Origin of the sequence: Photorhabdus akhurstii, assembly GCF_019090985.1 — a bacterium.
GTDB classification, from domain to species: domain Bacteria; phylum Pseudomonadota; class Gammaproteobacteria; order Enterobacterales; family Enterobacteriaceae; genus Photorhabdus; species Photorhabdus akhurstii.
Genome location: NZ_CP020335.1, coordinates 4,259,720 through 4,317,390, shown reverse-complemented (window position 1 = coordinate 4,317,390; position 57,671 = coordinate 4,259,720). Strand labels below are relative to the sequence as shown.

Sequence of the window (57,671 nt, the reverse complement as noted above, 5' to 3'; positions counted from 1 at the left end):
AAAATAATAGATGTCTATTAGCACGTTATATAAAATATTAGGTATATTAACGAACGGAAATTATAAATGAATGGTGAAACTAAGTATCCGTTGGCGTATTCCAACGGATTGAAAAGAAATATTATTTTGCTGTAACCCAGAATATCCCGTTACCGTCAAGAGCGGTAAAGGTTTTATGCAGATATAGGCTATCAGCTTGTGGATCGATATCTTCAAATAACTTCGGATGCAGGAATTTAGCAATGATTTCAACCGCAATGATGTTAAACGGCGTATCGTAATATTGGTGGTACAGTGCTATTACTTGTTTTTCGCGAAATGCTCTTAATACGCTTAATTTAGGGCGTGTCAGTAATTTTTTCAGTCTTTCCTGTGACTGTTTTAGATTGCCGGTGTAGCCTAATGGCACAGAGAAGCTTCCGGGATGGACTTTATCCCAATCTGCGGCGGTCATCAGATAAAACTCAGGATTACTGACGATTAATTGTTCTTCGTTTACCTCACCATCCATACCTGAGAACCAGCGAGCACCGAGGTTATCACCTCCGGCGGCCGTAACAAATTCGCCAAAATTGCCATTTCCGAAAGTTTTACAGCAATATTCAGCGCCTAACATACCTGCGTGGCGTTCGATAAACACCGGAGGACGCTGTTCTTTACCTAACGTACCAACGCGTTGGTTAATAATTTTCATCCTCTCTTGATAAAACTCAATAAATTTTTGTGCATTTTCTTCTTCACTAAATACTTTCCCAAGTAAAACCATACTTGGAATCGTATTTGTTAGCGGATATTGACGGAAATCGATAAAGATAACCGGAATACCCGCTTTTTCTAGTAAAATTATAGTTTCACTATCATTAAGCTTAGTTTGAAGACCAATATCAAAAATAACCAGATCGGGTTTATAAGTCAGCGCTTTTTCGACACTAAAATCGCTTTGATAAGGGCTAGGGAATACCGGAATATCACGCAATTGCGGGAAGTCTTTTTCATAAGCAATGGCTAAATCTGGAGATTTAATTTCCAGTGCATTATCCCAGGCAACAATACTTTTAAGCGGATTATCAGGATGAAGAATATTTAGTGCAATCAATGCTCGGCTGTCAGCCAGTATAATCCGATTAACTGGCGCGTTAACTTTAACTTTCCGGCCAGCAACGTCTTTGACTGTAATTTCTTTTGCTTGCGCAAAGACAGACAGTAACATCAATATGGCAGTCAGAAAATATTTTGCAGTACGGTGGATGATTGCCATTATTCCTCCTTTGAATAAAGAACGCTCTTGGTTGAACCGCATAATTTGACAAATTGGGTCCATATCTACTTATGCTAATCTTAAAATGATAATGATAACAATTTACATTAATCAAATGGTTTTAGTGACTTTAGTAAATAATATTTTGATTTTTTTGCTATTTTTAAATAATAACAATGAGTTGAGCGGCATTCTTGAGTTGAAAATAATTCTCATTTGGTGGAGGATTATGGTGATGGCTGGCAAAAACAGCAAACTAAATTTACCAAATTTTCTGGTAGATTGTGATGATCTCAGTTACATTATTGCTCTGAATATCGGCAATTACTGAGGCTGTATCTGGGACTGTCATGTTGTCGGTTGGTCGGGTGTTTTAGTCGTTTGATAGATTTAGCAGGCAAAAAATCGTTTTTTATGCTGTTGAAGAAATAACAAGTGATGATATTTTGGTATTGTTGTTGCCAATCACAAGGATAATCATGCTGGAATAGCATGATGAGAAATTTCATCTTATTGCTATTCTTTATCGATTTGGCTAATTATAAACGGCTTATTGTTTCTGCTTCTGTTATTATTCCCTTGTTTAATATTCTGTGGGGGGATGAATATGAAAAAATTGTTAGTAATTTGTTTGTTAGGATTTGTATTAGCTGGTTGTGATAACCAACCTAAAATTGATGCGTCTAATGAAATCTCGTTGAAAGTATCCATTGAGAAAGTAAGAGATACGCTACCTGATGATAAAAAAGCGAAGTTTGATGAGTCAATTCAATCAGCTATGTTTAATAGTATCGATTTTAATGATTTGGTTAAATCAGGTGCTAATGGTGACATGAAAGAGTCGAAACAGAAGTTCTATAAATTGCTGGATGGTAAAACCGCTGACCAATTGATTGCTGAAGTTGAAAAAATTGAAGCTAAGAGATCAGAAAATGAGTAATTCCTTCATGGGATTATTAGCATTAAACGGCAATGAGGTGTGAATCTATGCCGTTTTTTTATTATCATCAATAACTTAAATGGAACTTAAACAAGCCAATTTTCAAATTTGAATTATTACGACTATTGCTTATAATGTGCGCCGCATTCTAAGTGCAGTATCTCGTTAGGCGAGGCTCCTATACAAACACAGGTTGCTGATCTCACGACGTCGAGAGACGCCCAAGATTAGGACAGGATATATCGAACCAAGGTATATCCCCATGTAACTTTCTGATAATTCAGGATACGTTGTATAGTGCTAAAACTGAGACGTAGAGATAGCCGTTGTATTCTCTCATCTGGTTTCGCCCCTATGTGAGTGCTGTTTGAAGTTCACAACAGTAATAGGGACCAACATCATGAAAACCACATCCCATGAAAAAATGGATGCATTAGCGATTGCTAGTCATTCTATTAATGAAATAAATGCTGATCAGCAGCGGAAACACCAACTGAAAAATGAAGAGACAACTGTCAGCGCATATATGAGCCAATGTTTCATTTCTGTATCTGTTGCTGATTCTGTGTTGTCGGTAAAGAGTAATTTGATTAATCAGCTTGAGGGTGAACAGATCCCAACTTATTTATATGTCATTGATGATGAAGGCTATCTCAATGGCATATTACCGGTGAAAGTGCTATTAACTGTAGCCGATGATTTATTTGTGTCAGATATTATGAGGCAAAGCTATTTTTCCGTATCACCGGAGCAGTCGCGTCATGATGTTTATAGTTTGATAAATCACAGTGGCATGGATAGTGTTCCAGTTATTCATTTTGGCAAATTAGTTGGGGTGCTACGACCGCAGGATATTGCTGAACTGATTGAAGATGAAAATACGTTGGATGCTCATTTGCAGGGGGCAACTTTACCTCTGGATCAGCCTTATCTGAGCACCAGCCCAATAACATTATGGCGTAAGCGTGCCGGGTGGTTATTATTGCTATTTGTTGCAGAAGCTTATACTGGTGCTGTGCTTAAAGCATTTGAAGATCAATTGGAAGCGGCAATTTCTCTCGCGTTTTTCATCCCGTTATTAATAGGAACGGGGGGCAATAGTGGGACACAAATTACTTCAACCTTGGTCAGAGCAATGGCACTGGGGGAAGTGAGTTTGCGTAATTTAGGGGCAGTGTTACGTAAAGAGATTTCTACTTCATTTTTAGTTGCGGTAACGATAGGTTTTGCTGCGCTTATCCGTGCCTGGATATTAGGCGTCGGTATTGAAGTGACAATTGTTGTTAGTTTGAGCATCATTGCAATCACTCTCTGGAGTGCCATTGTTTCTTCCATTATTCCGATGGTATTGAAAAGGCTTTCTATTGATCCGGCTGTTGTATCAGCTCCTTTTATTGCCACGTTTATTGATGGTACAGGACTGATTATCTATTTCGAAATAGCGAAATTAGTGATGACAGAACTCGTTTAAAATTACCAATAAGATACCCATATTCATTGGGTGTCTTATTGACTGGGTAAGAGTTTATTCCATATTAATATCTTTTTATTAGGAGTGCAAATAGGGTTTTTATTTAAATAAACTTAATGTTTTTATATGTTTAATGTTGGGTTTAATTATCAATAAATATAAATAAAATGAACTGATTTAATATGGTGAAATATATATTAAAAATCACTTGGTTAAATAAAATAAGTTATTTTATGTTTTAATGAATTGATTTTTTTATTTGTCATTAATCGATATTATTTAGATATATTTCCAAATGGTTTATTTTTAATTTTAAATTTATTTGTGGTAATAAATTAGGTGTTTTTTATTATATTGAATATGCCTGAGGTTTTAATAAAACTCTATTTTACCCCAAGCATAATCAGTGACGCGTGTCATAAGGCCAACTGCATCCGCAGAAGAAGCTCTTTAAGTTAATAAAAATTTCTCAGGTATATAATGATAAAGATTATTGACTCGACAATATTCTTCTAATTGAAGAGTGGAGTTAATGTTTATTTTATGATATATCCTGTCTGTATGGTTTTCAATTACACTAGGATCAAGATTCAATATTGTTCCCATTTGATTTATTGTGTATTTCTGTAAGAAAAGGAAAATAATATCCCATTCACGATCAGTAAAGAGATCTGTCGGTGGTTGGAGTAAAATGGATGGGGGAAGTTTATTATGATATTGATACAGACTAGTTAATGAATAATCCTTAGCCTTCCAACAATGATATATAACGCCTATACAACTTCCATCTTCATGATAAAAAGGCATCTTTTCACAGAAATAAGATGATAGAATTTTCTCTTTACCAAATAGATGTGTTTCAAGTGAGCATATTTTTTTCCCTTTTTTCATTACTTCTTGATCATGATGAATATATTCCTTTGCAAATTCAGCGCCATCCCAAGGGAGTTCATGATCATAAAGCCCATTGTAATCAAATGATTGTGAGAAATTTTTGATAGAACTTAACGCTTTATTACCATAAATAAAACATGAAGAACTATCTTTTACTCCCCAAGGTTCGTTACTTATTTCCATTGTATTGATAATCTGAGGTGATATCGTACAGTTCTTCATAAAAACTCCTTGATAATTTGAAGATTAAATAAACGTCCTACTTTTTGATTCCCTGGTTTTTTCTGGGATATAGCAATGAAATTGACTTTTTTCATAAGAATTTTCTAGTTTTATGTATTATGGCCGACTGAAGTGTTTCTTATCATATTCAAAATAACGGGTTATATAGTAATACCTGGAAATATGTTAGTTCAAAAATACATTTATTGGTTAATTGATTATCTTACACGTTCAGATTCATTCTAAGGAATTTCATGATTATAAGGCTTTCTGCAATCAAATAATTTCTCAATATTATGAGTAAATTCTTTTGTTGCTGAATTACCGTAAATAAAGTACGGAGCACTATTTTTTACGCTCCACGGTTTATGACTTTTTTCCCATATGTTAATGAGTTGCGGAGCGATATTTGACATAACATGCTGAACATGACTGTAGAGATCAGTATCGGCAACAATGGCGGCGAAGTTAGTTGAGTCAGATAACGGTGAAATTTTATCGCCGAAATACGCGCCTGAAACAACCGCGTCCGCCGTTGCCGCCAAAGATACATCAAGGCCAGCGGCGACTCCCATCAGAGCGACATCAACTGTTCCGGCTGACCTCCATGACGTATTGGTACAAACTGAGATAACACTCGTGATAAAGAGAGCAGCAATTAGTATCATGATTACTGGCATCGCTTTAGATAGCTTTGCCACAATAGCATCGATAATGTCATTCCAGCGATAACCCTGCCAATATGCCAAGGCTGCTGTTATTCCTGCTGATATCAGCAATAGGGATTCGATGCGTAAATTCAGTTGACCATATCCAATAATTAACAATAAGAGCATTGCTGCGATTGGCAACATAGCAAGTCCCAAATTAAGTTTTTTCTTATCATCCATATTAAAACTCCATTTTCAGGTGGTTGTTGAAACAGAATAGTGAATTTATTTCGAACGAGATGTGACAGAGATTACTTGTCTATGTAATTTGTTTCATGAGTTGTGAAATGTAATCTGTATATCGCTTTTACGTTTATTACTTACTCAATTAAAAAAACAGAATCTCTGATAACGAGTTCGGCTGAGAACATATTCATCTGTGGAGTTATTTCTTTTTTGGCACTGAGGTTCAATGCCAGATTAGCCGCCCGTTGAGCCATTTTTTCTATTGGGTTGTGTACAGTAGTTAAGGGGGGATAAAGATATCGGGCCGGCACAATATCATCAAACCCAACAATCGACAGTTGTTCCGGTAATTTAATTTTCCGTTGATGTAAGGATCGCATCATACCGGCAGCCATGACATCATTAAATGTTACTGCTGCGGTAAAGCCGATACCGCTCTCTAAGAGCTTTTCTGCTGCCAATTCCCCACCTTTTTCGTTGAATGGCACACTAATAACCCAATTGCCAGGTACTGTGATACCCGCATTAGCCATTGCAGCCTGATATCCTTCCAGGCGAAGCCTTCTATCATCGATCGGTAGATCTGCCGTCACACAAGCAATTTTTCGATGGCCGTTTTGAAGAAGATAGTTGGTAGCAGTCTGAGAAGCGCTGACATTATCTAACCAGATACACCGATTGGCGATAGCAGGAAAATACCGATTGATAATCACCAATCCTGGTGTATGAGCTGCATAACGTAATACATCTATGTCACTCATTCTACTGACATGCGCTACTATTGCTTCGCATCCTTGGTTGATTAAAAAATCTAAGGAGGATTTCTCGAGTTCAGCTTGATGTCCTCCACTACAAACCATCAATTTTACTTCTTTCTTCCGGGCGATTGTTTCAACCCCGCGAGCCAAAAGCGAAAAAAAAGGATCAGCCAAATTACCGGTAAGTAAACCCAACATATTCCCGCACCTTTTCGCTAATGCAAGCGCGGCAGAATTACGATGGTAGTTGAATTCACGCATAGCTTTATCTACACGCTCACGAGTGCCCGGTTCAACGTAAGCGGTATTATTAATAACACGACTTACAGTGGCCACGGATACTCCAGCTTTATGGGCTACGTCTTTCATTGTGGCCATAATCTTTCCTTAGCAGTTATGTAAAATAAATATGAGGAATAATCATATCTCAATTTATTCAAATTATCATGAAAGGATTTGTATACCTTATTTCAAGTGAATAATGTGAGTTGGGCTTATCTGAATAATATTGAGTGAACGGTTTAACAATAGAATAAGAGTGATTGGGAGTATGAACATGATAGGATTTTCAATATACCGACAAATATACCAACGATGAAATCCTTAGATCTGGCTAAGAAGGTGATCCATGTCACTAATCTACTGAAAGTCATGTCTCTCTGTCACTTAAATCATCCCCCTTGATTAAGTGACAGAAAAGCTAGAACAGAAGTATCCCCTTCAATATAGCAGGAAATAGTTCATAGATTTAAGGTATTTTGGTGGAATATAAAGATCGTAATCATTTTTTTCGCAAAAAAGCTTCAATTAAATAATTTTTCCAATTGATAATTTCGCATGGATACTTTTAAAATATCTTTCCAAGGTACGACATGAAATGTTCATTTCATTAGCAATGTCTTCATTGCTAATACCTTGTAAAAATAAAAAATCACCATCCACTCTTTCTCTGTCAATATATTGTTAGGTGGTCTTAACCTAGCAGATATATACCCGTCATTTTTCAAGCTGCCTCTTATTAGCAAGAATAGTTATTTGTTCTATAGGGAATTCCCTTATAGTCAGAAGTATAGAATAACGAATTTGTTTCAAATGGAATGTGAGATGAGTTTGCTGTTCATGTAACCGGTTTTATGAAGTGTAAAAATATGACTTGTGTATCGCTTTATAGTCTTGCTTATAATACATTGCCAAGTGTCAAAAAATTCTTAAAGATAAAGTAAGTGAAACTCGTATGGAATATACTTGTTTATCTTAAAAAACCAGAAATTTAAGGATACGATTAAGTAACTAGTCCTATTTAAACATTATACTTAATTCTTCTATAATAAAAAATTACATTAAAATAGATAGATATTCAATAATGCATTTAATGTATACCACTATTCCCGGCTTTGTTTTAGCCGCTATTGTTTATTTTATGCTGGACATACAAGCTTAACAGGTAACGTGGCAACACCGGAAAAAGTCGCAGAAATCGTGCAATCTCTTGAAAGCCTGTATCACTTCAATTTATTGCTGATTTTGCCACCGATACTGATTTTGTGCATTTGCATTTGCATTTGCTGGCGCTTTAGCGCTCACTGGTGCCTTGACCATCATCATTAACCGGCTTCTACAAGTTGTTCACACAACCGGGCAACTTATCGCTGCAACCTTGGTAACAACTATTCTGGTAACGGGCGCAACCTGCAACGGAAAGTTGGCTCTCCTCATCCCAGCGGAGCTGTTTAAAGGAGCTTATCGTCGCATGGGACTGGATAATAAAAATCTGTCACGAACAATAGAAGATGGCTGTACCGTCATAGAGCCGTTGATCCCCTGGACTGCTGCCGGTATTTACATGGCGACTACATTGGGTGTCAGTACGCTTGAACTGCTACCTTGGGCTATCCAGTGCTATGCCGCCGTCTTCTTTGCTCTTATTTATGGCTTTACTGGTTTCGGTATCGCAAAAATCACGCCGGAAAACTCCTTAAATAAAAAGGAAATCCAAAGTGAAATTGCCTGATTTCAACTAGATAATCGATCGTTACAATACAAGCTCTGTTAAGTGGGATTTTTTAAATCGTCATTTGCACTTAAATAGGACTGACCTGCTGCCAATGTGGGTGTCTGATTTCGATTTTCAATGCCCAAAGAAGTCCTGCAATCACTACTACCAGTCAGCAATAGACTGGTTTTCAAGACGTCATAAATTGACCTTATACCGTGATTGGTTCTTAAATTGGAGTTTTTATATGGATGATAAGAAAAAGCTTAATCTGGGACTCGCTATACTGCCAATTGCAGCAATGCTCTTATTGTTGATTATTGGATATGGTCAACTGAATTTACGCATTGAATCCCTATTACTGATATCAGCAGGAATAGCAGCTATCCTAGCGTATTGGCAAGGCTATCGCTGGAATGACATTATCGATGCTATTGTGGCAAAGCTAGCTAAAGCGATGCCGGTGCTGATGATACTGATTTGCGTCGGCGGGTTAATTGGGACTTGGATGTTCAGCGGAACCATACCTTACATGATGTATTGGGGGTTAAAACTGATTAGCCCTCAATACATACTGATTGCTGCTTTCTTTATCACGAGTGTTATCTCAGTTTGTACCGGTACGTCATGGGGGTCAGCCGGAACAGTTGGTGTCGCTCTGATGGGAGTCGCCGCTGGCCTTGATGTATCTTTGGCGGCAGCGGCGGGAGCGGTTGTTTCAGGTGCGTATTTCGGCGATAAAATTTCACCGTTATCTGACTCAACTAATTTTGCCGCTATTGTTGCCGATACTGATCTTTACAGTCATGTTCAACATTTGATGTATACCACTATTCCCGGCTTTGTTTTAGCTGCTATCGTTTATTTTATTGCTGGTCATACAAGCTTAACAGGTAACGTGGCAACACCTGAAAAAGTCACAGAAATCGTGCAATCTCTTGAAAGCCTGTATCACTTCAATTTATGGTTGATTTTGCCACCGATACTGGTTTTGTGGGGAGCAATAACAAAACGTCCGGTGATACCCGTCATGCTTGCTGCCTGTGCATTGGCTATTGTACTTGGCATAGGTTTCCAAGGGCTCACCCTTAAACAGGGCCTTAATGCGTTGATAGATGGTTTCAATCTTTCTATGTTCTCTGACCAGGGACATGACATCACTGGAGTCGTTAGCGATGTCTCCCGTCTGCTCAATCGGGGTGGTATGTCATCAATGATGAGTACTATCCTGCTTGCGTTCTGTGCATTTGCGTTCGCCGGTGCTTTAGCACTCACTGGCGCTTTGACCATCATCATTAACTGGCTTCTACAAGTTGTTCACACAACCGGGCAACTTATCGCTGCAACCTTGGTAACAACTATTCTGGTAACGGGCGCAACCTGCAACGGAAAGTTGGCTCTCCTCATCCCAGCGGAGCTGTTTAAAGGAGCTTATCGTCGCATGGGACTGGATAATAAAAATCTGTCACGAACAATAGAAGATGGCTGTACCGTCATAGAGCCGTTGATCCCCTGGACTGCTGCCGGTATTTACATGGCGACTACATTGGGTGTCAGTACGCTTGAACTGCTACCTTGGGCTATCCAGTGCTATGCCGCCGTCTTCTTTGCTCTTATTTATGGCTTTACTGGTTTCGGTATCGCAAAAATCACGCCGGAAAACTCCTTAAATAAAAAGGAAATCCAAAGTGAAATTGCCTGATTTCAACTAGATAATCGATCGTTACAATACAAGCTCTGTTAAGTGGGATTTTTTAAATCGTCATTTGCACTTAAATAGGACTGACCTGCTGCCAATGTGGGTGTCTGATTTCGATTTTCAATGCCCAAAGAAGTCCTGCAATCACTACTACCAGTCAGCAATAGACTGGTTTTCAAGACGTCATAAATTGACCTTATACCGTGATTGGTTCTTAATTGGAGTTTTTATATGGATGATAAGAAAAAGCTTAATCTGGGACTCGCTATACTGCCAATTGCAGCAATGTTCTTACTGTTAATTATTGGATATGGTCAACTGAATTTACGCTTTGTTTGAAATTAAGAGTTTTTGGAGGGTTTGTTGATAGAGGAGGATGTTGGTTCATATATTATTGTTATAAATCTTTATAAATTAGGATTGAAAGAATCTATTGATTTAGCAATAAGCTTTTTCCCACATTTTTGGCAGATATAATGACTCTCTCCCCGTAATATTTTATTATGGCGTCGCAGGGTTAGCTCATGTTGCTGGCAATTACAGTAATAAGTAAAAGTTTGACTACGTACTGAGTCAATTTTAAATTTGTGTGTACGGTTAGCTGGAACGTTCAATACTTCTTCCATCATCCAACGCCACTGTTTCCCATGTGGCGGCACTTTCCCAAAGTAGCGATAAACCAATAGATGAGCTAATTCGTGAGGCACAACTTCGTCAATAAAAGCTTGTTGATTTTCAATCAATAACACTGAATTAAGGCGGATTTCCCAATTTTTTATATAGGCGCTGCCTGCGGTAGTTCCCCGTTGGCGATAATTTATTGTAGGTTCAGGAAAATCACAGTTGAGATATAAGTTTGCCTGTAACAGTTTCTGCCGCAAAGTATTGATAACGGCTTGTTGTAAGGAAATTGGAACGCTAGCTGATTTCATGTGTTGAAAATAAATAGGTAAGGATTAGTAAATTTTATTAAAAATCCTTGAACAACCGATAGTAATATTTTTAGGGCTTCTTCGGTCGTCAGCTAATGTTAAAAAGCCCGGTTTAGTTATCCAAACCGGGCTTTTATATTTTTACATATTCATCGCTGATAGCTTCAAACCCGCAGCGTCACGCAGTGCTTCTGCTTTATCAGTGGCTTCCCACGGGAACTGTGGACGACCAAAATGACCATAAGCCGCAGTATCACGATAGATTGGGTGTAATAGATCCAGCATCTGAATCAAACCATAAGGACGTAGATCAAAGAATTCACGTACCAGCAGAGTCAGAGTTGCGGTTGAAACTTTTTCGGTACCGAATGTTTCCACCATGATGGACGTGGGTTCTGCAACGCCGATAGCGTAAGAAACTTGAATTTCACAACGATCAGCCAAGCCAGCAGCGACAATATTTTTTGCTACATAGCGTGCTGCATAAGCCGCTGAACGGTCGACTTTGGAGGGATCTTTACCAGAGAATGCTCCACCACCATGACGCGCCATACCACCGTAAGTATCTACGATAATTTTACGGCCAGTCAGACCACAATCACCCATCGGGCCGCCAATGACAAAACGACCAGTTGGGTTAATGAAATATTTGGTTGTTGGATTTAACCATTCAGCAGGCAAAACCGGCTTGATGATCTCTTCCATGACGGCTTCTTGCAGATCTTTCTGGCTAATATTTTCAGCATGCTGTGTGGAAAGTACAACCGCGTCAACGCCGACAATTTTGTCGTTATTGTATTGGAACGTGACTTGGCTTTTAGCATCGGGACGTAACCAAGGCAGTACACCATTTTTTCGAACTTCGGCTTGACGTTGAACCAGGCGGTGCGCATAGGTGATAGGCGCGGGCATGAGTACGTCAGTTTCGTTGGTTGCATAACCAAACATTAGACCTTGGTCGCCAGCACCTTGTTGCAGGGGATCTTCACGGTCAACACCTTGGTTAATATCCGGTGACTGTTTACCAATGGCGCTTAATACTGCGCATGAGTTCGCATCAAAACCCATTTCAGAATTAACATAACCAATCTCTCGAACTGTTTGTCGCGTAATTTCTTCAATATCAACCCAAGCGCTGGTGGTAATTTCACCACCAACCATGACCATGCCGGTTTTAACATAGGTTTCGCAGGCAACTCGTGCTTTTGGATCTTGTTCCAGGATAGCATCAAGAACGGCATCAGATATTTGGTCTGCAATTTTATCAGGATGCCCTTCGGAAACAGATTCGGAAGTGAAAAGGTATGTGGTCATTATATAACGTTACCTTAAAGTATAATTTCAGTTTGGAAATGGATGGATTAACATCTAGATGGCTATTTTAGGATAATTCTTATTCATGCGCTAGATTTTTTTAGTTCAGTGAGTAATTTTCATCGGGTGAATAATAATTTCTTGGTTTATATGTCAGTTTCTGTCAATTTCATTTTGCAATTTTATGTAATTGCGAGTATAAACAGCGGCCGTAGTTGAATGATTTGTGCTACAGACTCGCAGAAAGCTAAACAGCTTCTGTTTCTCAATCGAGAAATGGCTCCTTAAATATGAGTCATGTGTGGGGGTGAATGGGGTAATGAACCATTATCTGCTGATTGCAAATGGCCAACAGCCACACTTGTCGTCGGATGTATCCGCGTCTTTTTCCTTTCTTTTCAATATGTCTTTAGTTCGATGTTATCTGTTGTCTGCAAACAGGTCGGATATGTCGGACAGGCGTATTGTCACTCGGTAATTTTGTCATTGTTTAGTAGTAACTAAACGCTTATTTACAACTTGAGAGCATGCTTTTCCCTGATATTTCTCAACACGCGAGAGTATAGCGTTTGGGTTTATTTATTAATTACAGGCGAAGGTGAAAAACTCTAACTCCCTTAAGGAGACTGCCATGAATGATAATATCGCTCGTAAAATGCAACAGACTTACAATATTGCATACTGGGGAGGGAGTTACTACTACGTCAATGATCTTGGCAATGTTAGTGTGTGTCCAAATCCTGATTTGCCGGGGGCGAGAATCGATCTTGCGGAATTGGTGAAAAGAGTTCAGCAGGAGCAGAAAAATTTGCGCTTGCCGGCGCTATTTTGTTTCCCTCAAATCCTGCAACATCGTTTGCGTTCAATCAACGCTGCATTTAAACGTGCTAGAGAGTCATATGGTTATAAAGGCGATTACTTTTTAGTTTATCCCATTAAAGTTAACCAACAACGCCGCGTTATTGAAGCACTGGCTAGTTCCGGCGAACCTTTAGGGCTTGAGGCTGGCTCCAAAGCCGAGCTAATGGCGGTGCTAGCGCATGCGGGCATGACTCGTACCGTTATCGTGTGTAATGGATATAAAGATCGTGAATATATTCGTCTGGCGCTGATAGGTGAAAAGTTAGGTCACAAGGTTTATTTGGTGATCGAAAAAATGTCTGAGATTGCCCAGGTATTGGAAGAAGCTGAACGATTGAATGTGATCCCTCGCTTGGGAGTCCGTGCACGTTTGGCATCTCAGGGATCAGGTAAATGGCAGGCCAGTGGCGGTGAAAAATCGAAGTTTGGTTTGGCGGCGACTCAGGTGTTGCAATTGGTTGAGACTTTACGCGCAGTGGATCGACTTGATAGTCTGCAATTATTGCATTTTCACCTTGGCTCGCAGTTGGCGAATATCCGTGATATCGCGACAGGCGTCCGTGAATCAGCGCGTTTTTATGTCGAGTTACATAAACTAGGTGTCAATATTCAATGTTTTGATGTTGGTGGTGGATTAGGTGTCGATTATGAAGGGACCCGTTCTCAATCTGATTGTTCTGTGAACTATGGGTTGAATGAATATGCCAACAATGTCATTTGGGGTATTGGTGATGCTTGTGATGAGCATGGTTTACCCCATCCGACAGTTATTACAGAATCCGGTCGCGCCCTGACCGCTCATCATACCGTCTTGGTATCCAATGTTATCGGGGTTGAGCGTAATGAATTTACGCAGACGACGCCACCGGCAGAGGATGCTGCCCGCCCGCTCGCCAGTTTGTGGGAAACATGGCAGGAGATGCACTCGGAAGGAAATAGACGCTCTTTACGTGAATCGCTACATGATGGTCAGCTCGATCTGCATGATGTTCATACACAATATGCTCATGGCATGTTGGATTTAAAGGAGCGGGCGTGGGCGGAAGAGTTATATCTGAATATCTGTCACCGTATTCAGCAGGATCTTGATCCAAGCAACCGCGCTCACCGGCCAATTATTGATGAGCTGCAAGAGCGTATGGCAGACAAATTCTATGTGAATTTTTCACTGTTTCAGTCTATGCCTGATGCATGGGGTATTGATCAATTGTTTCCTGTGTTACCCATTGAAGGGCTGGATAAGCCGTTGGATCGCCGTGCGGTATTGTTAGATATCACTTGTGACTCCGATGGTATTATTGATCATTATGTGGATGGTGATGGTGTAGCAGCGACAATGCCGATGCCTGCTTATGATCCTGATTGCCCGCCAATGATTGGTTTCTTTATGGTGGGAGCATATCAGGAAATTCTTGGCAATATGCATAACCTGTTTGGCGATACAGCGGCTATTGATGTTTATGTATTCGATAATGGCGAAGTGACCTATAACCAAAGTGAAGAGGGGGATTCAGTCGCTGATATGCTGCAATATGTGAAACTGGACCCTAACGTACTGATGGCTCGTTTCCGTGATCAAGTAAAAAGCACGGATTTGGATACAGGTTTGCAAGAGCAATTTTTACTGGAATTTGAAAGTGGTCTTTATGGCTACACATATCTGGAAGATGAATAATCTTCTGGTGTTAATTAAGCCTCCTGTATACAGATAATGTTATTTATATAAACCAGATACAGAATGCAGAAAAATGGGGTTATCTCAGAAATACCCCATTTCGTCATGGCATGGGTATTCTGGTATTAAATAATTTTGTTCTGTCAGGAAACTTTTGAGGATATATCTCATGACAATAAGTACCTTGGGCAACCAACAAGATGACTCTTTGGTTTCTAATGCCTTCGGTTTCCTGCGCTTTCCGTTGAATTTCCAGCCATATTCTAGCGATGCAGAGTGGGTAATTACCGGGGTGCCATTTGATATGGCAACATCAGGTCGTGCGGGTAGCCGCCACGGGCCTGCGGCTATTCGTCAGGTTTCGACTAACTTGGCATGGGAAAGCCGCCGTTGGCCGTGGGATTTTAAATTACGCAATTGTCTTAACGTTGTGGATTGTGGTGATTTAGTCTTCAACTTTGGTGATGCTCAGGATATGAGTGATAAGTTGCAAGCTCATGCTGAAAAAGTGCTGGCTTCCGGTAAGCGTATGCTCTCTTTTGGTGGCGACCACTTTATTACTTTGCCTTTGCTACGCGCTCATGCCAAACATTTCGGCAAAATGGCTCTGGTTCATTTTGATGCTCATGCTGATACCTATCCAAATGGCAGTCAATTTGATCACGGCACCATGTTCTATCACGCGCCAAATGAAGGGTTGATCGACCCGCATCGTTCAGTACAAATTGGTATTCGTACTGAACATGGACGGGACAATGGTTTTACGGTGCTGGATGCTGATCAGGTTAATGATCGTAGTGTGGATGATTTGCTTGCTCAGATAAAAGAGACGGTTGGTGATATGCCGGTTTACCTGACTTTCGATATCGATTGTCTTGATCCGGCTTTTGCGCCAGGTACGGGTACACCCGTCATTGGTGGTTTGACAACCGATCGAGCACTGAAATTACTGCGTGGTTTGCAACCGCTAAATATTGTCGGTATGGATGTGGTGGAAGTCGCTCCAGCGTATGATCAGTCTGAAATTACGGCTCTGGCAGGTGCGACTATTGCACTGGAGATGCTCTATTTACAGGCGGCTAAGAAGCGCTAAGTAGTACATAGTTTTAATAGAGTCTTAGGGGATAGTGAAATAAACTCGTACTGAGTTGTGGAGCTATCCCCTTGAAATTCGGCTATTTTGATTGATGTAACCTTTATATGCTTTTCTGGATTCTCTTTGTCATTTTTTACATGCGAGCATCAATTAACCGAATGCCATTAAGAACATGTTTATCAAGCAACAAATGTTTCACTTGTCACCTTCAAACATGAACTGAATTTCCCGATCTGCATTGAAAAAATCCTCTCCTATAGTAATAAGATCTGCGAATCCTCCAGGAACTCTATCTGGTTGGGTTATTGGTACAATCTGGACATAAGGTTTATCAGCTAATTGGCTTAAATTACTTTTGGTTTCATGCATATTTGCTTGGATAGTCATAATAAAGCCCTCATACTTGGCTAGATTAGCTAAATATAATAAAGAATGCTGAAATAACCGGCAATTTTTTTGCTGCATAGAATTGAGATGCCGCAGTGTTGAACTGGGCATCTACTAGTAGCATACTTTTTAAATCAAAGAATGATATTTTCTTAGCGTTATTGTAGCGCTATATCTAATTTCTTTTCTTTTTCCCACGCATGAGATTCAGTGTTTCTACTGCTATTGAGAAGAACATAGCGAAATAGATGTAACCTTTAGGTATATGCACTTGTACGCTTTCCAGAATAAGGGTAAAGCCCACAAGGATTAAGAACGACAGCGCCAGCATTTTGACTGAGGGGTGACGGTCAACGAATTCGCCGATAGGACGAGCGGCTAGCATCATAACACCGACCGCTATGATAACGGCTGCCATCATAATGAATAGGTGATCGGACAGACCAACAGCGGTGATGACTGAATCCAGGCTGAAAATAATATCCAGCAACATAATCTGGATGATGGCTCCCAAGAAAGAGTGAACAGGACGTTTTAGCTCTCCTTCATTGTCACCTTCGATAGCTTCGTGGATTTCTTTGCTGGCTTTCCAGATCAGGAACAGACCACCGAAGAATAGGATTAAATCACGGGCAGAGACATCATGCTTAAAAACTGTCAATATCGGGTAGGTCAGTCGAATAACCCAGGCAATAGATGCTAACAGCGCCAAGCGCATTAGCATTGCTCCCATTAGTCCGATCTTACGTGCTTTATTTTGTTGATGGCTAGGGAGTTTTGCCACAACAAGTGACAAAAAGATAATGTTATCAATCCCTAAAACGATTTCTAGAATTGTCAGGGTGGCAAGCGCCATCCAAGCCTGGGGATCAACAATCCATTCTAACATTGCTTATTAAAACCTTAAGGTAAAAATCTAATTATACGCGCGATTAGGTGTAAGGTAAGTATGTCAATGTAAAAATCAGTCAGAGCTCAACGTTAAATCAAAAAATGGCGGGCCAATAGAGGGGCGGTGAAATTTTTCCTCAGATAGAACCCGCGAGGCAGAGTCATAATAGGCTGGCCGTGTACTCCGATTGCTTCGGTTAATGCTTTGCTGTTAGCCGCTTTTGGGCGTAACTGTAATACTTCGCCATGACGGGCGGTAACGCTCTCTACTTTGCCAAGCACGATGAAATCCATTAATTCTTCCCAGTCACGACGCAGTAACTCTTCCTCTTGTTGATTGGGACTCCACAATAAAGGGGAACCAACTCGGCGTTCGGCTAAAGGAATTTCCCGTTCGCCTTCAACAGGTATCCACAGCACTCGCGATAATTTGCGTCTGACATGACAACTTTCCCAGGTAATACCACTGTTCCCTGTTAGCGGTGCAACGCAGACAAATGTTGTCTCCAGTGGATAACCTCTTCTGTCCACGGGGATGGTTTTAAGCTCAATACCGATATGTTCGAAATCTTGCTCTGGCTTACTGCCGGCACTTGCACCGAGGTAATATTCTAGCAACATGCCCACCCAGCCTTTATCTCGTTTCAGATTGGGAGGGATAGGTAAATTTGCTTTTGTCGCGAGTTCTCCCATTGATAAGCCAGCCAGAAGGTGGGCGCATTCAAGCAATTGTTGCTCGTTGTCTGGTGGTGGAGGGGAAAAAAGAGTGCTCATTTGGGATATCCGTTTTTTAGGTCAAAAAACAGCCTTAGTTTCTGTGAATAATAAATTTGAGGTTCATACAATAGCTAACAAGTGATAATAGCATGATATACAAACATTTTTTATTGCTGTTTCAAATGTTGTAAAATTGACACCCGTTCTTGTTCACCTATTGCCGGTAATAATGAACAGGATCTTACACCATGTTATCCACAGTTTTATGGGATAAGTAGACAAAAATGAGATCACTGGTTTGATTTACAGGTTTGACTAACACTTTTTTCTACAAAAACCGCTGTTTTTTGCTTAACTAAAAAGAATAACTTGTGGATAACATGATGTTTGGTTGTTTTTTGTTCTCATCAACTAACGTTGTCCATTATAGCCGTGACTGACGTTAGAAATAACGAGGTAAATAGCTGCTATTTCAATGAAAAATAAATACTATTTCATTTTTTGTCTATAAATTGATAATTCATAATATAAAGCTATACCTGAATTACCCCTGCCTTTTTCACATAGATATCCACAGAAAAAGTGAATAAAAGCGAGTTTGTACACCTGTGTATGTTCATAACTCTGGCCTTTTCTGTGAATTACCCTTCAGATGGGTTGAACCAGGCAGATTTGAAATCAAACCAACCAAAGGTGTTCATTTTGACTCCCCGCATACTTCTCTGTCCCTGTAACTCAAGCCAGTGGTGGAACAGTGGATGCAGCCAATGTTCATCAATTATTTTTTCACACCACTCTTCAAGCGATAACTCTTGTTGTCGCCATTGTGATACTTCTTTACTTAAATCATTACCAAGGCACTTTTTCAATAATGGCATCTCGTACAGCGTAGCGAACAGCGAAAACTCCAGAGGATTATAAAAGTTGGCGGTAGCAAGCCAGAGGTCACTTTCGGTGTTGCCATTGAACCATGTGTCATAATCCACGATGTTGATTTTCAATTCGACGCCGCACTTGGCCAGTATGGCTTGCAGGATCTGGCTGATTGTGTGGTATTCGTGATGTTGATGGCAAAGCGTGACGGTCAGATGGGTAATATCCTCTGGTTTGTTCAATTCAGATATCAGCTTACTGTGATGCCAGCGTAGTAATAAACCATAAGCGGGTGACCAGTGGCGTTGATAAAAGGGGTCACAGTGCGCTAGTAGATTTATCGGTGTTAGCAGGCTGCATAGCCATTGGCGAACCTCTTCTCTCTTACATTTAGTTGAACGATGGTCGTGTAGTAGGAAATAACAGCCCTCTTCTATCCTGCTATCTAACGAGTTATTATCCGTGCTGTCACTTTCCAGATGCAGAGTTGTACAAACCAGTTTCTCGGCGAGTTCCGGTAGAAACCATATGTTCACTTGATCAATCAGCGCCCGAAAGCCAAAGTAATTATCGAAGGCACGAATTTGTAGTTTCTGAGCGCTGTTTTTTATGACCTGGTAAGGACCGGTTCCCACTGGCATACGAGAGAAGTTCGGTAACTTTTGCCACTCTTGAGGCAAGATCATGGCATGTGGGCTGCCGATTAATAAAGGGAGCCAGAGATCGGGTTCTGAAAGAAAAATATCAATCACATAGGGTGTGGGCGTGGTGACTTTTTCAATATGAGAAAAAAGAGGCAGGTTGCGTAATCTTTGTAGCGAAGCAATGACATCCGCCATCTGTAATTCTCTGCCGTGGTGAAAATGGATGGCCGGCCGTAGATAAAATCGCCAATGATTTGAGGATAATTGTTGCCAATGATGAGCTAAGTCAGCTTCTGGTTCCCCATTTTCCTCATTTATGCGGGTTAGGCTATTAAATATCTGCCTGACCAGATGAATTTCAGAACGGCGTAACGGTGAACCGGGTAGAAGATTAGGAAAGGGGCGATAATAGAGTATCCGCAGTAAGTTTTTTCCCTGACGGAAACGGCGTTCAATCTGGGAGAGTACCATATGACGGACTGTATCTTTATCACCAACCAGTTGGACCAACTTCTCAACGTTATGTTGCTCAAGTAACTCTTCAGCTCGTTGTTGTTGAAGTTCCCAGCCATCGCGTAAGAAATTCAGTTGAGAACGTTTCCCTCGACCAGACTCTGCCTGCCACTGTAACCAGCCAGCTTTCTGCATATTGTTGAGCAGTGAACGGATATGACGTTTTGAACAATGCAGCACATTTGCCAGCTCTTGTAATGTTGTTTCAGCCTCTTTTCCTTGATGGTGTTGCCATAATCGAATGAATTGTTGTTGTAAGCGTGAACTGGGCATAAAAGAGGAACTCCAGAGTATTATTCATCAATTTTTATTTCCTTATATTGAGACGATAATTATCCATATTGAAAGTAGCTCAATAGGCCAGACGAAATCTGGCTTCTCCCCCAATTTTCTTGAGTAATGGTGATTTGCCAGCCAGTAAGAAAACTTACTGGCTTTTTTTCTTATTGTACATTATGTACTCCTCGCTTCTTTTTTACATGTTAAGCTTAAAACGAGTAATAATCTGGCATTGGTGGCGATTTGTCCAGCCACTATCGCTATTTTATCTGTTAATTTCTTTTAAATGTGATGTGGCGTGATTAAATATTAGTTAAGACATTGTATGTGGCTGAAAAGTGACTGCCTGTATGAGTATAGACGTGGTGGGATTGTTCTTGCCTTTGACGTCGATAGAAAAATCCCGTAGTAGAAAACTACGGGATGAATCAATAAAGGAAAAATTAACGCAGAAAAACCGGTTGTTCCTGCTCGTAGGCTGTTATGGCGTCCAGATGTTGTAATGTCAAGCCGATGCTGTCCAGACCATTCATCATACAGTGACGCCGGAAACTATCGATTTCAAAAGCATAGCTTTTATTGCCAGCGTGAACTTTCTGTTGTTCTAGATCGACAGTAAAACGACAAGCTTTGTTTTGTTGAACCAAATCAAATAGCTCATTGACATCTTTATCGTTCAGTTTTACTGGCAATAACTGGTTGTTGAAAGCGTTACTGTAGAAAATATCCGCAAAACTTGGGGCGATAACCACTTTAAAACCATAATCCGTTAGTGCCCAAGGCGCATGTTCGCGGGAGGAACCGCAACCAAAGTTTTCACGAGCCAGAAGAATACTGGCACCCTGATAACAAGGCTGATTTAATATGAATTCAGGATTAGGTTTTTGTCCAGCATCATCAAGAAAACGCCAGTCATGAAACAGATGTTGACCAAATCCTGTACGAGTGACTTTCTGCAAGAATTGTTTGGGAATAATGGCATCAGTATCGACGTTTGCAGCATCTAAAGGAGCAACCAAACCGGTATGTTGAATAAACTTTTCCATCATTCTCTCCTTTATGACTTCTGTGCTGGGTGGCGTATATCGATAAAATGGCCATTAATCGCTGCTGCTGCTGCCATCGCTGGACTCACCAAATGGGTGCGTCCACCCCGTCCTTGGCGCCCTTCAAAGTTGCGGTTACTGGTAGAAGCGCAGCGTTCACCGGGTTGCAGGCGGTCATTGTTCATTGCCAGACACATGGAACATCCAGGTAAGCGCCATTCAAAACCGGCTTCTATGAAAATTTTATCCAAACCTTCTGCTTCTGCTTGTGCTTGAACAGGGCCTGATCCGGGAACAACGATTGCCTGAACGCCAGGTGCAACTTTATGGCCTTGTGCGATGGCGGCGGCAGCCCGTAAATCTTCAATCCGGGAGTTGGTGCAAGAGCCGATAAAGACTTTATCGATCTTCACATCGGTTAGCTTAATACCGGGTTTCAAATCCATATAAGCCAGTGCTTTTTCAGCAGATGCACGTTCGACAGGATCACTAAAAGATTCGGGCGCAGGAATGGCTTGATCAATGGCGATCACCTGTCCAGGGTTTGTTCCCCATGTTACCTGCGGAGAGATCTCTTCTGCATTAATGGTAATAACGGTGTCATATTGTGCATCAGGATCAGATTTCAATGTCTTCCAGTAAGCAACAGCTTGTTCCCACAGCTCTCCTTTTGGTGAGAACTGGCGGCCTTTCATATAAGTAAAAGTGGTTTCATCCGGTGCGACCAAACCAGCTTTAGCGCCCATTTCAATTGCCATGTTACATAAAGTCATACGGCCTTCCATGCTAAGCGCTTCAATCGCCTTACCACAGAATTCCACCACATACCCGGTACCACCCGCGCTACCTGTTTTGCCGATGATCGCCAGAACGATATCTTTGGCGGTGATAGCATTACCGACACCACCCATCACTTCGATTTTCATAGTTTTAGCGCGGGCTTGTTTTAGGGTTTGGGTGGCGAGTACATGTTCAACTTCAGAAGTGCCAATGCCGAAAGCCAGTGAGCCGAATGCCCCATGCGTTGCGGTATGGGAATCACCACAAACAATTGTCATGCCCGGCAGGGTTATGCCCTGTTCAGGTCCGATGACATGAACAATCCCCTGATAAGGGTGGTTGAGATCATATAATGTGATACCGAATTCGGCACAGTTTTTCATCAACTCCTGCATTTGAATACGAGCCATGTCACCACAGGCGTTAATATCTTTTGTTTGCGTGGATACGTTATGATCCATTGTTGCGAACGTTTTACCTGGCTGGTGCACTGGGCGGCCTTTGGTGCGCAAACCATCAAAGGCTTGCGGCGAGGTCACTTCATGAACCAGATGACGATCAATATAGAGTAACGGGGTTTCATTCGGTACTTCCCGGACAATATGGGCGTCATATAATTTTTGATATAAAGTTTTAGCCATTCTAAATACCCTCGGCTATATAACGGGCGATAGCGCTGCCCATTTCATCAGTACTAATTGCTTTACCGTTTCCGGCTAAATCTGTTGTGCGATAGCCCTGTTCCAGCGCGTAGTTAACCGCCTGTTCAATCGCATTTGCGGCGTCATTGTGACCTAAGCTGTAACGCAATAGTAAGGCGGCAGACAGGATTTGGGCTATCGGGTTAGCAATACCTTTTCCGGCAATATCTGGAGCGGAACCGCCCGCGGGTTCATACAGGCCAAAACCTTTTTCATTCAGGCTGGCGGAAGGTAACATGCCCATTGAACCGGTAATCATGGCGCATTCATCAGATAAGATATCGCCGAAAATATTAGAGCACAGCATCACATCAAACTGAGATGGATCTTTAATTAACTGCATGGTGGCGTTATCAATATACATGTGATTGATTTCTACATCTGGATACTCTTTTGCAATCTCAGTAACAACTTCTCGCCACAATACGGAACTCTGCAACACATTTGCTTTATCAATAGATGTAACTTTATTACTACGTTTGCGGGCGGATTCGAAGGCGATACGGGCAATGCGCTCGATTTCAAAACGGTGATAAATCTCAGTATCAAATGCTCGTTCATATTTACCTTGGCCTTCACGTCCTTTGGGTTGACCAAAATAGATACCGCCGGTTAATTCACGGACACATAAAATATCAAAGCCTTTGGCGGCAATATCACTGCGTAAAGGACAAAATACTTCTAATCCGGCATATAGGCGGGCAGGGCGTAAGTTACTGAACAATTTGAAATGTTTGCGTAATGGCAACAGTGCGCCACGCTCAGGTTGTTCTGTTGGTGGTAAATGTTCCCATTTAGGCCCTCCCACGGAGCCGAACAATATGGCATCAGCCTGTTCACAACCAGCTATGGTTTTTGCCGGTAGCGGACAGCCGTGGCGATCGATAGCAATCCCCCCCACATCATATTCGCTGGTGGTGATGCGGATATTGAAACGCTTACGGATTGCATCCAATATCTTATAGGCTTGTGCCATAACTTCGGGGCCAATACCATCACCGGGTAAAACTGCAATATGATAATTGTTCGACATGTTTACACCATTTCCTTTGTATTTTGCTGTATGCGTTGTTTCTCTTTCTTAACTTGCTCTGTACGCCAAACGCAGTTCAGAGCATGAACCATTGCTTTGGCAGAAGATTCAACAATATCGGTTTCCAACCCCATGCCGTGGAAGCGACGCCCAAAGCATTCGACAACGATATTTACCTGGCCCAGTGCATTTTTCCCGTGTCCTTTACCTGATAACTGATAAGAAACCAGTTCAATTGGGTATTCAGTTATTCGGCTAATTGCCTGATAAACCGCATCTACCGGGCCATTACCTGTGGCAGCTTCTGATTTCAGCTCTTTGCCACACACTAAACGTACAGCGGCTGTTGCCATCACATTGGAGCCAGATTGGATATTAAAGTGATCCAGATGGAAAAATTCGGGTTCTTGCTGTTGCAGGTTCATGAAAGCTAAGGCTTCCAAATCATAGTCAAATACCTGACCTTTTTTATCTGCCAGACGTAAAAAGGCTTCGTATAAGCTATCCAGATCGTAATCTTTATCCTGATATCCCATCTCTTCCATACGGTGTTTCACTGCGGCACGACCGGATCGGGAAGTCAGATTCAATTGAATTTCTTTCAGGCCGATGGACTCTGGTGTCATAATTTCGTAAGTTTCACGATTTTTCAGTACCCCGTCCTGATGAATCCCGGATGAGTGGGAAAATGCATTGCTACCAACAATTGCTTTGTTCGCGGGGATCGGCATATTGCATAATTGACTGACCAACTGACTGGTGCGGTAAATTTCTTGATGGTTGATATTAGTATAAACACCTAACGTTTGCTGACGAACTTTAATCGCCATAATAACTTCTTCCAGTGAACAGTTGCCGGCACGTTCACCCAGGCCGTTTATCGTTCCTTCTATCTGACGAGCGCCCGATTGTACTGCTGAGATCGAGTTGGCGACCGACATCCCTAAATCATCGTGACAATGGACGGATAATATCGCTTTATCGATATTAGGAACGCGTTCGATCAAATTGGTAATGATGCCGCCGAATTGATATGGCACGGTGTAACCGACAGTATCTGGGATATTGATAGTCGTTGCGCCGGCTTTGATAGCGTTTTCAACGATCCGACACAGATTATCAATAGGTGTACGGCCCGCATCTTCACAGGAGAATTCGACATCATCAGTGTAACGACGTGCTCGTTTGATTGATTGAGCTGCCATTTCCATAACATTTTCGAATGTTTTTTTCAGCTTGGATTCAATATGTAAATTGGAAGTGGCCAGGAACACGTGGATTCGAAAGGCTTCCGCAACTTTTAATGCTTCTGCGGCCACATCGATATCTTTTTCTACACAACGCGCCAAGGCACAAACACGGCTGTTTTTGATCTGTTTAGCGATCGTTTGGACAGATTCAAAATCACCAGGAGAGGAAACTGGAAAACCGACTTCCATGATATCAACACCCATTCTTTCCAGAGCCAAGGCAATTTGGAGTTTTTCGTTCACACATAAGCTGGCTTGTAATGCTTGTTCTCCATCACGTAACGTGGTGTCGAAGATAATAACTTGCTGGTTCATATGTACGTTCCTCTCGTGGTTATTTTTTGCGCCCAGCAGGTAAAAAAACCCGCGCATGGCGCGGGTTCTTGTGAATGTCTGGTTTGGACCAACTCTGTTTTGAATCAACTCTGTTTTCTGTCCACCAGCATACCGCGCATATCAGATACGATAAGTAGTAGGTTTAATAGACAAATTGAGTGAATCATATCGATCCAACCTTTCAGTAGTATTAATGAGTGTTCGTGATTCGTATGCTTTTATTGATACGTTATCTTAAAAGTGATGTCAAGAATTCATTTAGGCATATGATTCTTGGTTTTACTTTTCTTATGGCGGTAAATTGAAGTGTTGATCTGTTTATATTTAAAAAGATTTTATTTTATCCTTTTTTGTTTGGGTTTGACTTTCGTGATGAGCTAAGATTTATATAAAAATAGTGCATTATACTGATTAATTAAAATTAAGTATTTTCCGTTTGGTGAGCTGGAAGTGGATTTGTATTTTTCTGAAAAACATCATTTGTCATTGGAAAAATAGATACAAATAGGAAGTTATGTTATATATCTTTGAAAAAATAATTCTATAACATAATAACTCTGATAAAATTGTTTAATAATAATAAGTCAGTAATTTTATTATGAATTGTGTCATTCTTTGATTTATCATCATATACAGAATAGCAGGGTGAATAAATTGTTAACATAATTGTACTTTTTTGTGAATAAATAATGAGCATTACATTGTCTACTAATTGAAATTATATATTTTTAACACTAATAGGGGGATGCGCTGGTTAGCTATGCGTATTCAGATTTGTACAAGGACGAGTCTTAATTATTTGTTATCGAAATGATTAAGACAATTGATCTCGTTAATAGTTATAGTCATCGTAATATCTGAGTAATAAATGAAGGTATTTCCGATGTTTTGTTATTAGCCGGGATCATCTGCATGAGTTTAGTGGAGTTAAACAATGGCTGAATACACCTCAGTAACTGCAACCAAAAAAGATCCAAATGAAATTCATTTGCGTAATGTGGATCTCAATCTGCTGACTGTTTTTGATGCAGTTATGCAAATGCAGAATGTGACACGTGCGGCACAGATATTAGGAATGTCACAACCGGCGGTCAGTAATGCGGTTTCTCGTTTGAAGCTAATGTTCAATGACGAATTATTTGTACGCTATGGGCGTGGAATACAACCGACGGCAAGGGCCCATCAATTATTTGGTCCAGTCCGTCAGGCATTACAACTGGTATATAATGAGTTACCTGGGGTTGGTTTTGAACCTGATAATAGTGATAGGGTTTTTAGTCTTTCAATTTGTAGCCCTTTGGATATTAGGCTGGCTGCAAAAATAGTTGAACAGGTAAAACAAAATACACCTAATCTGGGTGTGACGATTAGATCATATTTACATGATAATATTGAGCATCAGCTCAGATACCAGGAAACTGAGTTTGTCATTAGCTATACGCAGCTAGAACGCATGGATTTTCATCATTACCCGTTATTCAATGATGAGTTGGTTTTGGCTGTTTCTAATCATCATCCAAGAATTGAAAATAGTATTAGTGAGCAGCAATTGTATGAGGAACATCATGCAGTTGTATCATTGGATAATATATGTTCATTCAGCGTTCCCTATTATGATGGAGGTGAACGTCTGCGTTCGGTTGTTTATCAGGGTACCGACTTGAATAGTGTATTGCACATTGTCTCTCAAACTTATTTGGTTGCAATTGCGCCAAAATGGCTGGTTGAGCACTATAGCGAACAATTAGCAATAAGGGCGGTTTCATTACCGTGGGATCAAGTAAGTCGTCCGTGTTATTTGATTTGGCACGAATCTACAACGAAAGATAAAGGGCATCAGTGGATGAAGTCGTTGTTGAGTCAACTTAGTAACAGATAATTAATTTGAAACTCACTACTGCATAAGGGTGGTGAGTTTTTTTATTTTATCACAAATTTTTCAACTTTTGATAAATAGGCTTTTCCTGTTGTTCAGGAATCGGTAGACTGCGAGGAAATAGCTAACACCTGTAAGCTGAAAAGCGAATAAGTGATGCGAAAAGGTATTATCAGAGAATAAAATTACTGTTTTTTCTCCGATAAGAAAAAAAATTTTCGAACAGGAAAAAAATTGTGATAACTAAAAATTTACATCCTTATCACTTGATAAACCGATTGCAACAACAAATCAAACGACACCCAGAGAAAATTGCTTTTCGCCAATGGTCTCCGGCTGAACAACTCGAACTAAATTGGAATGATATTGGCAAAAAGACCAATGCTATTAGCCGGGCATTGTTGGAGATTGGTGTTGATGTGCAAGAAAAAATTGGTCTCTTTGCACATAACAGCATGGCGTGGTCATTGACAGATATTGCTGTATTACAACTTCGGGCGGTTACTGTTCCTCTGTATGCGACTAGTAGTCAAGAACAAGCGAGTTTCATACTGAATGATGCTAGTGTGCGTATTCTGTTTGTCGGTGGGCAGCCGCAGTATGATGTTGCTATTACTTTGACAGAACGTTGCCCTCAGTTAAGTCACATTATTGTCTTAGATGAATCAGTCGATTTGCGGGATTGTTCATTAGCTCAACATTTATCTGATTTCATGGCTGATGATAAATTACAACATCAGTCGGAGTTGGAAACCCGTATCGCTAACCACAATCTGGATGATCTTTTTACGCTTATTTATACGTCTGGTACAACTGGCGAGCCTAAAGGCGTCATGCTTGATTACCGTAATTTAGCCTATCAGTTGTATTCACATGATCATGTCCTGGCGTTAACTGATCAGGATGTTTCTTTGAGTTTTCTGCCGTTATCCCATGTCTTTGAACGCGCATGGAGTTTTTATGTCATGCATGTAGGGGCACAAAATGTTTATCTGACAGACACTAACTTTGTTCGTCAAGCTATGGCCGATATTCGCCCGACCGTGATGTGCGCAGTGCCGAGATTTTATGAAAAAATTTATAGTGCGGTTTTTGAAAAGGTTTCTCAGGCTCCTTGGCATCGAAGAAAACTCTTTAATTGGGCGATTAAATGTGGTGAGCGTCAGTTTTTACGTAAGTTGCAAGGTAAAAAAAGCTGCCCTTGGTCGACAGCAATGCATCGACTGGCTGATAAATTGGTATTGAGTAAATTGCGTAATGTATTGGGGGGCAGAGTTCGGTTTTTACCTGCTGCTGGCGCGCGTCTGGACGAAACGATTATTCTGTTCTTTCTCGTTGTTGGGATAAATATCAAATATGGCTATGGCATGACAGAGACTTGCGCCACAGTTTCTTGTTGGGAAGAACAAGGTTACGTGCTTGGTTCTATTGGCAAACCATTGCCTGGCATCGACGTCCGTATTGGTGAAGAAGATGAAATACAAGTGCGTGGCCCAATTGTGATGAAAGGCTATTTCAATAATCAGCAAGAAACCACCAAAGCATTTACTCAAGACGGTTGGTTGCGTACCGGTGATGCCGGTAAATTGGATGAAAATGGTCATTTATTTATTACTGAACGTCTGAAAGATTTGATGAAAACATCAAATGGTAAATATATTGCCCCTCAAATGATTGAAAGCGTTTTGGGGCAAGATCGTTTTATTGAACATGTTGCTGTTATTGCTGATGCTCGTAAATTTGTATCGGCTCTTATCGTGCCTTGTTATGAAGCATTGGAAGAGTATGCAAGGTCAATTAACCTCAAATATCATGATCGAGTTGAATTGCTGCGTCATAGTCAAATTATCAATATGTTTGAGCAACGCTTGAAAGAGATGCAGAAAAACTTCGCTCACTTCGATCAGGTAAAGCGTTTCACATTGTTGCCAAATCCATTTTCAATGGAAACAGGGGAATTAACGCCAACACTAAAATTGCGAAGGAAAATTATTATGCAGCGTTACCATAACGAAATTGAATCCATGTATCGAGATTAATTTCTGGAGCTTTATAGAGCGCGACCGGCTATTCAAGGGAAATTTAAGGTAAGTATTCTACTTTCAATTTATCTCAGGAGTATCCGGTTTTTAAAATTTCAATATTAGATGAATAAGCTGTAGTTTAATTTTAAAAATTATAAATAAATTATATTTACGGGTATCATTCTATGCTTGGAATAGAGCACTTGTTATTTAATAGGTTAGGGCAAGGTATAATTATCTGACTTCAAACGTCATGATGAAAAAGATGGTTATAAAAATGAAATAATAGTATTTTGTACTTGTGCGGTGCGCATGTATAGTAAATAAGACACATTTTGTATAATGAGGTGAATTGATGAATTTTGATAATATAGTTATTGTTCATGGCCTTATGGCGACTCCTGATCATCATTGGTTTCCTTGGCTTAAAAGTCAATATGAAAGGTCAAATGTTCAGGTAATAGTGCCGGAAATGCCTGAATCTCACGCTCCTTCACCTCATTTATGGCAAGAAAAGTTGCAGGAGAGTGTGCCTAATCCTAATGAAAAAACGCTTTTTATTGGGCATAGCTTGGGTTGTATTGCCGCACTCCGTTATATTTCATCTTTACCTGATAATGTAAATATTGGCGGGATTGTATTAATTGCAGGATTTTATGAAAAATTATCGACTTTACCCGAATTAAGTATATTTACTGAGGAGAACTTGGATTTTCATCCTCTTATACACAGAATAAACCAACGAATAGTAATATTATCGCTTAATGATGAAATTGTACCTCCACAGTTTACATTAAATTTAAGTCAGCAGCTCCGGGCTGAATTATATGGCTTCCCTGATGGCGGGCATTTTTTAGATCGCGACGGTTTTACTGTTTTTCCTAGCTTAGAGAAGGTATTAAAAGACAATTCAATGTTGTAAATAAATGTCTTTGTTGTTCTGTAAATATGCCAAGTTTACTTATATTCATAACTTGGCTATTTTAATTAATATGGATTATGATTAATAATAAATAAATTCGGGATAGTGTAAATTAAAACTTAATCTAAATAAATGAAGTGGAATGGTTAGTACCAAAATATATATTCTGCATTTTTAATCGCAGCGGTGAAAAAATTAAACTATAAGCTGCTATCGAAGTTCTCTATCGTTTGATGAAGGGTGAGGTCTGCTGACAAAATGGGCACTTCACGTCAACTTTGGCCATCAAAAATTTTTTAATAAATGACGGAATTTTACATGATGATCACTGCATTGAATGCATGGCCGAGAGAATAATGACAATAAATTCAAGTAATTACGTAAAATCAGCCTATTGAAAAGCATACCAAGCTCGGTACAATTTTCATCACAAAAAATAACAAAAAATGTACAATTTTTTCAATGGGTTACATTTTTAGTTGTGATGATACCCACAAATAATTAACTATTATATAACTGAAATAATAAAAACTGTTAATATTACAAAACTGAATTAAATTTTAATCCAGTGTAATTTGTCAAAACAAACATCCCGGAGGGGAATAAAGTGAATGTGATAACAGCACAAGCATTTAGACCGCTAACTGATGATGAAACATTAAATTATGATAATGGTTTAATGAGTTCGTCACCTAATTAATAGAAAAAGGAATAAAGGTATATCATAACCTTTATTCCTTTATTTGTTCTTTCATTTATAAGATAAAAGGTAAAGCATGGACATAATTAACGTAAAAAGGAAAATAACAGAAATAATAAATAAAAAATTTAATGATACTGATCTGTATACTTGCTACTTGTCAGGCTCAGTCATTGAAGGGTTTGCAACGCCAAAATCTGATTATGATGTCTATGTTATATTGGAAGAAGAATTAGAAAAAGAATGCGAAGAGATATTTATACCATCCGATATCGGAATGTTAGAAGTGACAATAATCTCTTTAAAAGAGATAAAAGAAATCATGAAGATAATCAACAATGGAAGCTTAAACTCCGATTGGTATAAATTACATTTATCTCATAGGATATTAACAGGGGAATCGATTATAAAATCAAATAATTTTGACACATTAAAAGGAGGAATAAATAAAGCTAAATTATGTGAAATACTTAAGACCAAAGCAAAAAACTTTGGAGAAAAGTGTTTTTCCGATGGGATTGGAAATATTTTAAATAATGACCTAATATCAGCAGCATTCAACTTTGAACGAACAGTTAATTCAGCAATGGATTATATCCTGGCTTCAAGTGAAAACACATCCACTTTAATAAAGTGGCGCTATCAAAATGCAATGAAGGTGTTTGGAAAAGACCATCCAATAACATCTATATACTTGATGATTTGTTCAAAATTTAATGTAATCAATGATATTGCAACAATTGATTACATAAATTCAGTTGCAAAAATGTGGCAATTAACTTTAGACTATTGTCAAGGAAAAGATCTTTTTAGTTACAATGTATCTTTTACAAAAAAAAGAATAGCTAATACATCCGATATTTCATTATCAGATGAAAATAATAAACCAATAATAAAGAATTTATGGTATAGAGTCTTGTGTAAAGATGGGAAATTAATACTTTTCGCAAAAAAAGCATTATGTGAAATCAATTCAGATGCATATAGGGTTTGGTTAGTAATAGACAATGGAAAAACAGAGTTTGAAGTTGTTTCAGAGTTGGAAAAACTTGGAATAACTAATACAAATGCTAATTTTTATATATCGGAATTCGAAAGACTAGGGGCATTAACAAAGTAATACATATTTGGAATGAATTAGTTGATTATTTAAATGCAAATAAACTTACTTCTGGTATGGATACTAATTTAGTAAATAAATATGGCTTAGATCCAGAATTAGCCTTATATGGTACTGAACTATGCGAGTTAAAGAGAAATAAAGAAAACATCTTAGGAAACTTTCCCCACATTAAACATAGAAAACATTTACCAAGATCATTACCTGTGGGATAAGATTTTTACGCTAGCTAAAAACAAACCATTTATTATCGGTAGTGGCAGAAATTCACTTGATACTGAAGCGTACTACGGGGAAAAAAGAAATGATTAAGCGCGGTTTATTTATAGCTTTTGAAGGAAATGATGGTGCAGGTAAATCAACAATTTCACGCGAAGTTTATGATATTTTATCTCTAGATTATAATAATATTGTTTTTTTAGATAAAAATTATCCTTTACTACCATCTAGGTATAGTGTGTATCACATGGGAAAAATACGAGATGTCCTTTGGGATTATGACATTTCAGCTCCATTGGGTGAACTTGGTGACCGGCATTGGATTCTATTGATAGCATCATGGTTTTCTGTTTTAGATAGTTTAATTATTCAACCTTGTTTATTGCAAGGTAAAATTATTATATGTGATAGTTGGTATTATAAATATTTGGCAAGATTCTTACTTAAATCCACGGAATTAGCAGAATTAAGTAAATCAGTTCTATCTATAAACACAAAACCAGACATGGTTATATATCTTGATGTTCCTCCAAATATTGCTGAAAAAAGGAAAAGAATATTAAAACCTAGTGAGTCTGGAAAATTAGAGACAAATGAAAACTATGATTTTATAGAATATCAAAAACATGTTATTAATCAATACCAGACGTTTTATGATGACACTTGGGAAATTATTGATACTGACACCTTAACTAAAGATGCAGTAATTAAATTAATAGCGGATATTATTCAAGTGGAAATGCTGAAAAAAATGTAATTATTGCAAGACCTATATTTATTGAGGTTATTTTATCTGGAGGAAAATAATGGATAAAGAATTTAGAAAATTAATATTAGCGTCCTCAGGAAATTCTTTTACCTTGTATTTGGAGATGATAATATCATTCACGCTATTCTTTATTATTTTATTAAAAATATCCTTCTTTTATTTTTATAATCTTCTGATTTTTTAATATTAAAAAACATATCAACCAACCAATTTGAAAAAATTTAGTTATTTTTAGGTTTTATTCTTATCTATTGCTCAATAAAACAGATTCTTATTTTAATATGGTAATATGATTTTTATGGGCTATTAAGATTATTTCATGAACCTTGTGAATAATTTGTTTCTATTTTAAATAATCATTTGACTGATTATTGTATTTGGTTGTTTAATTATGAAAATGAATATTTATATATCCAAGTGAGTATTGAATATATGGAATTACTATTCCAGGAATAAACGCTAGCTTCTATATATTCTCTAATTAAAATGGAGTAAAAAGATTTTACTCGAATGCATTATTTGCAATGGCTATCCAAAAACGAGGAAATGACGGTCAAATTATCTGAGGCGTTTGTCGGCATTTCCTTTATCAGCTTCATACTTCGGTGACCTAAACGATTTTGAAAACTGCTTTTTAGTTTTTTATCGTATATATACTGGATAATACCTATATGTTGTCGTTCTTTTTAGGTATAGCCGCTCATATTCTACTTATTTTTAGCTTCTTGATAGTAAGATAACGCTTACCGGAGACATTTGGAATTGTCATAAAATTGCTATTCTGCCTTTACTCACATTGCTAACGCCTGTTTCTAGCGTTATGTTAATTAACTCAGCATCAATATATCGCTGAGAGGCTATTCGTCTTACTAAAATAAAAGTGGAAGTCACTTCCGATTTATTAACTTGCAAACAGAGCCTGGAGGAAAACCTATGGAGATGTTATCAGGAGCTGAAATGGTCGTCCGATCGTTAATTGATCAGGGCGTTGAGCATATATTCGGTTATCCGGGAGGGGCAGTACTGGATATTTATGATGCCCTGCATACGGTTGGGGGTATTGAGCATATCCTGGTACGTCATGAGCAGGGGGCAGTTCATATGGCTGATGGCTATGCCCGTTCTACCGGGAAGGTTGGTGTGGTATTGATCACCTCCGGTCCTGGAGCAACCAATGCCATTACCGGTATTGCCACAGCTTATATGGATTCAATTCCGATGGTTGTATTATCCGGTCAAGTCGCCAGTTCCCTGATTGGCAATGATGCATTTCAGGAATGTGACATGGTAGGGATATCCCGTCCGATCGTAAAACATAGTTTTTTAGTGAAAAAAGCGGAGGATATTCCGAAGGTACTGAAAAAAGCCTTCTATCTAGCTTCCAGTGGCCGTCCGGGACCTGTAGTGATTGATTTACCGAAAGACACGGTAAATCCGGCAGTAAAATTACCCTATATTTATCCTGATCAGATCAGTATGCGTTCTTATAGTCCAACGATTCAAGGACACAAAGGGCAGATTAAGCGGGCATTAAGAAAACTATTGAATGCGAAAAAACCGGTCATATATGTAGGCGGGGGGGCGATTAACGCAGATTGTTCAGCAGAATTATTGGTATTGGCAGAAAAATTCAATATCCCTGTTGTTAGCTCCCTGATGGGATTAGGCAGTTTCCCTGCAACTCATCCGCAAAGTCTGGGCATGCTAGGTATGCATGGTACATTCGAAGCTAATAAAGCAATCCATAATTCAGATGTCATTTTTGCTGTCGGTGTACGTTTTGATGATCGTACTACCAATAATCTGGAAAAGTATTGCCCGGGAGCAACGGTATTACATATTGATATTGATCCGACATCAATTTCGAAAACAGTTTCCGCAGATGTACCTATTGTTGGTGATGCTAAACAGGTGCTTGGGCAAATGCTGGCGTTGCTGGAGACAGTGGAAGACACACAAGATCCCGATGCGCTAAAAGATTGGTGGTTATCTATTCAGCAATGGCGCAGCCGTAAATGTCTCAGTTTTGATCGCAGTGGTGAAAAAATTAAACCACAAGCTGCTATTGAAGTTCTCTATCGTCTGACGAAGGGGGAAGCTTATGTCACTTCCGATGTTGGACAGCATCAGATGTTTGTTGCATTGCATTACCCATTTGATAAACCAAGGCGTTGGATCAGTTCCGGTGGTTTGGGAACGATGGGATTTGGTTTACCGGCGGCTTTGGGCGTTAAACTGGTGAAACCGGAAGCGACGGTAGTCTGTGTTACCGGGGATGGCAGTATTCAGATGAATATTCAGGAGCTGTCTACCGCGTTGCAATATGGGTTGCCGATACTGGTTCTGAATTTGAATAACCGTTTCCTGGGGATGATAAGACAGTGGCAAGACATGATTTATGCCGGTCGTCACTCTCAATCTTATATGGAATCCTTACCTGATTTTGTCAAATTGGCTGAGGCTTATGGTCATATTGGCATTTCTATCCAACGTTATGATGAATTGGAAAGTAAATTGGCGGAGGCCCTGAAAGAAGTGACTGAAAATCAGCGGCTGGTATTTGTTGATGTCACAGTGGATGAAACTGAACATGTATATCCTATGCAGATCCGTGGAGGAGCAATGGATGAGATGTGGTTAAGCAAAACGGAGAGAACCTGATTATGCGCCGGATTTTATCTGTATTACTTGAAAACGAATCAGGGGCTTTGTCCCGGGTTGTTGGTCTGTTTTCCCAACGTGGCTACAACATTGAAAGTTTAACAGTCGCTCCAACTGATGATCCGACATTATCGCGAATGACAATTCAGACTAAAGGCGATGCAAGGGTACTTGAACAGATTGAAAAACAGTTGCACAAGTTGGTGGATGTGTTACGAGTCAGCGAATTGGCGTCGGGTTCTCACGTAGAGCGTGAAATCATGTTAGTTAAATTACAGGCCAGCGGATATGGACGTGAAGAGATCAAACGCAGCACTGACATCTTCCGTGGGCAGATCATTGATGTGACTTCGACCTTATATACTGTGCAATTGGTAGGAACCAGCGATAAATTGGATGCATTTCTCGATGCTGTTCGAGATGTTGCTGAAATTGTTGAAGTTGCTCGTTCAGGTATTGTCGGCGTATCTCGCGGGGATAAAATTATGCGATGAAAAATCGCAAACTGCGGGGCAATATGCATACATTTATCAGGCTCTGCGATAAAGTAGGGCCTTTCTGGGGTCTATAAGGAGTTAATGTGAAACTGGATGAAATCGCCCGCCTTGCAGGTGTTTCACGCACAACGGCCAGTTATGTAATTAATGGTAAAGCCAAGCAATACCGTGTCAGTGATAAAACGGTAGAAAAAGTGATGGCAGTGGTTAGAGAGCATAATTACCATCCTAATGCTGTGGCAGCCGGTCTCCGTGCAGGACGTACCCGTTCTATTGGTTTGGTTATTCCAGATTTAGAAAATACCAGCTATACCCGTATTGCTAATTATTTGGAACGTCAGGCTCGTCAACGTGGTTATCAGTTATTGATAGCCTGTTCGGAAGACCAACCTGATAATGAAATGCGCTGTGTTGAACACCTGTTGCAACGTCAGGTGGATGCAATTATTGTTTCTACCGCATTACCGCCGGAGCATCCTTTTTATCAACGCTGGGCAAATCGTTCTTTGCCTATTATTGCTCTCGATCGGGCGCTTGAAAATGAACACTTTATCAGCGTAGTGGGTGATGATTTTGAAGATGCAAAGATGTTGGCGCAAGAATTTCGTCAATTTCCGGCTGAATCTGTGCTTTATCTCGGCGCATTACCTGAATTATCAGTCAGTTTCCTGCGTGAACAGGGGTTCCGTGAAGCATGGAAAGATGATCCTCGTAAAGTGATGTATCTTTACTCAAACAGCTATGAGCGTGATGCGGCTGCTGAAGTGTACTCCAAATGGTTAGAAACTCATCCAATGCCGCAAGCGTTGTTCACCACCTCTTTTGCCCTGTTGCAAGGGGTCATGGATGTTACCCTTAAACACAGCGGCCGTTTACCAAATCAATTGGTTATCGCGACTTTTGGTGATCATGAATTATTGGATTTCCTTGAATGTCCAGTGCTCTCTGTAGCGCAGCGTCATCGTGAAATTGCTGAACGGGTATTGGAACTGGTGTTAGCGAGTCTGGATGAAAAGCCGAAGCCAGGGCCAGGTATCACACGGATACATCGCGACTTATGTCGTCGAGGAAGCCTGAGTCGAAAAATATGATAAAAACCCCTCATTAATTTTCTGATGAGGGGTTTTGGTTGTCGGATTTGTCATAAAAGAAGTGTGTAAAGGCAACTTTCAAGCAACCCTTACGTTGGGTGTTTCAGCGCGAGCAAATAGCAATTTCGTTCATACATAAATTATTCAGTAGGAAGAAGCGCATGGAACAGCGCTTATTTGAGTTTGGGATTTGTCTATTTACCCCCGTTTTTTACCCTCTTTTATATATTAAATTGATTTTAATAATATTTATCTTGTGGTTTTTTGCTGCTAGTTAGTTTGAGTGTTGAGTTCATCAAATAGAATGATAAACATTGCTGCACGGTGGTTAAATAGTAATGAAATGTAAATTATGTAAATAAATTAATCACACAACTATTTTTTTATTATTTTATCGTAAACATTTACTCTCCTTGTGCTTGTAAAATTATTCAGAATTATCATGGTGTTAATTATTATTGATATTGCTAAATTTAATAATTATGCCTCCCAACAGCCAAAATCCTGCCATCAAATATAGCTAAAGCGCATCGGCTCTGGCTTGACAAGGTTTTCGTCCCATCCGTAAACTCCTTATTGTGGGGATTAGTGGGATAAAGTGGTAATTCTTGATCACCAGGGGCGACCTGAGTATGTTTCGTGGAGCAACGCAGATTAATCTCGATAGTAAGGGGCGGCTCACCGTACCTACCCGATACCGGGCTATGCTAAATGAGGAGTCGCAAGGGCAAATGGTTTGTACCATCGACCTTCATCAGCCGTGCCTGTTGCTCTATACATTATCTGAATGGGAAATTATTGAAGAAAAACTTTCTCGCTTATCCAGCATGAATCCGGCGGAGCGTCGGGTACAACGTTTGCTTTTAGGTCATGCCAGTGAATGCCAGATGGATAGTGCAGGACGTCTTTTGCTAGCCGGTACATTGCGCCAGCATGCAGGGCTAGTCAAAGAGGTTATGCTGGTTGGTCAGTTCAACAAATTTGAACTGTGGGATGAGCAGGCTTGGTATCAACAGGTTAAGGATGACATTGCGGCTGAGCAATCCACACAGGAACCTTTATCAGTACGGCTACAGGAATTATCACTATAAATATGGCAAATAGTCATTTTAAACATACCAGCGTATTGCTGGATGAAGCAGTCAACGGACTGAATATTCGTGAAAATGGAATCTATATTGACGGCACATTTGGACGTGGTGGGCATTCACGTCTGATTTTGTCGCAATTGGGAACGGCAGGTCGTTTAATTGCAATTGATCGAGATCCGCAAGCGATTGAAGTGGCAAAAGCGATCACAGATCCCCGTTTTTCAATTGTACATGGGCCATTTTCTAAATTGGCCCACTATACAGAAAACGCCGGACTGGCTGGCAAAATTGATGGTGTATTACTGGATTTAGGTGTTTCTTCGCCTCAGTTGGATGATCCAGAACGCGGTTTTTCTTTTATGCGTGATGGGCCGCTAGATATGCGGATGGACCCGACTCGTGGGCAATCAGCAGCAGAATGGCTGATGCATGCGACAGCAGATGATATTGCCTGGGTATTGAAAACATTTGGTGAAGAGCGTTTCGCCAAACGTATTGCTAGGGCAATTGTGGCGCGCAATCAGGAAGATCCCATTACCCGAACAAAAGCGTTAGCTGATTTGATTGCTCAGGCTAGCCCAGTAAAAGAGAAACATAAGCATCCAGCAACCAGGAGCTTCCAGGCGATTAGGATTTATATCAATAGTGAGCTGGAAGAGATTGAGCAGGCGCTGGAAGGGGCATTACAAGTGCTTGCGCCACAGGGGAGACTTTCAGTTATCAGTTTCCATTCGCTGGAAGATCGTATTGTTAAACGATTTATTCGTCAGAATAGTCGAGGGCCACAAGTACCGGCAGGATTGCCATTAACAGAAGAGCAACTGAAAGCGCAAGGTGGGCGTAGCTTGAAATCGATTGGCAAGATGAAACCTTCAGAGGAAGAAGTGGCGGATAATCCACGGGCTCGCAGTTCTGTTTTGCGCTTTGCTGAAAAAGTTAGTGAATAATGGCAGGTGAACGTCACGGATTAACCGGTATTATCGGCAACGATTTACTCAAGAATGCCAAAATACCGTTAATTCTTCTAGTCGCTGTATTGGTTTCGGCCATAGTCGTTGTAACCATTGCACATGAAACCCGCTTATTGACGGCTGAAAGAGAACATTTGGTCGTGGAACGAGATGCATTAGATATCGAGTGGCGCAATCTGATCCTCGAAGAAAATGCCTTAGGTGATCACAGTCGAGTTGAGCGGATAGCTGTTGAAAAAATGCATATGCAGCATGTTAATCCTGCTCAGGAAAACATTGTTGTTTCACAGTGAGTTAATTTAATTATTAAAAGGTAAGCGATGAAAGCAGCACGCTCCGTGAAATTAAAACGGCAAGAAGATAAAGCCAGTTTTGTTAGCTGGCGTTTTGCTTTGTTGTGCGGGGGGATTGCCGTGGCTTTAATTGGTTTATTGCTGAGGGTGACTTATTTGCAGGTCATTAACCCGGATCAACTGGTTAAAGAAGGTGATTTACGTTCCCTGCGCGTGCAATCAATCTCTACCGCTCGCGGTATGATCAGTGACCGTATGGGGCGACCTTTGGCTGTCAGCGTTCCAGTCAATGCAGTTTGGGCAGATCCGAAAGAGGTATTTGAAAAAGGGGGGATTACGGATGATACCCGCTGGAAAGCTTTATCTGATGCCATTAATTTGCCTCTTGAGCAACTTACCGACAAAGTTAGTACTAATCCGAAAGGTCGTTTTGTTTATTTAGCGCGTCAGGTTAATCCATCGGTTGGCGATTACATTCATAAACTGAAATTGCCGGGGATTTATTTGCGTCAGGAATCCCGGCGTTATTATCCGGCAGGTCAAGTAACGGCACATATTATTGGCGTGACCAACGTTGATGGTCAGGGTATTGAAGGTATAGAAAAAAGTTTTGATCGTTGGCTGACGGGTCAACCGGGTGAACGAACTGTACGCAAAGACCGCTTTGGTCGTGTCATCGAAGATATTTCATCTGTTGATAGTCTGGCGGCACACAATCTGGTATTGAGTATTGATGAACGCTTACAGGCGCTAGTTTACCGTGAATTAACCAATGCGGTGGCCTTTAACAAAGCGGAATCCGGTACAGCGGTATTGGTGGATGTTAATACCGGAGAAGTGCTGGCAATGGCAAACAGCCCGTCTTATAACCCAAATAATCTCGTCAATACACCAAAAGACGCGATGCGCAACCGTGCTATCACCGATATTTTCGAGCCAGGTTCCACGGTTAAGCCGATGGTGGTAATGGCTGCGCTGAATGATGGTATCATCAAAGAAAATACGGTTATTAATACAATACCTTTCAGGATAAGCGGTAAAGAAATTAGAGATGTATCCCGTCATTCGGAATTATCTATCACTGGTATTTTACAAAAATCGAGTAATGTCGGTGTTTCTAAGCTAGCGTTAGCTATGCCTGCGACAGAGTTGGTGGATGTTTATTCACGTTTTGGGTTAGGAAAGGCGACCAATCTGGGGTTGGTTGGAGAAAGCAGCGGCTTATATCCAACAGGAAAACAACGGTGGTCAGACCTTGAGAGAGCGACCTTTTCTTACGGTTATGGGCTAATGGTAACACCATTACAGTTAGCGCGGGTCTATGCAACGATTGGTAGCTTGGGTATTTATCGTCCTCTGTCAATTACCAAAGTTGATCCACCTGTGCCCGGCACAAGAGTATTTCCTGAGCCTATCATGCGAACAGTCGTTCATATGATGGAAAGTGTGGCTTTGCCTGGCGGTGGTGGAGTACGGGCTGCGATAAAAGGTTATCGGATTGCAATCAAGACGGGTACAGCCAAGAAAGTCGGGCCGGATGGCAAATACGCTAATCGATATATCTCTTACGCCGCAGGTGTTGCCCCGGCAAGTAACCCAAGATTTGCACTGGTTGTGGTCATTAATGATCCACTGACAGGTAAGTATTACGGTGGTGTGGTTTCTGCGCCGGTATTTGGCGCCATTATGGGGGGCGCTCTACGCATCATGAATGTGGAGCCAGATGCTTTGGCGGCAGGTGATAAAAACGAATTTGTGATTAATAAGAAAGAGGATACAGGTGGCAGATCGTAATCTACGCGATTTACTCGCGCCGTTAGGTATTGACGCCCCAGTGCGTGAGTTACGCGAAATGACATTGGACAGCCGTAAATCGTCTGCCGGAGATCTGTTTGTTGCTATTAAAGGGCACCAGACAGATGGTCGACACTACATTCCTCAAGCCATCGCACAAGGGGTTGCGGCGGTTATTGCAGAAGCCCAGGGCGAGGCTGATAACGGAACCGTACAAATTATGCATGGTATTCCGGTTGTTTATGTGAACGATTTGAATAATAAGTTGTCACAGTTAGCTGGTGAGTTTTATTGTCACCCTGGTGATAAATTGCACTTGATTGGTGTAACCGGAACCAATGGTAAAACAACCACTACTCAATTACTTGCGCAGTGGAGTCACGGGTTAGGGGAAACCAGTGCCGTGATGGGAACTGTTGGCAATGGTTTACTGGGGCATGTGGCGCCAAGTGAAAATACCACAGGCTCGGCTGTTGATATCCAACTGGATTTGCAACAACTTGTTCGGCAAGGGGCGACTTTTGCGGCAATGGAAGTCTCTTCTCATGGACTGGTTCAGGGGCGTGTGGCTGCGTTGCCGTTTGAGGCGGCAGTGTTTACTAATTTGAGCCGTGACCATCTTGATTATCACGGTGATATGGAACACTACGAAGCCGCTAAATGGCTGCTATTTTCTACTCATAATGTGAAGCAACAAATTATTAATGCTGATGATGAGATTGGATTGAAATGGTTATCCCATTTACCACAAGCGGTTGCTGTAACGATGGAAAACCGTCTGCCGGAAAATTGGCAGGGCCGTTGGTTGGCGGCGCGTGAAATAAAGTATCACGATAAAGGGGTATCTATCACCTTCGAGTCTAGCTGGGGTGGCGGTACAATTGATAGTTCTTTAATGGGGGCATTTAATGTCAGCAATCTGTTGTTGGCGCTTTCCACCCTATTAGCTCTGGATTATCCGTTGGAAAAACTGCTTGAAACAGCTTCCTGCCTGGAACCTGTCTGTGGACGAATGGAAGTATTCACTGCACCGGGCAAACCCGTTGTCGTTGTTGATTATGCTCACACACCTGACGCGCTGGAAAAAGCTTTGATGGCTGCACGTTTGCATTGTCAAGGTAAGCTTTGGTGTGTTTTTGGTTGTGGTGGTGATCGTGATAAAGGTAAACGCCCATTGATGGGAGGCGTTGCGGAACAGTGGGCCGATTGTGTGATTGTGACTGATGATAATCCGCGCAATGAAGAACCACAGGCAATTGTTGCTGACATTCTGACGGGTTTTCTTGACCCGGGGAGAGCGATAGCGATTCATGGACGTGTTGAAGCGGTAACCAACGCTATTATGCAGGCAAAAGCAGATGATGTTGTATTGATAGCGGGTAAAGGCCATGAAGATTATCAATTAGTCGGCCATCGTCGTCTGGATTATTCGGACCGGTTAACTGTTGCTCGGTTATTGGGGGTAATTGCATGATTTCCCTCACTTTGCAACAACTGGCACAAGTAACGAATGGCGTATTGAATCAGGTGACTGAACAGCAAGCAGCAAATATTTGTATCAGTGATGTGACTACTGACAGCCGTCAGATTGGCAATGGCAGTCTGTTTATTGCCTTGAAAGGTGAACGTTTTGATGCTCATGATTTTTTTGCTGATGCAGTAAAAGCTGGTGCCGGTGCTTTGCTTGTCAGCCGTGTGTTGGATGTTCACTTTCCACAAGTCGTGGTTAAAGATACTCGTTTAGCAATGGGTAAATTAGCGGGTTGGGTTCGCCAGCAGAGTAATGCGCGTGTCGTTGCGTTAACAGGTTCGTCCGGTAAAACATCGGTAAAAGAGATGACTGCGGCGATTTTGCGTCAGTGTGGCAACACGCTCTATACCGCGGGTAACCTGAATAATGATATCGGCGTACCGCTGACATTGTTCAGGCTGACGGAACAACATGAGTTTGCTGTGGTTGAATTAGGTGCAAGCCATGTTGGTGAAATTGCCTATACCGTAGAAATGGTTCGGCCAGAAACGGCATTAGTCAATAACCTGTTTGCTGCGCACTTAGCGGATTTTGGTTCTCTTGCGAGTATTGCAAAAGCTAAGGGCGAGATTTTTACCGGCCTGCCAGAAAAAGGTACGGCGATTATCAATCTGGAAAGCAATGATTGGGCTCACTGGCAACAGGTTATTGGCGACAAAACTGTACAGCGTTTTTCCATGCAACAAGCATCAGTCGCTGATTTTTACGCTACGGATATTCAGGTTAAACAACTGACCACGGATTTTTGTCTGCATACGCCTATTGGCAGCATAGAAATCAACTTGCCGTTGCCTGGGAAACACAATGTCGCTAATGCGTTAGCGGCAAGTGCGTTGGCAATCTCTGTTGGCGCGACTTTACGAGATATTCGTCTGGGCTTGTTGGAGCTGAAAGCGGTACCGGGGCGGTTGTTTCCAATCAATCTGGCAGAAGGAAAATTGCTGCTTGATGACACGTATAACGCCAATGTTGGTTCAATGACTGTTGCGGTCCAGGTGTTATCACAGATGCCGGGTTATCGAGTGCTGGTAGTCGGCGATATAGGAGCATTGGGTGAACAGTCAGAAGATTACCATCGTCAGATTGGTGAAACCGCAGCTTCTTGCGGTATCGATAGTGTGTTCAGTGTCGGCAAATTAAGTATTCATGTTAGTGAGGCAAGCGGTTGTGGTCAGCATTTTGCGGATAAAGCCGCATTGATCGCAACATTGGTTCCGCTATTACAACAACACAAGGTCATTTCAGTGTTAGTTAAAGGTTCGCGCAATACCACAATGGAAGATATTGTCCACGCATTACAGGAGAGCTTCACATGTTAGTTTGGCTGGCCGAATATTTGGTCAAATATCACACCGGCTTTAACGTCTTTTCTTACTTGACGTTTAGGGCTATCGTCAGCCTGCTGACTGCTTTGGCTATCGCATTGTGGATGGGGCCGCGCATGATAGCCTTCCTGCAAAAATTACAAATTGGGCAGGTTGTTCGCAACGATGGGCCGGAATCTCACTTTAGCAAACGTGGTACGCCGACAATGGGCGGTTTGCTGATCTTACTTTCAATTACGATTTCTACACTGTTGTGGGTGCGTTTGAATAACCCCTATGTTTGGTGCGTGCTGATTGTGCTGATTGGTTACGGTATTGTTGGTTTTGTGGATGATTACCGCAAAGTCGTGCGCAAAGATACTAAAGGGTTAATTGCCCGCTGGAAGTATTTCTGGCAATCCGTCCTGGCATTAGGGGTGGCGTTTGCCATGTACAGCGTCGGTAAAGATACTCCTGCAACGCAATTGGTCGTGCCATTCTTTAAAGATGTGATGCCGCAACTGGGTGTGCTTTACATTCTGTTGACCTACTTTGTGATTGTCGGAACCAGTAACGCAGTGAATCTGACGGACGGATTGGATGGTTTGGCAATTATGCCAACCGTTTTTGTCGCGGCGGGTTTTGCTTTGGTGGCATGGGCGACAGGTAACGTCAATTTTGCTAACTATCTGCATATCCCTTATCTGAGTCATGCTGGCGAGTTGGTTATCGTCTGTACTGCGATTGTTGGCGCGGGGTTAGGTTTCTTGTGGTTTAACACTTATCCGGCGCAAGTTTTCATGGGGGATGTGGGTTCTTTGGCATTAGGTGGCGCATTGGGGACGATTGCTGTGTTGCTACGCCAGGAGTTTCTACTGGTGATTATGGGCGGTGTGTTTGTGGTAGAAACCCTGTCAGTTATTTTACAGGTGGGTTCTTTTAAACTGCGCGGGCAGCGTATTTTCCGTATGGCGCCTATTCACCATCACTATGAATTGAAAGGCTGGCCAGAACCGCGTGTTATTGTGCGTTTTTGGATTATTTCTCTGATGCTGGTGCTGATTGGCCTGGCAACATTGAAGGTGCGTTAATCATGGCGGATTATTTGGGTAAAAAAGTCGTTATTGTCGGGTTGGGGCTGACAGGTCTCTCCTGTGTTGACTTTTTTATGGCACGAGGTGTGATCCCGCGAGTGATGGATACGCGTGCGGCGCCACCCGGTAAGGATAAGCTGCCCGATGGTGTTGAGTGTCACAGTGGAAGCCTGAATACGGGTTGGTTGATGGATGCTGACTTGATTGTTGTAAGCCCAGGCGTTGCTTTGGCAACGGCGGAATTGCAGGTTGCGGCTAATGCAGGTATTGAAATTGTTGGCGATATCGAGTTGTTTTGCCGTGAAGCAACAGCTCCGATAGTCGCTATTACTGGCTCTAATGGTAAAAGTACCGTTACCAGTCTTGTCGGTGAAATGGCGAAAGCGGCTAATTGGCAGGTGGGGGTTGGCGGTAATATTGGCCTGCCTGCATTAGAATTGTTGAAGAAATCTTGTCAGCTTTATGTCTTAGAACTTTCCAGTTTCCAGTTGGAAACCACATATGGCCTGAACGCAACAGCCGCCGCTGTGCTTAATGTGACTGAGGATCATATGGATCGTTATCCTCAGGGGGTATCTCAGTACCGAGCGGCTAAATTGAGGATTTATCGTCAGGCGAAGAGATGCATTGTGAATGCTCAAGATCCCCTGACACTGCCTGAAACGGGTATGGACAGCCGTTGTGTCAGCTTTGGTGTCGATTGTGGCGACTACCAACTTGATAGTGAAAATGCCTGTTTGAAAGTTCACAACCAATCACTGCTGGCGACAAATGAAATTAAGTTGACTGGACGACATAACTACGTCAATGGGTTGGTTGCATTGGCTTTAGCTGATGCGGTTGGTATTCCTCGTGAAGCCAGTTTGGCGACATTGACGGTTTATCCAGGGCTTGACCATCGTTTCCAACTTGTTCATCTGAACAACGGGGTGCGTTGGATTAACGATTCTAAAGCGACCAATGTTGGCAGTACGGTGGCGGCGCTCGATGGTCTGAACCCGGAGGGTACGCTGTATTTACTGTTAGGTGGTGATGGTAAGTCAGCAGACTTTTCTCCGCTCAAGCCTCTCCTTTGTGGGGATAAAATTCGGCTTTATTGCTTTGGTCGGGATGGGAAACGACTGGCGCAACTACGCCCGGAAATAGCGACATTAACTGAAACTATGGAGCAGGCGATGCGTGATATTGCTCCGCGGCTGGTGGCGGGTGACATGGTGCTGTTATCTCCTGCTTGTGCAAGCCTTGATCAGTTCCGTAATTTTGAACAGCGTGGTCATGAGTTTACCCGTTTGGCAGAGGAGCTGGGCTGATGTCTATTCCGGGATTCAGTAGATTAAAAGACTGGGTTGTTGGTGGCCGTGAAACTGATGCCGCCAATATGGTGTTGTATGATCGCACACTGGTTTGGCTGACACTCGGATTGGGAATTATCGGCTTTGTTATGGTGACATCAGCATCGATGCCGGTTGGGCAGCGTCTTGCAGAAGATCCGTTTCTGTTTGCTAAGCGTGATGCGACTTATCTCTTACTGGCTTTCGGGTTGTCATTGATCACACTGCGTATCCCGATGGGTTTTTGGCAACGTTATAGCAATCTGATGCTGCTTATTTCCGTTATTTTGTTGCTGGTTGTTCTGGTAGTGGGAAATTCAGTCAATGGAGCATCGCGTTGGATTGCCATTGGGCCTTTGAGAATTCAACCGGCAGAGTTATCGAAACTTTCTCTATTTTGCTATCTCGCCAGTTATTTGGTGCGCAAAGTAGAGGAAGTGCGGAATAACTTTTGGGGATTTTGTAAGCCAATGGGCGTGATGGTCGTGTTAGCGGTGTTGCTTCTGGCTCAACCTGACTTGGGAACGGTGGTTGTACTGTTTGTAACAACGTTGGCGATGCTATTTCTGGCCGGGGCGAAGTTATGGCAGTTTCTCGCGATTATTGGCTCAGGGGTATTCGCGGTGGTTCTGTTAATCATTGCTGAACCTTACCGTATACGCCGTGTAACTTCCTTTCTGGACCCTTGGGAAGATCCATACGGCAAAGGTTATCAATTAACGCAGTCTTTGATGGCTTTTGGCCGTGGCGAATTTTTAGGGCAAGGACTGGGAAATTCAGTACAGAAACTGGAATACCTGCCGGAAGCGCATACTGACTTTATTTTCTCTGTTTTGGCAGAAGAATTAGGTTACGTAGGTGTGGTTTTGGTGTTGTTAATGATATTCTTCGTCGCTTTTCGCGCAATGACGATAGGTCGTCGCGCATTACAGATGGATCAGCGTTTTTCGGGTTTTCTAGCTTGTTCGGTGGGTATTTGGTTTAGTTTCCAGGCTCTGGTTAACGTTGGGGCCGCCGCAGGTATGTTACCGACTAAAGGGTTGACTTTGCCTTTGATTAGTTACGGTGGTTCAAGTTTGCTGATTATGTCTACAGCTATCGTATTGCTATTAAGAATTGATTTTGAAACACGCTTGGCAAAAGCTCAGGCGTTTGTAAGGAGTCCCCGATGAGTGACAAAACCCGGCGTTTGATGGTGATGGCAGGTGGAACCGGAGGACATGTCTTCCCAGGACTGGCTGTAGCTCATCATTTAAAAGACCAGGGCTGGGACGTTCTCTGGTTGGGAACCGCGGATCGGATGGAAGCCGATTTAGTGCCAAAACATGGCATTGACATTGAATTTATTCAGATTTCTGGTCTGCGAGGTAAAGGGATCAGAGCATTGTTAGCTGCCCCGGTCCGAATTTTCAAAGCAATCCGTCAGGCAAAGGCGATTTTACGTCGCTATCAGCCAGATGTCGTGCTTGGCATGGGGGGATATGTTTCTGGTCCCGGCGGTATTGCTGCGTGGATGTGCGGTGTTCCGGTTGTGTTGCATGAACAGAATGGTATTGCCGGGCTGACAAACCGATGGCTGGCTAAAATTGCTACGACCGTTTTACAAGCATTTCCCGGCGCATTTCCAAAAGCCCCCGTTGTGGGTAACCCTGTTCGCGAAGATGTGTTGGCACTGCCTGTACCTAAACAACGTTTGACAGGACGTGAAGGTCCGATTCGGGTTCTGGTTGTTGGGGGCAGTCAGGGGGCGAGAATTCTTAACCAGACAATGCCTGAAATTGCCGCCGGTATGGGTGATAAAATTACTCTTTGGCATCAGACAGGCAAAGGGGCTAAAGAAAGTGTTCAGCATGCCTATGACAATTCAGTTAAATGCGAACATAAGATTACTGAATTTATTGACGATATGGCACAAGCTTATGCCTGGGCTGATGTGGTGATTTGTCGCTCTGGCGCGTTGACGGTTAGTGAAGTGTCTGCTGCGGGATTACCTGGGATTTTTGTGCCATTTCAGCATAAAGATCGTCAGCAATACTGGAATGCGCTACCTCTAGAAAAGGTTGGCGCGGCAAAAATACTGGAGCAACCACAATTTACGGTTGATGCAGTAATCGAATTATTAACTCAGTGGCAACGGCCACAATTGTTGGAAATGGCGGAAAAAGCCCGTTCAGCAGCAATTGTTGATGCAACTGAGCGAGTATCGGCGGCATTAATCGATGCGGCAAAAAAATGATTTAGACCGCCTTAAAAGGGGCGGTGAAGCAAACATACATAGTGAAGAAGAAAACGTGAATACACAACAACTGGCGAAATTAAGAGCTTTCGTGCCTGAGATGAGAAAAGTCAGGCACATCCACTTTGTTGGCATTGGTGGTGCTGGCATGGGGGGGATCGCCGAAGTGTTGGCTAATGAAGGTTATCAGATTAGTGGATCTGATTTGGCGCCAAACCCGGTAACTCGGCAACTGACTAAGTTGGGCGCTCAGATTTATTTTAACCATCGTCCTGAAAATATACTGGATGCCAGTGTGGTTGTGGCTTCAAGCGCAATTCAGGCGGATAACCCGGAAATTGTTGCTGCTCGTGAGGCCCGAATTCCGGTTATTCGTAGAGCGGAGATGTTGGCGGAACTCATGCGCTATCGTCATGGTATTGCTATTGCCGGGACTCACGGTAAAACAACCACAACGGCGATGATTTCTAGCATCTATGCACAGGCTGGCTTAGATCCCACTTTTGTGAATGGTGGTTTGGTTAAAGCCGCGGGAACACATGCTCGTCTTGGCAGTAGCCGTTATTTAATTGCGGAAGCTGACGAAAGTGATGCCTCCTTCTTGCATTTGCAGCCGATGGTGGCGGTCATTACGAATATCGAAGCAGACCATATGGATACCTATCATGGTGACTTCGAAAACCTGAAACAGACGTTTATTAACTTCTTGCACAACTTACCGTTCTATGGGCGTGCAGTTATGTGCATTGATGATCCGGTTGTCAAAGAGTTAATTCCTCGTGTGGGGCGCTATATCACGACGTATGGTTTTAGTGAAGAAGCAGATGTCCGTATTACCCATTATGAGCAAAAAGGCGCTCAGGGATATTTTACTGTCAGTCGCCAAGATATGGCGGATCTGAAAGTCGTATTGAATGCGCCTGGTCGTCATAATGCGCTGAATGCTGCGGCGGCAGTGGCTGTTGCGACTGAGGAAGGGATTTCTGGCAGTGATATTTTGGCTGCGTTGGCAGGTTTTCAGGGAACCGGACGCCGTTTTGATTTTTTGGGCAGTTTTTCTCTGGAACGTGTTAACGGCAAAGATGGCAGTGCAATGTTGGTTGATGATTATGGCCATCATCCAACGGAAGTGGATGCAACCATTAAAGCCGCCCGTGCTGGCTGGCCGGATAAACGTATTGTGATGATATTTCAACCTCATCGTTATACCCGAACCCGTGATTTATACGATGACTTTGCCAATGTATTGAATCAGGTAGATGTATTGTTGATGTTGGATGTTTACTCTGCGGGTGAAGCGGTTATTCCGGGGGCGGATAGTCGTTCGTTGTGTCGTACTATCCGTAGTCGCGGTAAGTTAGATCCGATTTTGGTATCTGATCCGGCAAAGGTGACCGCTGCATTGGCACAGGTGCTGGATGGTAATGATTTAATTCTGGTTCAAGGGGCCGGCAATATAGGCAAAATAGCGCGTAATCTGGCTGAAACAAAATTACAGCCATCTTTGAATGAGGAAAAACACAATGGCTGAGAAAGTCGCGGTACTGTTGGGGGGAACTTCCGCTGAACGTGAAGTTTCGCTGTTATCGGGACACGCCGTGTTGGCTGGATTGAGAGAAGCAGGTATTGATGCTCATCCAGTTGATACAAAAGATTTTCCTGTGACTCAACTTAAAGAGGCCGGATTTGAGAAAGTCTTTATCGCGCTTCATGGGCGCGGTGGGGAAGATGGTACTTTGCAAGGTGTATTAGAATTTTTGCAGTTACCCTATACCGGTAGTGGTGTGATGGCCTCTGCATTGTCAATGGACAAATTGCGCACAAAACAGTTATGGCAAGGGATTGGATTGACTGTTTCGCCATATGTTTCAATGAATTCTCAGCAATTTGAACGATTGACGGATTTTCAACTCCAAGAATATGTAGCAGATTTAGGTCTGCCATTAATTGTTAAGCCAAGTCTGGAAGGTTCCAGTGTTGGTATGACTAAGGTTAATGAGATTTCGGAGTTGCGTGGCGCATTAGAGGCAGCGTTTCGTTATGACGTTGATTTACTGATAGAAAAGTGGTTGTACGGCCCGGAATACACGGTAGCTATCCTTGGCGATGCAGCTTTACCTTCTATTCGTATTCAACCCGCTGCTGTTTTTTATGATTATGATGCAAAATATCTGTCTGAAGAAACACAGTATTTTTGTCCAAGCGGCTTAAGTGATGAAAAAGAGCAGCAATTGGTAGAAATGGCGCTTAAAGCTTATCAATCAGTAGGATGTAGTGGTTGGGGACGGGTAGATATCATGATGGATAGTGATGGTGGTTTCTATCTGCTGGAGGTGAATACATCGCCAGGGATGACTGGTCACAGCTTGGTGCCGATGGCTGCGCGTCAGGCTGGATTAAGTTTTTCACAATTGGTGGCAAAGATTTTGGAGTTGGCTGATTGATATGTCTCAAGCGGCCCTGAAAGTAAGGGGACGGGATAATGAAAATAGCAGTTCTCGTCCTAGTAACGGCTCTTACCTGGCAGGGCTTATCTTCTTCCTGATGGTAATTGGGACCATTATTTGGGGAGGTTGGGCCGTCCTTAACTGGATGAAAGATGCGAACAGATTGCCTATTTCAAAACTGGTGGTAACGGGTGAGCGTCACTACACTACCAACGATGATATCCGGCAGGCAATTTTGTCATTAGGGCAACCGGGAACTTTCATGACGCAGGATGTGAATATCATTCAGCAACAAATTGAACGGATGCCGTGGATAAGGCAAGTCACTGTTCGTAAACAGTGGCCTGATGAACTGAGAATTCATCTGGTAGAATATGTCCCTTATGTGCGCTGGAATGATACTCAGATGCTGGACGCCGAAGGTCAGGTATTCAGCATTCCGGCTGAATGGGAAGTTAAAGGGTATTTCCCGATGCTTTATGGCCCACAAGGCAATGAAAAAGAAGTACTTGATGGTTATCGAGCTATGGCTAAACTTCTCGCTGCCAATAAACTGAAATTAAAAGCGGCGGCAATGACGGCGCGTCGTTCCTGGCAATTGACGCTGGATAATGGTGTCCAGCTAAAGCTGGGAAGAATGGATACAACAGGCCGTATTAAACGTTTTATCGAGCTTTATCCGCTGTTACAGCAGAACACAGAGAAAAGGGTAGATTACGTGGATTTGCGTTATGACAGTGGCGCAGCGGTAGGTTGGGCGCCTTTACCTATTGGCGATCCTAATGCTCCGGCCAAAGGGCAATAAACAATTACTGGCAATAATTATATGAGGCAGGCAGAACAACGATGATCAAATCGACGGACAGAAAATTAGTAGTTGGCCTAGAAATTGGCACAGCAAAGGTATCTGCCCTTGTTGGTGAAATTCTGCCCGATGGTATGGTTAATATTATCGGGGTGGGAAGTTGTCCATCCCGCGGTATGGATAAAGGCGGTGTAAACGACCTGGAGTCGGTTGTTAAATGTGTACAGCGGGCTATCGATCAGGCTGAATTGATGGCAGATTGTCAAATTTCCTCTGTTTATCTGGCGTTATCTGGAAAACATATTAGTTGTCAGAATGAAATCGGGATGGTTCCTATTTCCGAAGAGGAGGTCACTCAGGAAGATGTAGACAATGTTGTTCATACTGCCAAATCAGTTCGTGTACGTGATGAATATCGAATACTGCATGTTATTCCGCAAGAATATGCCATCGATTATCAGGAAGGCATTAAAAATCCGGTGGGACTTTCCGGTGTGCGTATGCAGGCGAAAGTTCACTTGATTACCTGTCATAATGATATGGCGAAAAATATTGCAAAAGCCGTTGAGCGCTGTGGTTTGAAAGTCGACCAGCTTATTTTTTCCGGGTTGGCCGCCAGCTATGCTGTTTTGACCGAAGACGAGCGTGAATTGGGCGTTTGCGTGGTAGATATCGGCGGCGGGACGATGGATATTGCGGTGTATACCGGCGGAGCGCTGCGTCATACCAAAGTTATCCCTTATGCCGGCAACGTTGTCACCAGTGATATTGCTTATGCCTTTGGTACGCCGCCAAGCGATGCAGAAACGATAAAAGTACGCCACGGTTGCGCACTAGGTTCGTTAGTCAGCAAAGATGAAAGTGTGGAAGTGCCAAGTGTCGGGGGACGTCCACCACGTAGCTTACAGCGTCAGACGTTGGCTGAGGTCATTGAGCCGCGTTACATCGAATTACTGAATTTAGTGAATGATGAAATCTTGCGATTGCAGGAACAGTTACGCCAGCAGGGGGTTAAACACCATCTGGCTGCGGGTATTGTCTTGACTGGTGGTGGCGCTCAGATTGATGGCTTGGCTGAATGTGCCCAGCGTGTGTTCCACGCTCAGGTGCGTATTGGTCAACCTCTTAATATTACTGGTCTGACGGACTATGCGCAGCAACCCTATTATTCAACAGCTGTGGGGTTGCTGCATTACGGGAAAGCCTCTCATCTTAATGGTGATGCGGATATTGAAAAACATGCTTCAGTGAGTCGCTGGTTTAAGAGAGTCAGTAGCTGGCTGAAAAAAGAGTTTTAATTTTATACAGAGGCTGCGTTTTCTTTAGCCTCGATATAAAGGCACAAAGCGGAGAGAAACTATATGTTTGAACCAATAGAATTAACCAATGACGCGGTGATTAAGGTCATCGGCGTCGGCGGTGGCGGCGGTAACGCTGTTGAGCACATGGTGCGTGAACGCATCGAAGGTGTTGAATTCTTTGCAGTAAATACGGATGCTCAGGCATTGCGTAAAACGGCTGTCGGCCAGACTATCCAGATTGGTAATGGTATTACTAAAGGTTTGGGAGCTGGGGCAAATCCGGAAGTTGGTCGTACTGCTGCTCAAGAAGATCGGGAGGCATTGCGCACCGCGCTTGATGGTGCGGATATGGTATTTATCGCTGCTGGTATGGGGGGAGGTACCGGTACTGGCGCAGCGCCTGTGGTAGCTGAAATTGCAAAAGAGCTTGGAATTCTGACGGTTGCTGTGGTGACTAAGCCTTTCAATTTCGAAGGTAAGAAACGCATGGCGTTTGCCGAACAAGGGATCACTGAATTGTCCAAGCATGTAGATTCATTGATTACTATCCCTAACGACAAACTGTTGAAAGTACTTGGTCGTGGCATTTCACTACTGGATGCTTTCGGCGCAGCTAATGACGTTTTGAAAGGCGCGGTTCAGGGCATCGCTGAATTGATCACGCGTCCAGGTCTGATGAATGTTGACTTTGCTGACGTGCGTACCGTGATGTCCGAAATGGGCTACGCCATGATGGGTTCCGGTATTGCACAGGGTGAAGATCGCGCAGAAGAGGCCGCTGAGATGGCGATTTCCAGTCCACTGCTGGAAGATATCGACTTGTCGGGTGCTCGTGGTGTTCTGGTTAACATTACTGCTGGCTTTGATCTGCGTTTGGATGAGTTCGAAACAGTGGGTAACACGATCCGCGCATTTGCATCTGATAATGCAACCGTCGTGATCGGTACCTCTCTGGACCCAGACATGAACGATGAGTTGCGTGTGACTGTGGTTGCCACCGGTATTGGTATGGATAAACGTCCTGAAATTACGTTGGTTACCAATAAGTCTTCTCAGTCAAGTGTAATGGAACACCGTCATCAGCACATGTCTGGCGGTATGTCTTCATTGTCTGAAGAAAATAAACCAGCGGCAAAAGTGGTGAATGACCAGAGCGTACAAACTAGCAAGGAGCCCGATTATTTGGATATTCCTGCATTTTTACGTAAACAGGCCGATTAATAGCTAAAAAATTGGATTCTCCGCTTTTTGTGCTAAACTCCCCCGCCAACCATAGTGTATAGTGGTTGGCAGGATGGATAACATTGCGAGATAAAACGATGATCAAACAAAGGACACTTAAACGTATTGTTCAGGCGACTGGCGTCGGTTTACACACCGGTAAAAAAGTCACGCTAACAATGCGCCCAGCACCGGCTAATACCGGGGTCATCTATCGCCGCACTGACTTGAATCCACCGGTTGATTTTCCGGCAGATGCAAAATCCGTGCGTGATACTATGCTCTGTACTTGCCTGGTAAATGAGCATGACGTGCGAATCTCAACGGTTGAGCACCTGAATGCAGCGCTTGCGGGGTTAGGTATCGATAATATTATTATCGACGTTGACGCGCCAGAAATTCCTATTATGGATGGTAGCGCCAGCCCGTTTGTTTTCCTGCTGCTGGATGCGGGCATTGAAGAGCTGAACGTAGCGAAAAAATTCCTGCGTATTAAGGAAACTGTACGTGTGGAGGAGGGTGATAAGTGGGCAGAGATGACACCTTATAATGGTTTCAGTCTGGATTTCACTATTGATTTCAATCATCCTGCGATTGATTCAAGCTCTCAACGTTACTGTATGGATTTCTCGGCAGAAGCGTTTGTTCGTCAAATCAGTCGTGCCCGTACATTTGGCTTTATGCGTGATATTGAATACTTACAATCTAAAGGCTTATGTTTAGGCGGCAGCTTTGATTGTGCGATTGTTGTTGATGACTATCGTGTACTGAATGAAGATGGCTTGCGTTTTGAAGACGAATTTGTCCGTCATAAAATGCTGGATGCAATTGGTGATCTGTTTATGTGTGGCTATAACATCATTGGCGCGTTTACTGCGTTCAAATCGGGTCATGCGTTGAACAATAAGCTATTGCAGGCAGTTCTGGCGCAAGAAAGTGCATGGGAACTGATCACTTTCGAAGATGAAGCTGAAATGCCGTTGGCTTTTCGTGCTCCATCGACTGTAATGGCATAACTCTCTAGTGTGCTGAGAATAATTCAAGATATATCAGTGAGTTATGTTATCAGTGATTTTGTTCTCGCTGATGTTTTTTACTCAGCGCTAGCGCTTATTTTTTAGCTGTGCTGGCACTCTCTCCGGCCAGTGCAGCTAATCGCTCTAATTTTTCCTTCAACTTTTTTGGACTACGGTTCGCTAGCACTATTAATTCTTTCGCACTCTCTTGACTTAACTGACGTATCGGTAACGTTTTGTGATCATCGCTCATCGTTTTTGCGAAGCTCTGCGCACTATTGCCATGCTTAATCATAAGTGATGGGTTAATCCTGATGTCGATAGATGACAATGATGGTAGAATTTCGCTTCTTAGTGTAGAGAGCAGTGTTGGCAGCTCGTAACGTAATCTGGTCATCCAACTGGCGTTTCCTGCTTCCAGTACCAGAATTTGTTTGCGATAATTAGCGACCCGACACCACGGATGTAATTGTGCGGGAAGCAAGCTGATAACGGCACGGTTGAGTTTTAACAAAGCGACGGTACGTTGCTGGATAACATGAAGCGGGCTTTTCTCAACGGCAGCGACGTCTTCAAAAAGAACATCTAATGATTGTGGGCGGCTATCGCGCATAATAACAGTAGCTCCGGTATGATGAAGGATTAATGGGTATTCTAAATCTTTGGCGACAATTTGGCAGACGTTATTTCTGGTCACATCTGTTATTAGGGGTGGTTGCGGCAAGTATTGGCGTTCCTACCATTTTAGCGGGTGCTGCCGATAATATTTCACAAGCTAATACCTCCCCTAGCCAGAGTTGGCAAAATCAGGCTTTATCAGCTTTTGATAACCTATTCTCATTGCAGAATGTTCAACATCAGCCTGCCAATGGCGTTAATTACTGGCAACAACATGCGGTACGCAATGTGATCAGGCAGCTTTCTTTTGTTTTTTCTGTTTCTCAACCTATGAACGATGAAACAACAAAACAAAGTATCCGGTTAAGTTCTTCCAGTATTCAGCAGCTTGTACTAGAAACTCTGAATGCACTATTAACTCAGAAACCTAAGCCACCTGAACCAGTTCCAGATATACCATTCCTGAATATTGCATCACAATCTTCTTATACTCCGACGTTTTGGATTGCTAAAGCCCAAGGTATCCGTGCAGGTCCTACTGCTTATCTCTGAATCTTCGTTTTTTTACAAATTCCGAAATAATAAATAACTATTTGTTGGCTGCGAGATAACGGCCTTATCTGAGATGTAATTAACTATGCTGATTAAATTATTAACAAAGGTTTTTGGTAGTCGTAATGACCGTACACTGCGTCGTATGCGTAAAGTTGTTGATGTGATCAACCGCATGGAGCCAGAGTTTGAAAAATTGTCTGATGATGAATTGAAGGGTAAAACTGCCGAATTTCGTACCCGTTTAGAAAAGGGGGAATCGCTGGAAAATTTGTTGCCTGAAGCATTTGCAACAGTACGTGAAGCGAGTAAGCGCGTGTTTGCTATGCGTCATTTCGACGTTCAGTTATTGGGGGGGATGGTTCTGAATGAACGTTGTATTGCTGAGATGCGTACTGGTGAAGGTAAAACACTAACAGCGACTTTGCCTGCTTATTTGAATGCATTAACAGGGCGTGGTGTTCACGTAGTCACAGTAAATGATTATCTGGCACAGCGCGACGCTGAAAATAACCGCCCACTGTTTGAATTTTTGGGGTTGAGCGTTGGTATTAACCTGCCAGGTATGCCGGCACCTGTTAAACGCCAGGCATATGCGGCGGATATTACCTATGGTACTAACAACGAATATGGTTTTGATTATCTTCGTGACAACATGGCGTTTAGTCCGGAAGAGCGTGTGCAGCGCAAACTACATTATGCGCTAGTGGATGAAGTTGACTCCATTC

46 protein-coding genes, 4 pseudogenes and 1 riboswitch (1 of these 51 cut by a window edge) are annotated in these 57,671 nt (G+C 42.0%); of the genes and pseudogenes, 34 read left to right on the top strand and 16 right to left on the bottom strand.

The window, feature by feature from the left end:
* Window positions 1-121 precede the first annotated feature (121 nt).
* The gene (locus B0X70_RS18420) at window positions 122-1,258 is read right to left on the bottom strand and encodes an ABC transporter substrate-binding protein (protein ID WP_217470067.1); all 1,137 of its coding nucleotides are present in this window, start codon (window positions 1,256-1,258) and stop codon (window positions 122-124) included.
* A 607-nt stretch (window positions 1,259-1,865) separates the two neighbouring features.
* Here B0X70_RS18420 and B0X70_RS18415 point away from each other — a divergent pair.
* Both B0X70_RS18415 and B0X70_RS18410 read left to right on the top strand, forming a co-directional pair.
* Window positions 1,866-2,198, top strand: a complete 333-nt coding sequence (locus tag B0X70_RS18415) for a DUF6694 family lipoprotein (protein ID WP_036809121.1) — start codon at window positions 1,866-1,868, stop codon at window positions 2,196-2,198.
* 154 nt (window positions 2,199-2,352) lie between these two features.
* A riboswitch (M-box (ykoK) riboswitch) is annotated at window positions 2,353-2,524 on the top strand.
* A gap of 74 nt (window positions 2,525-2,598) precedes the next feature.
* Window positions 2,599-3,669: a magnesium transporter gene (locus B0X70_RS18410; RefSeq protein WP_217470066.1), complete on the top strand. Its 1,071-nt coding sequence runs from the start codon at window positions 2,599-2,601 to the stop codon at window positions 3,667-3,669.
* A gap of 450 nt (window positions 3,670-4,119) precedes the next feature.
* Here the strand turns inward: B0X70_RS18410 and B0X70_RS18405 are convergent, their stop codons facing one another.
* From B0X70_RS18405 to B0X70_RS25375, 4 genes and pseudogenes are all read right to left on the bottom strand, one after another.
* Window positions 4,120-4,785, bottom strand: coding sequence for a PAS domain-containing protein (locus B0X70_RS18405; protein ID WP_040150167.1), 666 nt, complete (start codon window positions 4,783-4,785; stop codon window positions 4,120-4,122).
* A gap of 389 nt (window positions 4,786-5,174) precedes the next feature.
* A pseudogene (locus B0X70_RS18400) lies at window positions 5,175-5,675 on the bottom strand (Na+/H+ antiporter NhaC family protein); the annotation flags it as partial.
* 140 nt (window positions 5,676-5,815) lie between these two features.
* A complete protein-coding gene (locus B0X70_RS18395; RefSeq protein WP_105399578.1) occupies window positions 5,816-6,817 on the bottom strand; it encodes a LacI family DNA-binding transcriptional regulator in 1,002 nt (333 codons plus the stop codon).
* 429 nt (window positions 6,818-7,246) lie between these two features.
* Window positions 7,247-7,324 (bottom strand): hypothetical protein, encoded by a 78-nt coding sequence (locus B0X70_RS25375; protein ID WP_236545961.1) that lies wholly within the window; start codon window positions 7,322-7,324, stop codon window positions 7,247-7,249.
* A 475-nt stretch (window positions 7,325-7,799) separates the two neighbouring features.
* On the opposite strand from B0X70_RS25375, the pseudogene B0X70_RS18385 reads away from it, so the two are divergent.
* From B0X70_RS18385 to B0X70_RS25370, 4 genes and pseudogenes are all read left to right on the top strand, one after another.
* Window positions 7,800-8,450: pseudogene (locus tag B0X70_RS18385) on the top strand (Na+/H+ antiporter NhaC family protein); the annotation flags it as partial.
* Between the two features lie 10 nt (window positions 8,451-8,460).
* Window positions 8,461-8,661 (top strand): annotated as a pseudogene (locus B0X70_RS26105) (aminotransferase); the annotation flags it as partial.
* 18 nt (window positions 8,662-8,679) lie between these two features.
* Window positions 8,680-10,134 carry a Na+/H+ antiporter NhaC gene (gene nhaC, locus B0X70_RS18380; protein WP_217470065.1) on the top strand — a complete coding sequence of 485 codons (1,455 nt, stop codon included), beginning with the start codon at window positions 8,680-8,682 and terminating at the stop codon, window positions 10,132-10,134.
* 10 nt (window positions 10,135-10,144) lie between these two features.
* A pseudogene (locus tag B0X70_RS25370) lies at window positions 10,145-10,345 on the top strand (aminotransferase); the annotation flags it as partial.
* Window positions 10,346-10,538: 193 nt separating this feature from the next.
* Here the strand turns inward: B0X70_RS25370 and B0X70_RS18375 are convergent.
* Together B0X70_RS18375 and metK are read right to left on the bottom strand one after the other, a co-directional pair.
* Window positions 10,539-11,063, bottom strand: a complete 525-nt coding sequence (locus B0X70_RS18375) for a SprT family zinc-dependent metalloprotease (protein ID WP_217470064.1) — start codon at window positions 11,061-11,063, stop codon at window positions 10,539-10,541.
* 141 nt (window positions 11,064-11,204) lie between these two features.
* Window positions 11,205-12,377, bottom strand: coding sequence for a methionine adenosyltransferase (gene metK / locus B0X70_RS18370; RefSeq protein WP_036810890.1), 1,173 nt, complete (start codon window positions 12,375-12,377; stop codon window positions 11,205-11,207).
* A gap of 631 nt (window positions 12,378-13,008) precedes the next feature.
* Here metK and speA point away from each other — a divergent pair.
* Both speA and speB read left to right on the top strand, forming a co-directional pair.
* Window positions 13,009-14,913 (top strand): biosynthetic arginine decarboxylase, encoded by a 1,905-nt coding sequence (gene speA / locus B0X70_RS18365; protein ID WP_246593339.1) that lies wholly within the window; start codon window positions 13,009-13,011, stop codon window positions 14,911-14,913.
* Between the two features lie 169 nt (window positions 14,914-15,082).
* Window positions 15,083-16,006: an agmatinase gene (gene speB, locus B0X70_RS18360; protein ID WP_214067674.1), complete on the top strand. Its 924-nt coding sequence runs from the start codon at window positions 15,083-15,085 to the stop codon at window positions 16,004-16,006.
* Window positions 16,007-16,204: 198 nt separating this feature from the next.
* Here the strand turns inward: speB and B0X70_RS18355 are convergent, their stop codons facing one another.
* The 8 genes from B0X70_RS18355 to leuA all read right to left on the bottom strand — a co-directional run bounded on the left by B0X70_RS18355 (window position 16,205) and on the right by leuA (window position 25,438).
* Entirely contained in the window at window positions 16,205-16,396 is a 192-nt protein-coding gene (locus B0X70_RS18355; RefSeq protein WP_217470061.1) for a prevent-host-death protein, read from the bottom strand.
* 175 nt (window positions 16,397-16,571) lie between these two features.
* Window positions 16,572-17,285, bottom strand: coding sequence for a TerC family protein (locus B0X70_RS18350; RefSeq protein ID WP_217470060.1), 714 nt, complete (start codon window positions 17,283-17,285; stop codon window positions 16,572-16,574).
* Window positions 17,286-17,377: 92 nt separating this feature from the next.
* Window positions 17,378-18,061 (bottom strand): DNA mismatch repair endonuclease MutH, encoded by a 684-nt coding sequence (mutH, locus tag B0X70_RS18345; protein ID WP_217470058.1) that lies wholly within the window; start codon window positions 18,059-18,061, stop codon window positions 17,378-17,380.
* A 584-nt stretch (window positions 18,062-18,645) separates the two neighbouring features.
* Window positions 18,646-20,307, bottom strand: a complete 1,662-nt coding sequence (gene sgrR, locus B0X70_RS18340) for an HTH-type transcriptional regulator SgrR (protein ID WP_217470057.1) — start codon at window positions 20,305-20,307, stop codon at window positions 18,646-18,648.
* 449 nt (window positions 20,308-20,756) lie between these two features.
* Complete coding sequence (gene leuD, locus B0X70_RS18335; protein ID WP_217470055.1) at window positions 20,757-21,362, bottom strand: 3-isopropylmalate dehydratase small subunit; 606 nt, start codon at window positions 21,360-21,362, stop codon at window positions 20,757-20,759.
* Window positions 21,363-21,370: 8 nt separating this feature from the next.
* Window positions 21,371-22,780: a 3-isopropylmalate dehydratase large subunit gene (leuC, locus tag B0X70_RS18330; protein WP_036777460.1), complete on the bottom strand. Its 1,410-nt coding sequence runs from the start codon at window positions 22,778-22,780 to the stop codon at window positions 21,371-21,373.
* Between the two features lies 1 nt (window position 22,781).
* The gene (gene leuB, locus B0X70_RS18325; RefSeq protein WP_036777462.1) at window positions 22,782-23,873 is read right to left on the bottom strand and encodes a 3-isopropylmalate dehydrogenase; all 1,092 of its coding nucleotides are present in this window, start codon (window positions 23,871-23,873) and stop codon (window positions 22,782-22,784) included.
* 2 nt (window positions 23,874-23,875) lie between these two features.
* Complete coding sequence (gene leuA, locus B0X70_RS18320) at window positions 23,876-25,438, bottom strand: 2-isopropylmalate synthase (RefSeq protein ID WP_046397110.1); 1,563 nt, start codon at window positions 25,436-25,438, stop codon at window positions 23,876-23,878.
* Window positions 25,439-26,393: 955 nt separating this feature from the next.
* On the opposite strand from leuA, the gene leuO reads away from it, so the two are divergent.
* The 24 genes from leuO (at window position 26,394) to lpxC (ending at window position 55,773) form a co-directional block, all read left to right on the top strand.
* Complete coding sequence (gene leuO, locus B0X70_RS18310) at window positions 26,394-27,338, top strand: transcriptional regulator LeuO (RefSeq protein ID WP_036777467.1); 945 nt, start codon at window positions 26,394-26,396, stop codon at window positions 27,336-27,338.
* A gap of 236 nt (window positions 27,339-27,574) precedes the next feature.
* On the top strand, window positions 27,575-29,374 hold the full coding sequence (locus B0X70_RS18305; protein WP_217471766.1) for an AMP-dependent synthetase/ligase: 1,800 nt from the start codon (window positions 27,575-27,577) through the stop codon (window positions 29,372-29,374).
* 340 nt (window positions 29,375-29,714) lie between these two features.
* On the top strand, window positions 29,715-30,281 hold the full coding sequence (locus B0X70_RS18300) for an RBBP9/YdeN family alpha/beta hydrolase (protein WP_217470054.1): 567 nt from the start codon (window positions 29,715-29,717) through the stop codon (window positions 30,279-30,281).
* Between the two features lie 776 nt (window positions 30,282-31,057).
* Window positions 31,058-32,101 (top strand): nucleotidyltransferase domain-containing protein, encoded by a 1,044-nt coding sequence (locus B0X70_RS18295; protein WP_217470053.1) that lies wholly within the window; start codon window positions 31,058-31,060, stop codon window positions 32,099-32,101.
* Between the two features lie 304 nt (window positions 32,102-32,405).
* On the top strand, window positions 32,406-33,077 hold the full coding sequence (locus tag B0X70_RS18290; RefSeq protein ID WP_217470052.1) for a dTMP kinase: 672 nt from the start codon (window positions 32,406-32,408) through the stop codon (window positions 33,075-33,077).
* A 945-nt stretch (window positions 33,078-34,022) separates the two neighbouring features.
* Window positions 34,023-35,750: an acetolactate synthase 3 large subunit gene (ilvI, locus tag B0X70_RS18285; RefSeq protein WP_036777476.1), complete on the top strand. Its 1,728-nt coding sequence runs from the start codon at window positions 34,023-34,025 to the stop codon at window positions 35,748-35,750.
* A 2-nt stretch (window positions 35,751-35,752) separates the two neighbouring features.
* Entirely contained in the window at window positions 35,753-36,244 is a 492-nt protein-coding gene (ilvN, locus tag B0X70_RS18280) for an acetolactate synthase small subunit (RefSeq protein WP_181147808.1), read from the top strand.
* Between the two features lie 86 nt (window positions 36,245-36,330).
* Window positions 36,331-37,338: a catabolite repressor/activator gene (gene cra, locus B0X70_RS18275; RefSeq protein ID WP_036810845.1), complete on the top strand. Its 1,008-nt coding sequence runs from the start codon at window positions 36,331-36,333 to the stop codon at window positions 37,336-37,338.
* 632 nt (window positions 37,339-37,970) lie between these two features.
* Window positions 37,971-38,429, top strand: a complete 459-nt coding sequence (mraZ, locus tag B0X70_RS18270) for a division/cell wall cluster transcriptional repressor MraZ (RefSeq protein WP_036777480.1) — start codon at window positions 37,971-37,973, stop codon at window positions 38,427-38,429.
* Window positions 38,430-38,431: 2 nt separating this feature from the next.
* Window positions 38,432-39,376: a 16S rRNA (cytosine(1402)-N(4))-methyltransferase RsmH gene (rsmH, locus tag B0X70_RS18265; protein ID WP_046395706.1), complete on the top strand. Its 945-nt coding sequence runs from the start codon at window positions 38,432-38,434 to the stop codon at window positions 39,374-39,376.
* Entirely contained in the window at window positions 39,373-39,693 is a 321-nt protein-coding gene (gene ftsL / locus B0X70_RS18260; protein WP_074524835.1) for a cell division protein FtsL, read from the top strand. The genes rsmH and ftsL overlap by 4 nt, the downstream gene beginning before the upstream one ends.
* Window positions 39,694-39,720: 27 nt before the next feature.
* Window positions 39,721-41,487, top strand: coding sequence for a peptidoglycan DD-transpeptidase PBP3 (locus B0X70_RS18255; protein ID WP_217470051.1), 1,767 nt, complete (start codon window positions 39,721-39,723; stop codon window positions 41,485-41,487).
* A complete protein-coding gene (murE, locus tag B0X70_RS18250; protein ID WP_217470050.1) occupies window positions 41,474-42,961 on the top strand; it encodes a UDP-N-acetylmuramoyl-L-alanyl-D-glutamate--2,6-diaminopimelate ligase in 1,488 nt (495 codons plus the stop codon). The genes B0X70_RS18255 and murE overlap by 14 nt, the downstream gene beginning before the upstream one ends.
* Window positions 42,958-44,337, top strand: coding sequence for a UDP-N-acetylmuramoyl-tripeptide--D-alanyl-D-alanine ligase (gene murF, locus B0X70_RS18245; RefSeq protein WP_217470049.1), 1,380 nt, complete (start codon window positions 42,958-42,960; stop codon window positions 44,335-44,337). Before murE ends, murF begins: the two co-directional genes overlap by 4 nt.
* On the top strand, window positions 44,331-45,413 hold the full coding sequence (gene mraY, locus B0X70_RS18240; protein ID WP_036777487.1) for a phospho-N-acetylmuramoyl-pentapeptide-transferase: 1,083 nt from the start codon (window positions 44,331-44,333) through the stop codon (window positions 45,411-45,413). Before murF ends, mraY begins: the two co-directional genes overlap by 7 nt.
* 2 nt (window positions 45,414-45,415) lie before the next feature.
* Window positions 45,416-46,726 (top strand): UDP-N-acetylmuramoyl-L-alanine--D-glutamate ligase, encoded by a 1,311-nt coding sequence (gene murD / locus B0X70_RS18235; protein ID WP_217470047.1) that lies wholly within the window; start codon window positions 45,416-45,418, stop codon window positions 46,724-46,726.
* Window positions 46,726-47,919, top strand: coding sequence for a cell division protein FtsW (gene ftsW, locus B0X70_RS18230; RefSeq protein WP_036810832.1), 1,194 nt, complete (start codon window positions 46,726-46,728; stop codon window positions 47,917-47,919). The genes murD and ftsW overlap by 1 nt, the downstream gene beginning before the upstream one ends.
* On the top strand, window positions 47,916-48,983 hold the full coding sequence (gene murG / locus B0X70_RS18225) for an undecaprenyldiphospho-muramoylpentapeptide beta-N-acetylglucosaminyltransferase (RefSeq protein WP_217470046.1): 1,068 nt from the start codon (window positions 47,916-47,918) through the stop codon (window positions 48,981-48,983). The genes ftsW and murG overlap by 4 nt, the downstream gene beginning before the upstream one ends.
* Before the next feature lie 55 nt (window positions 48,984-49,038).
* Window positions 49,039-50,514: a UDP-N-acetylmuramate--L-alanine ligase gene (gene murC, locus B0X70_RS18220; protein WP_217471765.1), complete on the top strand. Its 1,476-nt coding sequence runs from the start codon at window positions 49,039-49,041 to the stop codon at window positions 50,512-50,514.
* Window positions 50,507-51,427, top strand: a complete 921-nt coding sequence (locus tag B0X70_RS18215; protein WP_046395697.1) for a D-alanine--D-alanine ligase — start codon at window positions 50,507-50,509, stop codon at window positions 51,425-51,427. Before murC ends, B0X70_RS18215 begins: the two co-directional genes overlap by 8 nt.
* 1 nt (window position 51,428) lies before the next feature.
* Window positions 51,429-52,235, top strand: a complete 807-nt coding sequence (gene ftsQ, locus B0X70_RS18210; protein WP_036777495.1) for a cell division protein FtsQ — start codon at window positions 51,429-51,431, stop codon at window positions 52,233-52,235.
* Window positions 52,236-52,276: 41 nt separating this feature from the next.
* The gene (gene ftsA, locus B0X70_RS18205) at window positions 52,277-53,533 is read left to right on the top strand and encodes a cell division protein FtsA (RefSeq protein WP_036777496.1); all 1,257 of its coding nucleotides are present in this window, start codon (window positions 52,277-52,279) and stop codon (window positions 53,531-53,533) included.
* A gap of 63 nt (window positions 53,534-53,596) precedes the next feature.
* On the top strand, window positions 53,597-54,757 hold the full coding sequence (ftsZ, locus tag B0X70_RS18200; protein ID WP_036810822.1) for a cell division protein FtsZ: 1,161 nt from the start codon (window positions 53,597-53,599) through the stop codon (window positions 54,755-54,757).
* A gap of 98 nt (window positions 54,758-54,855) precedes the next feature.
* Window positions 54,856-55,773 carry a UDP-3-O-acyl-N-acetylglucosamine deacetylase gene (gene lpxC / locus B0X70_RS18195; protein WP_036777498.1) on the top strand — a complete coding sequence of 306 codons (918 nt, stop codon included), beginning with the start codon at window positions 54,856-54,858 and terminating at the stop codon, window positions 55,771-55,773.
* A 94-nt stretch (window positions 55,774-55,867) separates the two neighbouring features.
* Here the strand turns inward: lpxC and B0X70_RS18190 are convergent, their stop codons facing one another.
* Window positions 55,868-56,386, bottom strand: a complete 519-nt coding sequence (locus B0X70_RS18190; protein ID WP_110090829.1) for a DUF721 domain-containing protein — start codon at window positions 56,384-56,386, stop codon at window positions 55,868-55,870.
* A gap of 32 nt (window positions 56,387-56,418) precedes the next feature.
* Here B0X70_RS18190 and secM point away from each other — a divergent pair, with 32 nt between their 5' ends.
* Window positions 56,419-56,943, top strand: a complete 525-nt coding sequence (gene secM / locus B0X70_RS18185) for a secA translation cis-regulator SecM (protein WP_036810818.1) — start codon at window positions 56,419-56,421, stop codon at window positions 56,941-56,943.
* A gap of 85 nt (window positions 56,944-57,028) precedes the next feature.
* Window positions 57,029-57,671, top strand: partial view of a preprotein translocase subunit SecA gene (gene secA, locus B0X70_RS18180; RefSeq protein WP_217470044.1) — the beginning only. 2,069 nt of this gene lie beyond the right edge of the window; the window shows 643 of its 2,712 coding nt (coding positions 1-643); the start codon lies at window positions 57,029-57,031; its stop codon lies off the right edge, out of view.

Bases quoted from the DNA above. Each gene is read 5' to 3' on its own strand.
- B0X70_RS18420 (WP_217470067.1), bottom strand. From the start codon at position 1,258: ATGGCAATCATCCACCGTACTGCAAAATATTTTCTGACTGCCATATTG.
- B0X70_RS18415 (WP_036809121.1), top strand. From the start codon at position 1,866: ATGAAAAAATTGTTAGTAATTTGTTTGTTAGGATTTGTATTAGCTGGT.
- B0X70_RS18410 (WP_217470066.1), top strand. From the start codon at position 2,599: ATGAAAACCACATCCCATGAAAAAATGGATGCATTAGCGATTGCTAGT.
- B0X70_RS18405 (WP_040150167.1), bottom strand. From the start codon at position 4,785: ATGAAGAACTGTACGATATCACCTCAGATTATCAATACAATGGAAATA.
- B0X70_RS18395 (WP_105399578.1), bottom strand. From the start codon at position 6,817: ATGGCCACAATGAAAGACGTAGCCCATAAAGCTGGAGTATCCGTGGCC.
- B0X70_RS25375 (WP_236545961.1), bottom strand. From the start codon at position 7,324: ATGAACATTTCATGTCGTACCTTGGAAAGATATTTTAAAAGTATCCAT.
- nhaC (WP_217470065.1), top strand. From the start codon at position 8,680: ATGGATGATAAGAAAAAGCTTAATCTGGGACTCGCTATACTGCCAATT.
- B0X70_RS18375 (WP_217470064.1), bottom strand. From the start codon at position 11,063: ATGAAATCAGCTAGCGTTCCAATTTCCTTACAACAAGCCGTTATCAAT.
- metK (WP_036810890.1), bottom strand. From the start codon at position 12,377: ATGACCACATACCTTTTCACTTCCGAATCTGTTTCCGAAGGGCATCCT.
- speA (WP_246593339.1), top strand. From the start codon at position 13,009: ATGAATGATAATATCGCTCGTAAAATGCAACAGACTTACAATATTGCA.
- speB (WP_214067674.1), top strand. From the start codon at position 15,083: ATGACAATAAGTACCTTGGGCAACCAACAAGATGACTCTTTGGTTTCT.
- B0X70_RS18355 (WP_217470061.1), bottom strand. From the start codon at position 16,396: ATGACTATCCAAGCAAATATGCATGAAACCAAAAGTAATTTAAGCCAA.
- B0X70_RS18350 (WP_217470060.1), bottom strand. From the start codon at position 17,285: ATGTTAGAATGGATTGTTGATCCCCAGGCTTGGATGGCGCTTGCCACC.
- mutH (WP_217470058.1), bottom strand. From the start codon at position 18,061: ATGAGCACTCTTTTTTCCCCTCCACCACCAGACAACGAGCAACAATTG.
- sgrR (WP_217470057.1), bottom strand. From the start codon at position 20,307: ATGCCCAGTTCACGCTTACAACAACAATTCATTCGATTATGGCAACAC.
- leuD (WP_217470055.1), bottom strand. From the start codon at position 21,362: ATGATGGAAAAGTTTATTCAACATACCGGTTTGGTTGCTCCTTTAGAT.
- leuC (WP_036777460.1), bottom strand. From the start codon at position 22,780: ATGGCTAAAACTTTATATCAAAAATTATATGACGCCCATATTGTCCGG.
- leuB (WP_036777462.1), bottom strand. From the start codon at position 23,873: ATGTCGAACAATTATCATATTGCAGTTTTACCCGGTGATGGTATTGGC.
- leuA (WP_046397110.1), bottom strand. From the start codon at position 25,438: ATGAACCAGCAAGTTATTATCTTCGACACCACGTTACGTGATGGAGAA.
- leuO (WP_036777467.1), top strand. From the start codon at position 26,394: ATGGCTGAATACACCTCAGTAACTGCAACCAAAAAAGATCCAAATGAA.
- B0X70_RS18300 (WP_217470054.1), top strand. From the start codon at position 29,715: ATGAATTTTGATAATATAGTTATTGTTCATGGCCTTATGGCGACTCCT.
- B0X70_RS18295 (WP_217470053.1), top strand. From the start codon at position 31,058: ATGGACATAATTAACGTAAAAAGGAAAATAACAGAAATAATAAATAAA.
- B0X70_RS18290 (WP_217470052.1), top strand. From the start codon at position 32,406: ATGATTAAGCGCGGTTTATTTATAGCTTTTGAAGGAAATGATGGTGCA.
- ilvI (WP_036777476.1), top strand. From the start codon at position 34,023: ATGGAGATGTTATCAGGAGCTGAAATGGTCGTCCGATCGTTAATTGAT.
- ilvN (WP_181147808.1), top strand. From the start codon at position 35,753: ATGCGCCGGATTTTATCTGTATTACTTGAAAACGAATCAGGGGCTTTG.
- mraZ (WP_036777480.1), top strand. From the start codon at position 37,971: ATGTTTCGTGGAGCAACGCAGATTAATCTCGATAGTAAGGGGCGGCTC.
- rsmH (WP_046395706.1), top strand. From the start codon at position 38,432: ATGGCAAATAGTCATTTTAAACATACCAGCGTATTGCTGGATGAAGCA.
- B0X70_RS18255 (WP_217470051.1), top strand. From the start codon at position 39,721: ATGAAAGCAGCACGCTCCGTGAAATTAAAACGGCAAGAAGATAAAGCC.
- murF (WP_217470049.1), top strand. From the start codon at position 42,958: ATGATTTCCCTCACTTTGCAACAACTGGCACAAGTAACGAATGGCGTA.
- mraY (WP_036777487.1), top strand. From the start codon at position 44,331: ATGTTAGTTTGGCTGGCCGAATATTTGGTCAAATATCACACCGGCTTT.
- murD (WP_217470047.1), top strand. From the start codon at position 45,416: ATGGCGGATTATTTGGGTAAAAAAGTCGTTATTGTCGGGTTGGGGCTG.
- ftsW (WP_036810832.1), top strand. From the start codon at position 46,726: ATGTCTATTCCGGGATTCAGTAGATTAAAAGACTGGGTTGTTGGTGGC.
- murG (WP_217470046.1), top strand. From the start codon at position 47,916: ATGAGTGACAAAACCCGGCGTTTGATGGTGATGGCAGGTGGAACCGGA.
- B0X70_RS18215 (WP_046395697.1), top strand. From the start codon at position 50,507: ATGGCTGAGAAAGTCGCGGTACTGTTGGGGGGAACTTCCGCTGAACGT.
- ftsQ (WP_036777495.1), top strand. From the start codon at position 51,429: ATGTCTCAAGCGGCCCTGAAAGTAAGGGGACGGGATAATGAAAATAGC.
- ftsA (WP_036777496.1), top strand. From the start codon at position 52,277: ATGATCAAATCGACGGACAGAAAATTAGTAGTTGGCCTAGAAATTGGC.
- ftsZ (WP_036810822.1), top strand. From the start codon at position 53,597: ATGTTTGAACCAATAGAATTAACCAATGACGCGGTGATTAAGGTCATC.
- lpxC (WP_036777498.1), top strand. From the start codon at position 54,856: ATGATCAAACAAAGGACACTTAAACGTATTGTTCAGGCGACTGGCGTC.
- B0X70_RS18190 (WP_110090829.1), bottom strand. From the start codon at position 56,386: ATGCGCGATAGCCGCCCACAATCATTAGATGTTCTTTTTGAAGACGTC.
- secM (WP_036810818.1), top strand. From the start codon at position 56,419: ATGGGTATTCTAAATCTTTGGCGACAATTTGGCAGACGTTATTTCTGG.